The following is a 54,708-nucleotide window of genomic DNA, read 5'->3' as shown; positions in this document are numbered from 1 at the left end:
TCGAACGGCTCGCACTACTGGCCATGCACCCACCGGGACCGAGAGGTCACAACCCTACCGAAGAGGGCTGCAGAAGGGATGGTCCTCTAATGAGCGCGACCGCACCGCGGCACGAGCGCGCCGGGCGACGGCCGCCGCGGTGGCAACTGGCCGTCCGTTACGCACTGTTGCTCGCCGTACTGGCGCTGACCGTCGGACCGTTCCTGTGGCAGCTGTCGACGTCCCTCAAGGGCCCCGGCGAGGACCTCTACCGCTATCCGCCGAGCCTGGTCCCGCACGAGGTGACGCTGGCGAACTACGCGGGCGTCGCCCGGATCATCCCGGTCTGGGACTTCGCCCTGAACTCCTTGAAGGTCGCCACGGCCAATGTGCTCACCAACTGCGCGGGCGCGGCGCTCGCCGGCTACGCGCTCGCCCGGCTGCGCTTCCGGGGCCGCCGGGCCGCGCTGGTGGTCTTCCTCATGGCGATGCTGGTGCCGGTCGAGAGCATCATGATCGCCCAGTTCGTGACAATGCGGGCGCTGCAGCTCAACAACACCCTGCTCGGGGTGGTGCTGCCCGGCTGCATCGGCGCGATGAACGTGCTGCTGATGCGCAACGCCTTCGCGGCGCTGCCGTACGAGGTGGAGGAGGCCGCGTTCGTCGACGGCGCCAACGCCTGGCAGCGGTTCGTGCGGATCGCGCTGCCCTCGGTGAAGGGCACCCTCGCGGTGGTGGCGATCTTCGCGTTCATGGGGGCCTGGGACGACTTCCTGTGGCCGCTGATCGTGCTGAGCGACCAGTCGAAGTTCACCCTGACCATCGGCCTGAACTTCCTGCACGGCACCTTCGCCGACAACCAGCGGCTGGTCGCGGCCGGCACCGTCATCGCCGTCCTCCCGCTGATCGTGCTCTTCGCCTGTCTCCAGCGCTCCTTCTTCCGCGGTGTCGGCGAGGGCGCCGTCAAGGGCTGAACCCACGGCCCGCCGCCCTCCCGCCGCCTTCGACCCCCAGGAGTCCCATGCGATTCGGCGTCAACTACACGCCCACCCAGGGCTGGTTCCACCACTGGCTGGACTTCGATCTCGACGCGGTCCGGGCCGACCTCGACTCCGTCGCCGCGCTCGGCCTGGACCACATCCGGGTCTTCCCGCTCTGGCCGCTGTTCCAGCCCAACCGCACCCTGATCCGGCCGCGCGCCGTGGAACAGCTGGTGCAGCTCGCGGACGCGGCGGCCGACCGCGGGCTCGACGTCGCCGTCGACGGCCTGCAGGGGCATCTGTCGAGCTTCGACTTCCTGCCCGCCTGGACCCGGACCTGGCACCGCCGCAACCTCTTCACCGACCCCGACGTGCTGGCCGGCCAGGAGGAGTACCTGCGCACGCTCGCGGCGGCGCTCGCGGACCGCCCCCACTTCCTCGGGATGACGCTCGGCAACGAGATCAACCAGTTCTCCGACGGCCCGCACCCCGACCCGGACCACATCACCGGCGCGGAGGCCGCGGCCTGGCTGGAGCGGATGCTGGCGGCCTGCGAGCGCGGCGCGCCGGGCCGGATGCATCTGCACGCCGCGTACGACGCCGCCTGGTACCGCGACGGTCATCCGTTCACCCCGGCGCACGCGGCCCGGCTGGGTGCCGTGACGGCCGTGCACTCCTGGGTGTTCAACGGCACCGCGCAGCGCCACGGGCCGGCGGGCACCGCCACCGAGCAGCACGCCGCCTATCTCGTCGAGCTGTCCAAGGCATGGGCGACGGACCCGCACCGCCCGGTCTGGCTCCAGGAGGTCGGGGCACCCGCGCCGCACATCCCCGCGGACCGGGCGGCGCACTTCACCGAGGCGACCGTCGCGGCCGTCCTGGACTGCCCGGACCTGTGGGGCGTCACCTGGTGGTGTTCGCACGACGTGTCCCGGTCGCTGGCGGACTTCCCGGAGCTGGAGTACGGGCTCGGGCTGCTCCGCACCGACCGCACGGTCAAGCCGGCCGGGCGGGCGCTCGCGGCGCTGGCCGCCGAGTGGCGCGGCCGGCAGCACCGGCCGCCGGTGCGGAGCTGCGCGCTGGTCGTGGACGTGGGCGGGGCCGGCACGGCGCCGCACCGGTCGGTGTGCGCGCCCGGCGGCCCGGTGTTCGAGGCCTGGGCCGAACTGGCCGCCCAGGGCGCCCGCCCGGCCCTCGTACTGTCCGAACTCGCCGAAGACCAGGAGCATTTGACCGCACGTGGCATCACCGAGGTCCTTTCGCCCGACGAGGTGCGCGCATCCGGCGGCTCCGCCCGCGCCGCGCGTCGCCGGCCGCCGTCCGTCCCCCACCGGAGGAGCACCTCATGACCCACCGCCCGCCGCCCGTCACCCGCCGTCGTGTGCTGCTGGCCGGGGCGGGCGCCGCGGCCGCCCTGTGCGGCCCGCCCCTCACGGGTGGCGCGGCGGCCGCCGGCCGGCACCGCACCGCGGACCCGCTCCAGCCGTACGCGTCGTACTGGTTCCCCGACTCCCCTCCGGAAGGCACGCCCGACGACGGCGTGGTGTGGCGCAGCCTCGCGGCGTGGACGCCGCGGTCCGACCGGGACCTGCCGTTCAACACGGCGTCGGTGCCGCTCGCCGAGCGGTTCACCCCGGTGCCGGCGAACACCTCGGCCCGCGCCGGCCAGGCCCGGATCGGCGCCCTGGCGGCCTTCGACCACACCGCGGGCAATCCGTCGCAGGGCTCGGCGACCGCGGACCGCTACGCGCCGACGCACTGGGCGTACCTCGACGAGCTGGTCTTCTGGGGCGGCTCGTCCGGCGAGGGGCTGATCCTCGCGCCGAACGCCCCGGTCGTGGACGCCGCGCACCGCAACGGCGTGCCCGTCCTGGGCACCGTCTTCCTGCCGCCGGCCGCCTACGGCGGGCAGCTGCGCTGGACCCGCGACCTGGTGCGGAAGGACGCCGCGGGCCGCTTCCCGCTCGCCGCGAAGCTGGCGCGGGTGGCCGTGGCGTACGGCTTCGACGGCTGGTTCGTCAACGCCGAGACCGGCGGCGGGGACCCCGCGCTCGCCGCGGACATGCAGGGCTTCCTGCGGGCGCTGCGCGCGGCGGGCGCCCGGCACGGGCTGCGCCTCACGTGGTACGACGCGATGAACCGGACCGGGCGGGTGGGCTGGCAGGGGGCGCTCAACGACCTCAACCGGCCGTTCTTCCAGGACGCCGCCGGGCCGGTCGCCGACTCGATGTTCCTCGACTTCCGCTGGAGCGCCCGGTCGCTCGCGGACTCCGGCCGGCTCGCCGGTCAACTGGGCCGCAGCCGCTACGAGTTGTGGGCCGGCGTCGATGCCGAGTCGGCGGGCTGGGACACCCGCACGGACTGGGACGCGATCGTCCCGGCCGGGCGCGACCACGTCGTCTCGTACGCCTTCTACCGTCCGGAGTGGACGCTGACGCATCTGCCCGAGGGGCGTACGCCGGGTGATTTCCATGCCGCGGACGACCGGTTCTGGTCGGGCGAGGCGCTGGATCCGACCGTGCCGGGCGGTACGGGGGACGGCTGGCGGGCGCCGGCCGCCGTGGTCGCGGACCGGTCGGTGCTGACCGCGCTGCCGTTCGCCACCACCTTCAACACCGGGCACGGACTGCGCTGGTACGAGGGCGGGCGCGCGCTCTCGGACGCGCCCTGGAACCACCTCGGGCTGCAGGACGTGCTGCCGCCGCGCCGCTGGGCGGTACGCACCGCGGGCGCCCGCCCGGAGGTCTCGCTGGACTTCGCCGCGGCCTGGCGCGGCGGCAGCAGTCTGCTGGTGCGCGGTGCGCTCGACGCTCAGACGACCCTGGAGCTGTTCCCGGCGCGGCTGCCGGCCGGTGCGGACGCGGTGGTCGGCCTCACCCATCGCCTCGATCCGTCGTCGGGGCCGGTGACCGTCGAGATGGCGGTGGCGCTGCAAGAGGCTCCGGCGCCGGGCGAGCCCGCACCGTACGCCTATCTGCCGGCCGGCACGCTGGAGCCGGGCGGCGGCTGGCGCACCGACACCGTGCGGCTCGGCCCGCTGGTGCCGGGGACGGTCCGTGCGCTGGGGGTACGGCTGACCGGCCGCGGCGGCGCACCGGTGGCCTGGCGGCTGGGGGCGCTGGCGGTCCGTGACCGTGCCGGGTCGCCGGCCGCGCCCACCGGGCTGCGGGTCACCGACCGTGCCACCACGGACGGGGCGCTCGCGCTGCGGCTGCGCTGGGAGCGGGCCGCCGGGCCGGTGCGCCACTACGCGCTGTACCGCCACCTTCCGCACGGATCGCGGGAGTTCCTGGGCGGGACCTGCGGCACGGCGTACTACGTCCGGGGGCTGCGGCGGGCCGCGGACGAGGCGGCCGCCCGGCTGGAGGTGCGCGCGGTGCACGAGCTGTTCACGGTCTCGGCGCCCGCCCGCACCGACGTCCCCTGGTGACCCTCAGCCCTTCCCGCTCTCCTTCCCGCCTCTCCTTCCCACCTCTCCTTCTCGACGCTACGGAGCCCCTCCCATGCATGACGATCGCGCACTGGTCGAAGCCCGGCTCAAGCGGGTTCTGGACGAGCGCATCCGGCCGGCGCTCTATCCGGAGTCGGTTCCCTTGGAGGTCGCGGCCTGGGTCGCACCCGGTGAACCCGTGCCCGTGGCCGAGGGCCTGGCCGCCGAGTACACGCCGGTGGCGGTGGGGGACGCCTGGGGCGCGCCGTGGGGCACGACCTGGTTCCGGGTCCGCGGGCAGGTGCCGCAGGAGTGGGCCGGGCGGACCGTGGAGGCGGTGCTGGACCTGGGCTTCGACGAGCGGATGCCGGGGTTCCAGTGCGAGGCGCTGGTCCACCGGCCCGACGGCAGCCCGGTCAAGGCGCTCAACCCGCGGAACCAGTGGGTGCGGGTGGGCGCGCCGGTGCGCGGCGGCGAGCGCGTCGCATGGCATCTGGAGGCCGCGTCCAACCCGGTGATCCTGGACGTGCACCCGTTCCTGCCCACACCGCTGGGCGACCGGGAGACCGCGGGCAGCGCGCCGCAGTACCGGCTGGCGCGGATGGACCTGGCGGTGTTCGACAGCGAGGTCTGGGAGCTGATCCAGGATCTGGAGGTGCTGGGCGAGCTGATGGCGGAGCTCCCGGTGGACGGCCCGCGGCGCTGGGAGGTGCTGCGGGCGGTCGGCCGGGCGCTGGACGCGGTGGATCTGCAGGACGTCAACGCGACGGCGGCAGCGGCCCGTTCGGAGCTGCGGGAGGTGCTGGCGGCGCCCGCGGGGGCCTCAGCGCACCGGATCAGCGCGGTGGGGCACGCGCACATCGACTCGGCGTGGCTGTGGCCGCTGCGCGAGACGGTCCGGAAGGTGGCGCGGACCACGTCGAACATGACGGCGCTGCTGGAGGACGAGCCGGAGTTCGTCTACACCATGTCGCAGGCCCAGCAGTACGCGTGGCTCAAGGAGCACCGGCCGGAGGTCTACGCCCGGGTCAAGAAGGCGGTCGCGGAGGGCCGGTTCGTCCCGGCGGGCGGGATGTGGGTGGAGTCGGACACCAACATGCCGGGGTCGGAGGCGATGGCCCGGCAGTTCGTGCACGGCAAGCGGTTCTTCCTGGAGGAGTTCGGCGTCGAGAACCAGGAGGCGTGGCTGCCGGACACCTTCGGCTTCGCCGCCGGGCTGCCGCAGATCATCCGGGCGGCGGGCGCGAAGTGGCTGCTGACTCAGAAGATCTCCTGGAGCCGGGTGAATTCCTTCCCGCACCACACCTTCCGCTGGGAGGGCATCGACGGCACCCGGATCTTCACCCATTTCCCGCCGGTGGACACCTACAACTGCCAGCTGTCCGGCGGTGAACTCGCCCATGCGGCCCGGAACTTCAAGGACAAGGGGGCGGCCCGGCACTCGCTGGCGCCGACCGGCTGGGGCGACGGGGGCGGCGGCACCACCCGCGAGATGATCGCCAAGTCCCGGCGGCTGCGCGACCTGGACGGGTCGCCGACGGTGGTGTGGGAGAAGCCCGCTGACTTCTTCGCGCGGGCGGAGGCGGAGTACCCGCAGGCGCCGGTGTGGGTGGGCGAGCTGTATCTGGAGCTGCACCGCGGGACCCTGACCAGCCAGGCGAAGACCAAGCGCGGCAACCGGCGCAGCGAAGCGCTGCTGCGGGAGGCGGAGCTGTGGTCGGCGACCGCCACCGTGACCCGCGGACGCCCGTATCCGTACGAGGAGTTGGACCGCCTCTGGAAGACGGTGCTGCTCCACCAGTTCCACGACATCCTGCCCGGTTCGTCCATCGCCTGGGTGCACCGTGAGGCGGCGCAGACGTACGCGGCGGTCGCCGCCGAGCTGGAGGGGCTGATCGGCGGCGCGCTGGCGGCGCTGGCCGGCGGCGGGGACACCGAGCTGGTGGTGAACTCCGCGCCGCACGCCCGGGGCGGGGTGGCGGCCGGCGCGCTGGCGCCGCCGTCGGCCGAGGGCCCGGAGGTGTCCGTCACGCCCCGCGACGACGGCGGTTTCACGCTCACCAACGGTCTGCTGCGGATCGGGATCGACGGCCGCGGTCTGGTGGTCTCCGCGTACGACCTGACGGCCGGCCGCGAGACGGTGGCCCCCGGGGCGGCGGCGAACCTGCTGCAGGTCCACCCCGACTTCCCGAACATGTGGGACGCCTGGGACGTGGACGCGTTCTACCGCAATGTGGTCACCGATCTGACGGACGCGGACGAGGTGGTCCTCGGTGCGGCGGGCCCGGACGCCGCGACGGTACGGGTGTCCCGGACGTTCGGGGACTCGCGGGTGGAGCAGTCGCTGACGCTGGCGCGCGGACAGCGCCGGCTGGACGTCGCCACCGAGGTCGACTGGCACGAGACGGAGAAGTTCCTCAAGGCGGCGTTCCCGCTGGACGTGCACGCCGAGCGGTACGCCGCGGAGACCCAGTTCGGGCATCTGTACCGGCCCACGCACACCAACACCAGCTGGGAGGCGGCCAAGTTCGAGGCGTGTGCGCACCGGTTCGTGCACGTCGAGGAGCCGGGCTGGGGCGTCGCGCTGGTCAATGACGCGATCTACGGTCATGACGTGACCCGTACCGTCCGGGAGGACGGCGACCGCGGCACCACCACGACCGTGCGGCTGTCGCTGCTGCGCGCCCCGCGCTTCCCGGACCCCGAGACCGACCAGGGCCGCCATCGTTTCCGCTACGCCCTGGTGCCCGGCGCGGACCTCGCCGACGCGGTGCGCGAGGGCCACCGGATCAATCTGCCGGAGCGCCGGATCACCGGCGCGGGTCCGGTGCCGCCGCTGGTGACGGTCGACGACGACGCGACGGTGGTGACCGCGGTGAAGCTCGCCGACGACGGGAGCGGCGATGTGGTCGTCCGGCTCCACGAGGCCCGCGGCGGGCGCGCCGTCACCGTCCTCACCGCCGGGTTCGAGCTGGCCGGCGCGGTCGCCACGGATCTGCTGGAGCGCCCGTGGGAGGACGGTCCGGCGCTTGACCGGCGGGGGAACTCCGTGCGGATGCGGCTGCGTTCCTTCCAGATCGTGACGCTGCGACTGCGCCGGGCGGGTGGCGGCCGGTAGCCGGTCGTGACGGCGGGGGACGGATCAGGGCGTGTCTCCCCGATCGGGCCGGAGCAGGGAGCGGGCACGGCCGGCCCGGGACCCGCGCCCGGGGGTGCGGCCGTGGTCCGCCGCCGGTGCGTGCGCGGCGCCGTGGCCCCGGTCCCCGGCCGGGTCCAGGCCCAACATGTCCATCAGCAACGACAGGTCCGCCGCGTCCCGCGCCCGGCCGGCCAGCGCCTTGCGGGCGAGCCGGCGTTCCTCGTCGCCCGGTGTGGCGCGGGCGGGGTCCTCGGCATTGCGGTGTTCTTCGCTCACCGCTGCATTCTCGGCCGGACCGCGGCGCCGTGCCCGTCGAGCGCTTCCCGCGGCGCCGCTACGGAACCGGCCGGGGCACGTAGGGCCGTTCGGGTGAACCGGTCCGCGCCGCGGCCCCGCGCCGGATCGTCCGGCCGGCCCGTTACGAGGGAACCCCCGCCGCCCCTTTTCCCTCTGTATGGGCACGTGCAAGGGCACGTGCCGTTGATCGACCGCCCCGGAGTCCCCGTTGAAACACCCCCACGCCGTCGCGCTCGCGGCCGCCCTCGTCGCTTCCTGTGCACTGCTCACCGGCTGCTCGGAGACCGGGCAGCCGGTCGACTTCAACGCCGGCGCCAAACCGGACGGGGCCGCGCCCGTCAAGCCCGTGGACACGGACACCCGTATGCCGACGGGCCCGAAGAGCGACTTCCGGGTCACCCGGACGCTGGACGACGGCACGCACATCGCCCGGACCACGTTGAAGGGCCGCAAGTCGGGCGTCACCGGCAGCGTCTGGGTCTGGGCTCCGAAGGAGTACCGGGACCCGAAGTACGCCAAGAGCGGATTCCCGGTGCTGATCGCCCTCCCGGGCGGTCTGGGCAGCCCGCAGGACGCCGACGGGGTCACCAACTACTGGGTCGGCGGCGACATCAAGCTCCAGGAGAACCTCACCCGGTGGACCGCGGAGGGCAAGAGCCTGCCGTTCATCGTGGTGATGCCGATGCTCAACCCGGACACCCGCTACCACGACGCCAGCGACATACCCGGCCAGCAGAAGATGGGCACCTGGCTGACCGAGGACGTGGTGGACCTGGCGAAGGCCAACTTCCGCACCTTCCGGTCCCGCGACGGCTGGGCGTTCATGGGCTCGTCCTCGGGCGGCTTCGCCGGGCTGAAGTCCGTCCTTGCGCACCCGGACAAGTTCAAGGCGGCGATCGCCAGCGGACCGGACATCGTGCCGGACTCCCCGCTGTGGGCCGGGCACCAGGCGGAGAAGGACGCCAACAACCCGGAAAAGCTTGCCCGACGGCTGCTCCAGAAGGGCGGCCCGGACGTCTACGTCGCCTTTCAGGTGGGCACCCGGGAGTCCCCAGCCGTCACCCTGCCCGTCCAGAAGTTCCGCAACACCTACGGCAAGGGCCCGATCCACACCGCGCTGCAGCTCATACCCGACGGCCGGCACAACGCCTGGGACTACCAGAAGGGCATGGCCGACGGTTCCCTGAAGTTCATCAGCGACCAGCTGAAGGCCCCGGTGCCGAGCCGTTCGTGACTCCGGGCGCGCGGATGCAGATCACCTGAACGGGGGTGATGCTGGAGTGGCGGGGGCCGTTCCGCGAGGAGGTCACACCATGTCCGTGATGGACAAGCTCAAGCAGATGCTGAAGGGCCACGGTGAGCAGGCCGGCAAGGGCGTCGACAAGGGCGGCGACCTGCTCGACGAGAAGACCCAGGGCACGTACTCCGGGCAGGTCGACACGGGGCAGGACAAGCTCAAGGGGCAGCTCGGCAACGACCAGGGGCGGGGCCGGGAGCGGCCGCCGGGGACCTGACCGAACGGGTTTTCCCGAGGCCGGTGCCGGGCCGCCGCCCCGCCCGTACGCTGTGCGGATGATCTCCGCGTCGTCCGCCCCGCTGACCTCCGACGTCCTGATGCGCCCCGCCACGGCGGAGGACGCCGCCGGCCTCGCCCGGTCCTACCGGCGCAGCCGGGACCACCTCCGCCGCTGGGAGCCGGTGCGGGGCGACGCGTTCTTCACCGCCGAGGGCCAGGCGGCCCGGCTGCACGGCCTGCTCGCGGAACGCAGCGCCGGGCACACCATGCCGTGGGTGCTGGAGCGGCGGCCGGACGACGGTGCCGGGGAGCCCGACATCGTCGGTGCGATCACGCTGACCGGGATCGTGCTGGGCCCGTTCCGCAGTGCCAACGTGGGCTACTGGATCGACGCCGGGCAGCTGCGCCGCGGCCTGGCCTCCGCCGCGGTGACCGCGGTCTGTGCCGCGGCCGACGCGGAGCTGGGCCTGCACCGCCTCCAGGCGGGCACCCTCGTCGACAACCTCGCGTCCCAGCGCACCCTGCTGAAGTGCGGTTTCACCGCGTTCGGCACCGCCGAGAACTATCTGCACATCAACGGCGCCTGGCGCGACCACCGGCTGTTCCAGAAGATCCTCAACGACCGCCACCCGTAAGGCCGCGGACGCGTGCGGACACGGAGCGGCGCCCGCCCCGCACGGGGAACGGGCGCCTTTTCCGCGTGGTGCAAACGGGTCAGGCCAGCCGGATCTTCTCGGCCTGCGGGCCCTTGTGGCCCTGGGTGACCTCGAACGTCACCTTCTGGCCCTCCTGGAGCTCGCGGTAGCCGGTGGCGTCGATGTTGGAGTAGTGCGCGAAGACGTCGGCGCCGCCGCCGTCCTGGGCGATGAAGCCGAAGCCTTTCTCAGAGTTGAACCACTTCACGGTGCCGGAAGCCATATCTGTCTCCTTCGTTCAAGGGGCTCGGATCGGGTTCCGCGACCGCGGAACCCGGAGGTGATCGCCTTGGGTCCGGAGACGCACCGCACACGCACACGCACAGCAAGAACGCCCGTGAATGCGACACGGGCGCCCGGTACTTCGGAACCACGACAGCTGTTCAGGACGCTACACCGAGCAACGCCCGGCGGGCGGCAGGTCCGTGACGGACGCGTCGTCCTTCACCGGGCCAGGGCTATCCGATGTCCTCCGTATACCTGACCTATCGGATACCTGTGCGAGACCGATCTCCCGGCGGGCATCTACGGCAAACGTGTCATATGCGCGGCAAACGTGCCATATGCGCAGGGCGCGTTCGCCTCGTGACGTCCCGCGTCAGGAACTCTCCTGCTCCGGCACCCGGTCCGCCCCCGCTCCCGCCTCCGCCTTCGCCTTCGCCTTCGCCTCCGTTCCCGTCTCCGCCTCCGTCTCCGTGCCCGCTTCCCCCGTCACCGCCGTGCGCCGCGAACGCCGCCGCCACCACAGCCCCGTACCGAGGCCGGCGGCCGCGATCACCCCGACGGCCGCGGCCGACGACAGCAGCCACCGCTGGCGGCCCGCGTCGTCGGCGTCCGTCCGGGCGCCGGCCACCTGCAGGGGACGCAGCGGTGGCGGCCGGTGGGCGACGTGCTCGGCACCGGTGTCCTGCCACCCCTTGGCGACGCCCGGCAGCATGGCCACCGCGGCGGCTTGCGGCGCCACCTCGAACCCCCAGTCCAGCAGGGCCCGGGTCTCCTCGTAGACCGCGTTCGGAGCGCCGGACTGCGGGTTCATCGCGGTCACCAGCAGCGTCCGGCCGTCCCGGCGGGCGGCCGCGATCAGGGTGTTGCCGGCGTGCGTCGTGTAGCCGTTCTTCACCCCGATCAGTCCCTCGTACGGCCGTACGCCGTGCGAGCCGACCAGCAGCCGGTTGGTGTTCTGGATGCCGAACGCGTCCGGGCCGCCGTCCTGCGGGAGCTGGGCCCGTTTCGTCGCGGCGAACTCCGCGAAGTCGGGGTTGGTCAGCCCGGCCTGCCCGAAGAGCGACAGGTCGTAGGCGGAGGACACCTGCCCCGGGGTGTCGAAGCCGTCGGCGGACTCCACCCGGGTGTCCCGGGCGCCGAGACGGCGCGCGGTCTCCTGCATGTCGTCGATGGTCTTGTCCCAGCCGCCGTTCATCGCGGCCAGGGTGTGCACCGCGTCGCTGCCGGAACTGAGGAAGACGCCGTGCCACAGATCGGCGACGTGGTACGGCACCTCCTCCCTGAGCCCTGCCATCGAGCTGCCCGCTTCGATGCCGGCCAGGTCCTCCAGCGAGACGGTGTGGACCGCCCCCTGGGAGAACTTCGGCAGCACGGCCAGCGCGAAGAGCGTCTTGAGCGTGCTGGCGGGCGGCAGCGGCCGGTGGGCGTCCTTGGCGGCCAGCACCTTGCCGGTCTCCAGATCCGTCACCATCCACGACAGCGCGGAGACCTTCGGCGGCTCCGGTACGTCCCGCCCGGCCACGAACTGCACCCCGCGCCGGTCCAGCCGGTTCCCGGCGTCGGCCACGGGGCGGGCCCCGCCCCGCAGATCATCGATGCCGTGCGGGCCATCGGCCCGCGCCGGCCCGGGCACGGCCAGCAGTCCGGCGGCACAAACGGCCGCAACGGCCACGGCTCTGACAGGGGCCCATCTCGCGCTCGACATGAGGCCCACGCTAAGAACGACTGTGGCGGGGCGCCGTTTCTCCTACGCCATCCGGTAACGACCCCACGCACTCGGCCGCGGCATCGCGTTGCGCCCACGCACTCGGCCACGGCGGGACGGCTAGGTACGTGGGAAGCGCCGCAACGCGCACCGTTCCGGCAGGAGCGTGGCGAGGCCCAGGACCGCCAGGCCTGCGCCGAGCCACAAGGGGGCTCGCAGGCCACCCCCGGAGGCGATCGCCAGGCCACCGGCGGAGGAGCCGATGATGACGCCGAGGGTGATGAAGGAGGAGTGCACGGTGTTCACCAACGGGCCGCCGTTTCCGATGCGTTGGACCCGTACGGCCATGGCCGGGTTCATCGTGACCCCGACCAGCCCGATCCCCGTCATCAGCGCTACGGCCGGTACGGCGCGGTCCGCGAGGAGGGCGAGGCCGGCGAGGAACAGCGCGTTCAGTGCCAGCCCGGCGACCTGGACGCCGACGGTGTGACGGTCCGCCAGCCGCCCGACGACGGTGTTGCCGACGACGGTGGCGGCGCCGTAACCGACGAGCAGCAGCGGCACGGTGCCCGCGGAGAAGCCGGTGACCTCGGTGAGCAGCGGGTGGAAGTAGCTGAACGCGGCGAAGGTCGCGCCGATGATGAGCGTGCTGGTGGACAGCACCAGCCACAGCCGCGGCTGCCGGAAGGCCGCCAGTTCCTCCCGTACGCTGCCGCCGCCCTCGGCCCGGCCGAGACGCGGTACGCCGAGGAGGGTGGCGAGCGCGGCCAGTACGGCGAGGGCGGTGATCGCCCAGAACGCCGCCCGCCAGCCGAGGCGCTCCCCGACGGCCGTCGACAGCGGCAGGCCCAGCAGGGTGCCGAGCATCAGTCCGTTCATGGCCACCGCGATGGCCCGGCCGCGGGTCTCCGGTCGGGTCAGCTGGACGCAGAGCGAGACGGTCACGCCGAAGAACGCCTGCGAGGCGACCCCGGTGACGATCCGGGCCACCAGCATCACCCGGTAGTCCGGGGCGAGGGCGGCCAGCACGTTGCCGGTCAGGAATATCCCGAACAGCAGCATCAGCGCGGTCTTCTGGCGGAGTCTCATCACGGCGACGGTGAGGAAGGGGCCGCCGACCGCCATGGCCACCGCGAAGGCGGTGATGAGATAGCCGATCTGAGGAATGCTCACCCCCAGCCCGTCAGCCATCCGGGGCATCAGCCCGGCCACCACGAACTCGCTGGTCACCATGGCGAAAACCCCCACGGCCAGCACATATACAGGGCGCGGCATGGTCATCCGACCGTCCACCTCACCTTTCTGGACTGTACGTTCCAATACTTGCGTGGGCACGACTGTAACAGCATTTTGGATCACTCATTTCAAAACTTCCGCGGCCGGCGCCCCCGGCGATCCGGCCGGCTCCCGGTGGGCCCAACGGGTGAATCCCTGCGCGCGGCGGAACCGGGCGCTCCGCTCACCGCTTCCGGAGAGGTATCAGAGCTGTTGCGTTCCCGCGAGCCGTGGAGGTCCCGATGACACTCGACCGCCCCACTCCCCCGCCGTACGGCCCGGCACCGGCTTACACGCTCGCCCCGCCGCGCCCCGAGGACCGCCTGGACACCCTCGCGCTCCCGCTCGATCTGCGGCTGCCGCCGCCCCGCCCGGAGGACCGGGTGGCGTGCGCGCCCTGGCGGGGCAACGACCGGCCGTTGCCGCCGGGCCCGGCGGAGCAGCTGCAGGGCCCGGTGGCCCTGCCCGACAGCCGCCGACTGGACCTCCAGGCCGCGCTGACCGCCGCCGGCATCGCACCGCAGGCCGGGGACGCGGTCGCGGTGGCGGACATCGCGGGGCTGGGCGACGCCGCGGTACGGGCCGTCATCGGCTGGATCGAGGCGGCCGGGCGGGCGTCCTGGGGCCGGCCGCACGCGGTCTGAGCGGCCGGCCGCGGCTCACCGCAGGCCGGGCAGGGTGCGCAGTTCGGTGACCTTCAGGAGCCGGGCGAGCCCCAGGAAGAGCAGGGCCATGGTGAGGCCGCCGGCGGCCAGCGCCAGGACGGGTGCCCAGAACTGCGGGACGGCGACCCCGGAGCACGCCCGGGCCACGAGCCAGGCCGCCCCGCCGGCCACGGCCGCGGCCCCGGCCAGCTTGCCGTAGGTCCGGCACAGCCGGCGGCCGTCGAGGCGCCCGGAGAGGCGCCGGCGCAGCAGCAGCGCGGTGAGCAGCAGCCCGGCCCCGTACGCGACGGTGTAGGCGGCGGCCATGCCGGTGACCGCCCAGCGGGCCGGCAGCAGCAGGTGGCAGGCGGTGGCCAGGACGATGTTGAGGGCGGCGATGCCGGCGGCCGTCCAGAACGGCGTACGGGTGTCCTCGAAGGCGTAGAAGCCGCGCAGCAGCAGGTACTGGGCGGAGAACGGGATCAGGCCGAGGCCGAACGCCTGCAGCATGTGGCCGGCCGGCGCGGCCGAGGCGGCGTCCACCGAGCCGTGTGCGAAGAGGAGTTGGGCGGTCTGCGGGCCGAGCGCGACGAAGAAGAAGGCGGCCGGGACGATGAGCACGCCGCTGACGCGCAGGGCCCGGGAGAGGTCGTCGCGCAGGTCGTCCAGCCGGTGTTCGGCGACCGCCCGGCTCATCCGGGGCAGCAGGGCCGTCACCAGCGAGACGGTCACGATCGACTGCGGCAGCGTCCAGATGGTCTGGGCCAAGCTGTATGCGGTGTATCCGACGCCCCCGGTGGGGAGTTGCCGGTCGGCGGCGCCGGCGTAGTGCGTGACGACGGTCATCGCGGCCAGGTTGGCGAGCACGAACAGCAGCGTCCAGCGGGCCGCCGCGATGCTCTTGCCGAGGCCGCTGCCCCGCCAGTCGAAGCGGGGCCGGAAGCGGAAGCCGGCCGCGCGCACGAACGGGACCAGGGCCAGTGCCTGCAGGGCGATGCCGCCGGTGGTGGCGAGGCCGAGCAGATCGATCTGGCCGGGGGTGATGTCCTCGATCCGGTCGGGACCGGCCAGCAGCCCGAGGTAGAGGCCGAACATCGCGATCAGTACGACGTTGTTGAGCACCGGCGTCCACATCATCGCGCCGAACCTGCTGCGGGCGTTGAGGACCTGGCCGAGGATGAAGAACAGCCCGTAGAAGAAGATCTGCGGGAGCAGGAAGCGGGCGAAGACGACGGTGAGCGCGAAGGCGGCGTGGGTGGCGGGTGTGTCGGGGGTGTAGAGCGCGACGATCTGCGGGGCGGCCCACACCGCGAGCAGGGTGCCCACCGCGAGCACGCTCAGGACGAGGGTGACCAGCCGCTGTTCGTGGGCCCGGCCGCCGTCCGGGTGCTCGGCCCGGGCCCGGACCAGCTGCGGTACGAGCACGGAGTTGAGCGCGCCGCCGATCAGCAGGGTGTAGAGGCTCATCGGGACGACGTTGGCGGTGTTGTAGGTGGTGGCGAGCAGGCCGGTGCCGAGCGCGGCCGCCTGGAGCACGCTCCGGAACAGGCCGGTGGCGCGGGACACCATGGTTCCCGCCGCCATCAGGAGCGAGGAGCGGGCCAGTCCGCCCTTGGGTCCCCCCTCCCCCGTGGTCGCCTCGCCGGCGGATATCTCCCGGCCGGGGGCGCGCAGTTGCATGGTGTCGTCCGATGTCCCCTCGATCATGGGGACAATCTACGTCGCTCCCGGCAGCGGGCGGGCGCGGTCGGGGTCCAGGAGCGGGGCGAGCAGATCGCCGTGGACGGCGCAGCGGGGGGCGATGTCGCTGAAGAGGAAGGTGAGTTGGGCCGGGTCGGTGCAGTCGGCGACCTCGGCCCAGGTGACGGGGGTGGAGACGGTGGGGGTGGTGCGGGCGCGCAGGGTGTAGGCGACGGCGGTGGTCTTGGCGGCGGAGTTCTGCGAGAAGTCGATGAAGACCTTGCCCGGCCGCAGCGACCTGGTCATCTTGTGGGTGACGAGGTCGGGCAGGGCCCGGGCGGCCTCGACGGCGAGGTGCCGGGCGTAGGCGGTGACCCGTTCGGACGGGGCCGGCTCGATGGGCACGATGAGGTGCAGCCCCTTGGAGCCGCTGGTCTTGGCGTACGCGCCCAGGCCGTCGGCGGCCAGCCGGGCGTGCAGCCACCGGGCCGCCAGGCAGCACTCCACGATGGTGGCGGGCTCGCCGGGGTCCAGGTCGAACACCAGCCGGTCGGCGATGCCGGGCGCCCGGCACGTCCATTGCGGGGTGTGCAGTTCGACGACCAGGTTCGCGGCCCAGACCAGTGCGGCGAGGCCGTCGATCACGACCTGCCGGGTGGGTCCGGACGTCGAATGGGGGACCTCGCAGGTCTTCACCCAGGAGGGCGTGCCGGGCGGCACGTTCTTGGTGAAGAAGCGCTGGCCGTCGGGCCCGTCGGGATAGCGGAGGAAGGACAGCGGCCGGTCCGCCAGGTGCGCGAGCAGCGGGTCCGCGGTGGTGGTGCAGTAGTGCAGCACCTCACCCTTGGTGGTGCCGGTCTCCGGATAGAGGACCTTGTCCAGGTTGGTCAGCGAGAGGCGCCGCCCCTCCACCATGGTGATCGGCGACATACGATGAGAATCCCACACAAGGGATGAAATATGCGTTCTATCTGGAATGGGTCAATTTCCTTCGGACTGGTCACCATCCCCGTGAAGACGTACAGCGCCACGGACCGGACCTCGTCCGTCTCTTTCGTCCGCATTCACGAAAAGGACGGCGCGCAGATCCAGTACCGCAAGATCTGCGAACTCGACGGCGAGGAAGTCCCGAACGAAGAGGTCGGCAAGGGCTATCAGCCGCCGGGCGACGACATCATCGTGCCGATCAGCGACGACGAACTGTCGCGGCTGCCGATGCCGACGTCCAAGACGCTGACGATCCTGTCCTTCGTCGACCCCGCCGAGATCGACCCGCTCCAGCTGGACAAGGCGTATTACCTGGGCCCCAACGGGGCGGCCGCCACCAAGCCGTACGCCCTGCTGCGGGAGGCGCTGGAGCACCACCGGAAGGTCGCGATCGGCAAGGTGGCGATGCGCGGCCGGGAGTCGCTGGCGATGCTGCGGGCGTACGAGGGGGCGATCGTGATGCATGCGCTGCTGTGGCCCGACCAGATCCGGCCGGCCGCCGGTGTGGCCCCCGAGGACGTGCAGATCCGCGAGAACGAGCTGTCGCTGGCCGAGACCCTGATGGACTCCCTGGGCGAGCTGGATCCGGCAGAGCTCCACGACGAGTACCGGGAGGCCGTGGAGGAGCTGGTCACCGCCAAGCTGGAGGGCGAGGAACCGGTCGCCCCCGCGGCCCCGCGCCCGTCCGCCCGGGTCATCGATCTGACCGCGGCGCTGGAGAAGAGCGTGCGGGCGGCGCGGGAGGGGCGGACGGACGCCGCGGAGGGCGGGCGGGGGTCGGCCTCCGTGACCCCGCTCCGGGGGCGGAAGGCGGCGGGAAAGGCGACGGCCGAGAAGGCGCCGGCGAAGAAGGCCGCGGCCAAGAAGTCCACCACCGCGAAATCCACGGCCGCGAAGTCCGCACCGGAGAAGAGCACGGCGAAGAAGAGCGCGGTATCGAAGACCGGAGCGGCGAAAAGCGCGACGGCGAAGAGCGCGGCGGCCAAGAGCACGGCGAGCAAAACTGCGGCCAAGAAGAGCGCCGCACGGAAAAGCGCCGCCAAAAGGGGCACGGCCAAGAAGTCCGGCTAGGTCCTTTCCCCGGGGCGGGCCCCGGCCGCGCGCTTTCCTCCTCCCCCGGCCGTTCTAGAGTTTCGGTATGGCTTCAGACGAGGGGACCACCCGTATCGACAGCTGGATCTGGTCCGTGCGGCTCACCAAGACCCGTTCGCTGGCCGCGGCGGCCTGCCGGGCGGGACACGTACGGGTCAACGGCGAGCGGGTGAAGCCGGCGCACGCCGTGCGCAGCGGCGACGAGGTGCGGCTGCGGCACGCCGGGCGGGAGCGGATCGTGGTGGTCTCGCGGCTGGTGCGCAAGCGGGTGGGCGCGGCCATCGCCGCGGAGTGCTTCATCGACAACAGCCCGCCGCCCCCGCCCCGCGAGGAGGTCCCGCTGATGGGCCTCCGCGACCGCGGCACCGGGCGCCCCACCAAGCGTGACCGCCGGGAGATCGACCAGCTGCGGGGCCGCGGCCTCGACTGAGCCCGCGGGTCCCTCAGGCGTCCGGGAGCGCGTCGAGGTAGACCCAGGCACCGTCCTGACGGACGAAGCGGCTGTGCTCGTGCTGGCTGTCGGCGTGGCCGTGCAGGGTGTAGTGCGCACGGAATTCCACCGTGCCCTCGGCGTGGAACGCGCTGCCGCCGGTGGCCTTGAGGATCTCCAGCCCGGTCCAGCGCTGCGCCGGTTCGAGGTCGAGGGCGGCGGGCCGGGTGGACGGGTGCCAGGTGCGCAGGAGGTAGCCGGTGTCACCGACGGCGAAGGCGCTGTAGCGCGAGCGCATCAGCCGCTCCGCGGTCGGGGCGGCGGCGCCGCCCTGGTGGAAGGGGGCGCAGCAGTCGCCGTAGGTGGCGGCGCGGCCGCAGGGACAGGGCGCGGCGGGGGTCACGGCGGCGGCGCGGCGCGGCGGGCCGGCCGGCTTCTTCTTGGACTTCGGCACCCCACGATTGTGCCGGGTCGGCGGGAGCGGTTCGCGCCCCGTAGGGGGTGCGCGGCGGCCCTGCCGGGCGGTGGTGGAGGACACGCCGGGGCGACACGCCCTGAAGCTGCGCCCATATAGGGAATTTCAACGACAAATCACCCGTTTGCGGCTTCTTATGGCTTGATGCGGCCTGTGAGGCTGGAAGAACTCAAGGTGACCGTCCCCACCACCCAGGAGAGAACACCCCATGATTCTGTCCATTTCCGGCGTCGTCCTGCTCGGTGTCATCGTCTTCCTGTTCTTCCGCAAAGACGGCCTCAAGTTGTCCCACGCGCTGGTCTCCGCGCTCTTCGGGTTCTATCTCGCGAGCTCCGCGATCGCGCCGAGCATCAAGGCCGGCGGCGCGAGCCTGGCGAGCCTCCTCGGGGGGATCAAGCTTTAAGGAGGTCGCCTCCCTTCGGGCCCCTCCCCTCTCAGCGGCCGGGGTGCGGGCCGGGGCGGTCGCCACGCGCCGCCCGCCCCGGCCCGCCGCCCGGCCGGCTCCCCCGACCACCGCACGAGCACCTGGAGACGATGTGGCCCGGCGCCCTCTGCCCCGCATCCTGACCGACCGCGTACCGCTCACCCGTATGGCGCAGAGCGTGTCCCTCACCCGCGGGCGCGATCTCGCGCGCAGCGCCGCCGACGGCGCCTCGGACGTGTTCCACCCGCTGATCACCATCGGCCGGGGGCTGCGCCGGCTGGCGGTGGCCGCCCGGGGGCGGTGGGCCGAGACGCCCAAGGAGCAGCGCGGCCCGGCGCTGTTCTTCGTCGGCGCGTGCGTGCTGATCGTGGCGCTGGTCCCGTACGGACCGCTGCTGGCGCTGATCGCGACGATGATCGCGGGGGCCTGGGCGGGGCGGGAACGCGTCGTGGCGGAGACCGGCCCGAGCGAGGCGGAGACCGCACGGCTGCGGGCGCTGTACGAGGCGCTGGTGCCCTATCTGGCCGTCGAGGGCGACCCGAGTCCGCTGTACGCGCCCGGCGGCGACTGGGCGGGGGCCTTCCCCGAGTACGCCTTCGACGAGGACGGGCGGCCGGCGCGGCTCCGGCTGAAGTACCCGCCGTACTTCACCGACGGTGAGGACCAGTCCCGGGTCCGCATCGAGCAGGTGCTGTACGCCAAGCTCGGCCGCGGCCGGGAGTACCACTTCGCCTGGGACGAGCTGGCCAACCAGCTGACCGTGACCGCGCTGGCTCCGCTGCCGGCCGACATCGCCGCGCAGCGCTTCGTCACCTCGCCGGGCGAGACGGTGCTCGGGTTCACCGACGCCGATGCCGTGCGGCGGACGCTGCCGGTCGACGGTAAAGAGGGGACCCGCGACGCGCCCCCGGTGGTGTGGCGCACCGGCCGGCGCTCGACGGAGCCGCATCTGCTGGCCATGGGGCCGCCGGGCGCCGGAGCCACGACGCTGCTGCGCTCGATCGCGCTGCAGGCGCTGCAGCACGGCGAGTTGCTGGTCGTGGACGGCGGCGGCACCGGTGACTTCGGGTGCCTGGCCGGCCGCCGGGGCGTGCGGGGCGTGGAGAGCGGGCTGGCCGGGGCGGTGGCGGCGCTGGAGTGGGCCGCGCAGGAGACCGAGCGGCGGCTGGTCACCGCGAACCGCGCGCGGCAGGCCGGCCGGCCGGTGCCGGAGGAGGTCCGGCGGCCGCTGTGGATCCTGGTGGACCGGCCGTCGGCGCTGACCCATCTCGCGGCCACCGAGGGCCGGGAGGATCCGCAGCGGTGGCTTCAGGTGCCGCTGCGGCACGGCCGGGCGGCCCAGGTGACGGTGGTCGTGGCGGAGCAGTTCGAGAACGCCGAGCTGCTCGGCGAGGCCGTGCGGGCGCACACCAAGGCACGGGTGGTGCTCGGGCCGGCCACGGCGGAGGAGGTGCGGGCGGTGCTCGGGGCGCCGCCGCACACCACGCCGACCGCGAGTGTGCCGCCGGGGCGCGGCTACGTACGGCTGGGGACCGCCGAGGTGCTGCGCCTCCAGGTGCCCGCCACCCCCGACCCGTTCGACGAGGCGACCGGCGAGGCGCACCGGCAGGCCGTGCTGGCCCTGCTGCCGGAACGGGCGGTCCCGGCCGGCGAGGAGCCGCCGGAGGACGCGTCGGCGGCCGCCGCCGAGCCGGTGGGGCCGGCGCCCCGGGTGTCGATCGTCAAGGGCGGTGAGTGCCGTACGGCCCGGGGCGGGCCGGTGGAGGCGCTGCGCGCGGAGGGGTGACGCGGCTTGAGAGGCAGCTAGTTGACGATCCGTCAGGCGACAAACGAGTGCCGCGGTTCGGTGTCCGCCGGTGCGCCGGTGGCGACCAGTCGCGCGGCGCCCGCCAGCCGGACCGCGGCCTCGTCGGCGACCGCCCCGCTGACCGTGAACGGCAGCCGGACGAAGCCCTCGAAGGCGCCGTCCACGCCGAACCGCGGGCCGGAGGGCACCCGTACGCCCAGCCGCTCCCCCGCCTCGGCGATCCGCGAGCCGGACAGGCCGCCGGTGCGCACCCAGAGCGTGAGGCCGCCGTGCGGCACGCTGAACTCCCAGTCCGGGAGGTGGCGGTGGAGCGCGGCGACGATCGCGTCGCGGTTCTCGCGGGCCTGCTCGCGCCGGATGCCGACGGCCTGCTCCCAGCCGTCGCCCTCCAGCAGGGAGGCGATGGCGAGCTGTTCGAGGACCGGTGAGCCGAGGTCGGAGTAGGCGCGGGCGGCGACCAGGCTGCGGATGATGTCGGGGGCGGCGCGCACCCAGCCGATCCGCATCCCGGCCCAGAACGCCTTGCTCGCCGATCCGACGGTGATCACCGCGCTGCCGGCCGGGTCGAACGAGCAGACCTGCGGGGGGACGTCGGTGTCCGCATCGAGCCGGAGCTCGGTCATCGTCTCGTCGACGACGAGCAGGGTGCCGGCGGAGCGTGCCGCGTCGACCAGGCGGCGGCGCTGGTCCTCGGTGGCGAGGGTGCCGGTGGGGTTGTGGAAGTCGGCGACGACGTACGCCATGCGCGGCGCGGCGTCGCGCATCACCTGGCGCCAGACGGGGATGTCCCAGCCGGCCAGCCGCTCCCCCAGGGCGACCGGGACGAGCCGGGCGCCGGCGTCCCGCATCAGCTGGAGGATGTTGGCGTAGGAGGGGGAGTCGACGGCGACCCGCTCGCCGGGGCTGGTGCAGAGGCGGCAGATGGCGGCGACCGCGCCCATCGCGCCCGTGGTCACCATGATCTGTTCGGGCATGGTGGGGATGCCGCGGGCGGTGTAGCGGTCGGCCAGGGCCTGGCGGAGGACGGGCAGGCCGGCCGGGTAGTCGCCGTGGGTGTGGGCGTAGAGCGGGAGATCGGTCATCGCGGCCTGGACGGCGCGGGTGAGCCAGGGCTCGGGGGCCGGGAGGGCGGCGCAGCCGAGGTCGATCATGGAGCCGGCGGCCTCGGGGGGCAGGGGCTCCAGGCCGCGGGTGGGCAGCGGGTTGCCGGCGGGGACGGCGGTCCAGCTGCCGGAGCCGCGCCGGGACTCCAGGAACCCCTCGGCGCGCAGCGCTTCGTAGGCGGCGGCGACGGTGGTGCGGCTGACGCCGAAGGCGGCGGCCAGTTCGCGTTCGGCGGGGAGCCGGGCGGCGACCGGTATCCGGCCTTCGAGGACGAGGAGGCGGATACCGTCGGCGAGGCCGCGGTAGGCGGGCAACCGGCGGCCGCCGCCCGCGAGTTGGACCTCGCGGGAGTCCTGCGACCGGAGCAGCCGGGCGAGTTGGGGCGCGCCGACGGCTGAAGTCCACTGGGCCATGAAGATCAGTCCACCTTCCCGCAATTGGCTCTCCTTCGCGAGCCCGGACATGCCACATGGTGTCATGCCTCGGTCCAATCCTGCCATGAGGGGGAATTTTCGTGTCCATGACGAGCACGTCCGGTCGGCCGCGCGGAGTGCTGGCGCGCCGGCTCGTCCAGCTCTACACGGGGCTGGTGCTGTACGGCGTGAGCATGGGGCTGATGCTCCGCGCCGACCTGGGCCTGGAACCCTGGAGCGTGCTGAACCAGGGCATATCCCGGCATACGGGGCTGTCGATCGGCACGGTCACCGTCGTCTTCGGTGCGCTGATCCTGCTGCTGTGGATCCCGCTGCGCCAGCGCCCCGGCCTGGGCACGGTGTCGAACGTGGTGATCCTCGGGGTCGTGATGGACCTGACCCTGGCCTGGGTCCCGGAACCGTCCTCCCTCGCCGCCCGCATCCCGCTGCTGGCCTTCGCCGTGGTCCTGAACGGCGCGGCGACCGGCCTGTACATCTCCGCCCGGTTCGGTCCCGGCCCGCGCGACGGCCTGATGACCGGGCTGCATCTGCGCACCGGCCGCCCGGTGCGGCTGGTGCGGACCTGCATCGAGGTGACGGTACTGGCGGCCGGCTTCCTGCTCGGCGGCTCGGTCGGGGCCGGCACGGTCCTCTACGCCCTGGCCATCGGCCCGCTGGCGCAGTTCTTCCTCCGCCGCTTCGCGATCGCCGGCCCTGCCCCGGCACCGTCCCGTGTGGTGGCCGGCACCGGCACGTCACCTGCGCGCGCGATACTGCAGGAGTGACCACCGCGATCCGCCTCCGCCACGCCTACCTGGACCACCCCGCACCACTCGCCTTCGCCCACCGGGGCGGGGCCGCGGAGGGCCTGGAGAACACCGCCGCCGCCTTCCGGCGCGCGGTCGGCCTCGGCTACCGCTATCTGGAGACCGACGTGCACACCACGTCGGACGGCAAGCTGGTGGCCTTCCACGACCCGACCCTGGACCGGGTCACCGACAGCCGCGGCGCCATCGCGCAGCTCCCCTGGCGGGCGGTGCGCCGGGCGCGGATCGGCGGCCGGGAGCCGCTCCCGCTCTTCGAGGAACTGCTGGAGGAGTTCCCCGAGGCCCGCTGGAACGTCGACCTCAAGGCGGAGTCCGCACTGGAGCCGCTGCTGGACCTGCTGCGCCGTACGCACGCCTGGGACCGGGTGTGCGTGGGCTCGTTCTCGGAGGCCCGGGTGGCCCGGGCGCAGCAGCTGGCCGGCGGCCGGATGGCCAGCTCGCTCGGCACCCGCGGCGTGGCCGGTCTGCGGATGCGCTCGTACGGGCGCGGGGCGGTGCCGCTGGACCGGCTGCTGGGCGCGGCGGTGCGGCGCAGCGCGGTCTGCGTCCAGGTCCCCGAGCGGCACACCGGCATCCCGGTCGTCGACGCGCTCTTCCTGCGCGCCGCGCACGCCCTGGGCATGCAGGTCCACGTCTGGACGGTCAATGACGCGGATCGGATGAACACCCTGCTCGACCTGGGGGTGGATGGCATCATGACCGACCAGATAGAGACGCTGCGGACGGTGCTGACCGAGCGGGGGAGCTGGGTCTGACGCCCCCGGGCCGTCCACGGTGAACGGGGACGGGCAGACGGGGGTGGGCGTGGGGAGCGCAGAGGCCGTGGCCGGGGTCGTCGACGGGACGGCCGCCCGGCGCCGCGAGCAACGCGGCTGGTACTGGTACGACTGGGCGAACAGCGTCTACTCGACGAGCGTGCTCACGGTCTTCCTGGGGCCGTACCTGACGTCGGTGGCCAAGGCCGCGGCGGACCCGCACGGCTTCGTGCACCCGCTGGGCGTCCCGGTGCGCGCCGGCTCCTTCTACGCGTACACGGTGTCGGCGTCCCTGCTGCTGTCGGTGCTGGTCATGCCGCTGGCCGGGGCGCTGGCCGACCGGACCGGCCGCAAGAAGCCGCTGCTGGGCTGTTGCGCGTACACCGGCGCCGCGGCGACGACCGGGATGTTCTTCCTGGGCGGTGACCGCTATCTGCTGGGCGGGGCGCTGCTGGTCGTCGCGAACGTCTCCTTCGTGGTGTCGTCGATGCTCTACATCTCCTTCCTGCCGCAGATCGCGACGCCCGAGGAACGGGACGCGGTGTCCTCCCGGGGCTGGGCGTTCGGCTACGCCTCCGGGGCGCTGGTACTCGTCGCCGACCTCGTCCTCTTCGGTGCGCACGCGTCCTTCGGCGTCTCCGAGGGCACCGCGGTCCGCATCTGTCTGGCGTCGGCCGGGCTGTGGTGGGGTGCTTTCTCGCTGATTCCGCTGCGGCGGCTGCGCGACCGGAGGGCGACCGCGGCCCCGGGAACCGGACCCGCCCCCGGACCCGACCCCGGACCCGGACCCGCGGCGCCGGGCGGCGGTCCGCTCGGCCAGGGCTGGCGCCAGCTCCGGGAGACGCTGCGCGACATGCGCCGCCACCCGCTCACGCTGTCCTTCCTGCTGGCCTATCTCGTCTACAACGACGGTGTGCAGACGGTGATCACCCAGGCGTCGGTCTACGGTTCCGAGGAGCTCGGGCTGGACCAGACGACGTTGATCACGGCCGTCCTCCTGGTGCAGGTGCTGGCCGCGGCGGGCGCCCTGCTGATGGGCCGGCTGGCCCGGCGCCACGGCGCCCGGCGGACGATCCTGGGTTCGCTGGCGGCCTGGACGGTGACGGTCACGGCCGGTTGCTTCCTGCCGGCGCGGGCGCCGGTGTGGTTCTTCGCACTGGCCGCCGGCATCGGGCTGGTCCTGGGCGGCAGCCAGGCGCTGTCCCGGTCGCTGTTCTCGCATCTGGTCCCGCGCGGCAAGGAGGCGGAGTACTTTTCCGCGTACGAGATGAGCGACCGCGGGGTGAGCTGGCTGGGGCCGCTGGTCTTCGGGATGGCCTACCAGTTGTCCGGGAGCTACCGGGCCGCCATCGTGTCGCTGGCGGCCTTCTTCGTGATCGGGTTCGTCCTGCTGGCGAGGGTGCCGGTGAGGCGGGCGATCGCGGCGGCCGGGAACCCGGTACCTGACCGGATTTAGCCCCAGGGCAGGCGGGCCGGTAGTATACGCCTTTGGCTCACCAGGCGGACCGTTACTGCGCGCTCAAGCATGGAAGGCGCTGGGTGACATCTGCTGCCAGATGTGACAAACCGGGCGCCGGTGGGTACAACAAGGGGCGGCACGACGGGCGACGCACATGTCCCGATTACGGGAATCTTCACCGCCGACCGGACGTTGACCGGATGACGACGACAGCGACACCTGTCCTGTGGGCGACAAGCCCGGGAGGCACGATTCATGAGTGAGCGAGCTCTCCGCGGCACGCGCCTCGTGGTGACCAGCTACGAGACCGACCGCGGCATCGACCTGGCCCCGCGCCAGGCGGTGGAGTACGCATGCCAGAACGGACATCGATTCGAGATGCCGTTCTCGGTCGAGGCCGAGATTCCGCCGGAGTGGGAGTGCAAGGTGTGCGGCGCGCCCTCGCTCCTGGTGGATGGCGACGGCCCTGAAGAGAAGAAGGGTAAGCCCGCGCGTACGCACTGGGACATGCTCATGGAGCGGCGCACCCGCGAGGAGCTGGAGGAGGTGCTGGCCGAACGGCTGGCGGTCCTACGCTCCGGCACCATGAACATCGCCGTGCATCCGCGCGACAGCAACCGCAAGTCCGCCTGACGGCACGACCTGCGGCCGCAACACCGGCACGTAAGGGCCGGGGCCACTGCGCAAGTGCAGTGGCCCCGGCCCTTACGTGTCCGGCCACTGCCGTGTCCGACGTGCGCCGGCCCGGCTCCTCAGCCGGTCAGCGGCGGGTCCTGGCGGCGCGGGGCCGACGGCTCGTCGTCGCGGATCACCTCGCCCTGGACGACCTTGCCGTCCGGCCGGTGCATCCGGGCCTGCTGGAAGGCGTCACCGAACGACCCCGGAGCGTAGGAGACCTGCCGGTTCAGCAGCTTCTCGGCCCGCCGCCGGATCAGCCGGCCGGTCGGCGGGAAGAGGCAGAGCAGACCCAGGACATCGGAGACCAGCCCGGGGATCATCAGCAGCAGACCGCCGGCCATCGGCAGCGTATTGCCGCCGTCCTGGCGGTCGTTGCCCGGCGACGCCGGCTGCGCGGCGGCCGGATCGGCGCCCGGTTGCCGGAGGCCCTCGGTGAGGTTCTGCCAGGCGCGGCGGCCGGCCCGCTTGATCACGTACCCGCCGGCGACCACCCCGGCGACCACCAGCAGGAAGACGGTCAGACCGTTGGTGGCCCCGGCGACCAGGGTCAGCAGCCAGATCTCCAGCACCATCCAGGCGGCGATGCCCAAAGGGACGAACCTGCGGGCGCGCGAGCGCTGGGGCGGACGGGTACTCGGCGGTGGCATGGTTCCGAACGTCATGCCTCAAGTGTGCCTGGCGCGCCCCGCCGGACCGCCCCGGGACGACGGGAACGGATCACGTCCGGACACCGGCGCCGGGGTCAGCGGCCGCGGAGCTTGTCCACCCGGGAGCCGACGCCCCAGGCCGTCACCCGCCACAGCGCCTCGACGACGATGTCCCGGCTCATCTTGCTGTCGCCGTGCTCCCGTTCGACGAAGGTGATCGGCACCTCGACGACGTGGTAGCCGGCCTGCACCGCGCGCCGGGCGAGGTCGACCTGGAAGCAGTAGCCCTGGGAGGCCACCTCGTCGAGCCCGAGCCCCTTGAGGGTCTCCGCGCGGAAGGCGCGGTAGCCGCCGGTGATGTCGCGAAGCGGCAGGTCCAGCACCAGCCGGGAGTACGTGCTGCCGCCGCGGGAGATGAACTGGCGGTACTTGGGCCAGTTGACGGTCCGGCCGCCGGGCACCCAGCGCGAGCCGAGGACCAGATCCGCGCCCTTGAGGGCGGTCAGCAGCCGGGGCAGTTCCTCGGGCTGGTGCGAGCCGTCGGCGTCCATCTCGACGAGCACGCCGTAGCCGTTGTCGATGCCCCACCGGAAGCCCGCCAGATAGGCGGCGCCGAGCCCTTCCTTGCCCCTGCGGTGCAGGACGTGCACCTGCTCGTCCTCGGCGGCCAGTTCGTCGGCCAGCTTGCCGGTACCGTCCGGGCTGTTGTCGTCCGCGACGAGCACGTGCGCCTCGGGGACGGCGGCCCGCACCCGCGAGACGACCGGCTTGATGTTCTCCGCCTCGTTGTACGTCGGGATGATCACCAAGGTGGTGCCGAGCGGACCGTACTGCCGCTGACCGTCTGTCACTGCTGCCCCTTCTCGTCCTTCGTACGCCCGCGCCGGCCGCCGATCACCGCGGCGGCACAGGACAGAAGGCCCACGATAGCGAGCGCCCATTCAGGTGCGGCGCCGACGCGGTCGGCGAGCGTCGTTTCGTTCCGCAGCGGAATGCGGGCGGAGACCACGCCCTGGGTGAATTCCGGGATCCGGTGGGTGACCGTGCCGTCCGGGGCGACCACCGCGCTGATCCCGCTGGTGGCCGCGGTGACCACCGCACGGCCGTGCTCGACGGCGCGCAGCTTGGACATCGCCAGTTGCTGCTCGGGCTGGCCGGTGCGCCCGTAGGTGGCGTTGTTGGTCTGGATGACCAGGGCCCGGGCGCCGGCGCCGACGGTGTCGTGCACGATCTCGTCGTAGGCGACCTCGAAGCAGATGACGTCGCCGAGCTTGGCGGGGCCGACCTGCAGCAGACCGGTGTGGTCCCCGGGGTAGAAGTCGCGGGGCACCCGCTGGAAGCGCGTGATGATCTTGCTGAGCTGCTCCCGGAACGGGACGTACTCGCCGAACGGCACGGGGTGCTGCTTGGTGTACGAGGCGCCCGGCCCCTTCTTCGGGTCCCAGACGATGCCCTCGTTGAAGACGTAGCCCTTCTTGGAGGGGTGGTCCACCAGGGCGCCGACGAGCACGGGCACGCCGATCGCCCTGACCGCCTCGTCGATCCGGTCGTACGCCTGCGGGTACTGGAACGGGTCGAGGTCGGAGGAGTTCTCCGGCCAGATGACCAGGTCCGGCTTCTTGGCGCGGCCGGCCTTGATGTCGGCGGCGAGCTTCTCGGTGGCGGTGGCGTGGTTGTCGAGGATCCTCATGGGGCGGCCCAGGAAGTCCATACCGGGCTGCTGGACGTTGCCCTGGACCACGGCGATGTCGACGGTGTCGTCGGCCTTCGTGGGGACCGGCACCAGCACCCCGGCCGCGGCGACCGCGGCGGCCAGCCCGAACGCCTCCAGCGCCGGCACGGCCCGGCGCACCGAGGGGTTGCCGCGCAGACCCCACAGGGTGGCCGCGCAGGCCGCCAGCAGGCCGCCGGCCAGCGCGACCGCGAAGGTCACCAGCGGGGCACCGCCGAGCGCGGCGAGCGGAGTGAACGGCGAGCCGGTGTGGGCGAAGGCCAGCCGGCCCCAGGGGAAGCCGCCGAACGGCAGCCGGTCGCGGGCCCATTCCTCGGCGACCCACAGGCAGGCGCCCCACAGCGGCCAGACCGGCAGCCGGGAGGTGAGCGCGAGCCCGGCGCCGAGGAGCGCCATGAAGAGCGCCTCGGCGATCGAGAGGCCCACCACCGCGTCCCAGCCGACCACGTGCAGCCACTTGAGCAGGATCAGGAAGAACGGCAGCCCGGAGGCGAGCCCGGTCCAGGCGCCCTGCCGGGCGGTCCGGCCGCGGGTCAGCAGGGCCAGCGCGGCCACCGCCACCAGCGACAGCGGCCACAGGTCGTACGGCGGGAAGGCCAGGCCCAGCGCGACGCCGGAGACCACCGCGAGGCCGGTGCGCAGCGCCTCCCGGCGGGCCAGGGCCAGCAGGCCGCGGGCCCGGCCCGGGCGCGCGGGGGCGGCCGGGGCGTCGGCCGCGGCGGGCGGCGCCGCGCCGCCGGGCGAGGGGCCGCGCACGGCTTCTTGGGTGGTGTCGGAACCCGACGGCACGGTCACGGGCCTTCCTGCAGCAGTCATGCGTATGTGAGGTGACCGTACATCGGATGACCGGAATCGTGGGTGCGGGGTGCGCAGAAGGTGAAGAACACGGGAGAGGGGTGCGGATCGGGGCCCGGGCGCCCTTCGGGCCGACCTGGGACCCGCTGGCTGCGGGTCGACCGAGAGCCGTTGTCTACTGAGCGTCCGGGCCCCACCCGGGTCGCACCTGCCGACCAGCCGAAACCCTCCGTCGCCCCGTACCGCTGGTGCTGGACCTGGCTCCCAGTGGCGGTGTGCCGTGGCGCACCGCCCCATGGCCCAGCTGCGTTCGACGACTGCGCGGAGGTCTCCCGGTCGGACGTCCTGTGGTGGACTCGGCCGAACCTACCGGCCGCCGACCGCCTGCTGTCAACAGGTGCTCCGCCTGCGTCGTTTTCGCGTCGTCCCAGGTCAGCAACGAGCGGCCCCTGGTGGGGCGAGTAGCGGCAAGCACGGGCCGCGAGGGGACCTGCCCGCCCGATGTCACTCGTTCGGCGGCCCGAAGACCGTGCGGCCGCCGACGACCGTGCGCAGGCACACCGGGAGGTCCCGGCCCGGCGTGAGATCGGGCAGGCCGGGGGTGCCCGAGCGGGGGTCGGTGGACCAGCGCTCCACCCGCTCGTCGGGGGCCTGGACGATCAGTTCGCCGGTGCGCCAGACCGCGTAGTCGGCGGGCGCGCCGGGCACCAGGACACCTGCGTCGTCCCGGCCGACGGCCCGCCAGCCGCCCCGGGTGTGGGCGGTGAAGGCGGCGCGGGCGGAGATGCCGTGGGACGGGGTGCGGTGGAAGACCGCGGCGCGCACGGTGCCCCAGGGATCGAGCGGGGTGACCGGGCTGTCGGAGCCCAGGGCCAGCGGCACACCGGCCCTGAGCAGCGCGGCGTACGGGTTGAGGGTGGCGGCCCGCTCGGCGCCGAGGCGGGCGGCGTACATGCCGTCGGGGCCGCCCCAGGCCGCGTCGAAGGCGGGCTGGACGGAGGCGGTGAGGGCCAGCTCGGCGAAGCCGGCGATGGTGGCGTCGGTGAGCATCTCGGCGTGCTCGACGCGGTGCCGGGCGGCCCGGATCCGCTCCGTTCCCACCTTCTCGGCGGCGGCCCGTACGCCGTCGACGACGCTGGTCAGGGCGGCGTCGCCGATGGCGTGGAAGCCGGCCTGCAGTCCGGCCTCGGTGCAGGCGGCGACGTGGGCGGCGACCGCGTCGGCGTCGAGCTGCGCGGTGCCGGTGTGGGCGGCGTCCGCGTACGGGGCGTGCAGATGGGCGGTGTGCGAGCCCAGCGACCCGTCGGCGAACAGGTCGCCCGCGGCGCCGATCGCACCCAGCTCGCGGATCCGCTCGGCGTCCTTTGCGGATGCGACCAGCTCGGCCCAGTAGCCGACCACGCGGGGGCCGGTGCCCTGCCGGGCGAGGGCGAGCAGTGCGGTGAAGTCGTCCTCGCCGGAGATCTGCGGGCCGGCGCATTCGTGGATGCTGCCGATGCCGAGTGCGGCCGCCCGGGCCAGCGCGGCGGCCTGGGCCTCGGCGCGCTGGGCGGGGGTGACGGTGGCGAAGGCGGCGCGGCGGGCCGCGTGGTGGGCGTCGCCGGTCAGCGGGGCGTCGGCGCGGAAGCCGGAGCGGTCGCGGATGCCGGGGACCAGGTCCAGCAGGGCGGTGGTGACGACCGCGGAGTGCACGTCGACCCGGGTGAGGTAGAGCGGGCGGCCGCCGGTGGCCGCGTCCAGTTCGGCGCGGGACGGCGGGCGGCCCTCGGGCCAGGCGCTGGCGTCCCAGCCGTGGCCGAGCAGGATCCGGTCCGCGGGGCGGGCGTCGGCGTAGGCCCGGATCCGGGCCAGCGCGTCGGACAGCGAGGTGACGCCGAGCAGGTCGAGGCCGGTGAGGGCGAGCCCGGTGGCCGTGGTGTGCACATGTGCGTCCGTGAACGCCGGGGTGACCAGGGCCCCGTCCAACTGGACGACCTCGTCGACGCCGTCGGCGAAGGAGTCGGCCGCGCCCTCCTCGCCGACCCAGGCGATGCGGTCACCCTCCACGACCATGGCGGTGGCGAAGGGGTCGGCGGGGCTGTGCACCTCACCGCCGCGCAGCAGGACGGTGCGGGGCGCGCCGGGGCGGGAAGAGGCCGGGCCGGCGGGATCCGGATCGGGGATGTGCTCGCTCATACCGGACAGTCTGGCCCCTGCGCGGGCACGCTCCGCACGCAGGGGGCGCCCGGGAGTGCCTCCGGTCAGATGCGCGGCGGGCGGGACTCGTACGGGGTGGACAGCACGACGGTGGTGCGGGTCGAGACACCGGCGAGGGTGCGGATGCGGGTGAGCAGGTGTTCCAGTTCGAGCGGGGTGGCGACCCGGACCTTGAGGATGTAGTTCTCGTCGCCGGCGACGCTGTGGCAGGCCTCCAGCTCCGGGACCTCGGCGAGCCGGTCGGCGATGTCGTCGGGGGCGCTGGGGTCGAAGGGTTTGACCGAGATGAACGCGGTGAGCGGCAGGCCCACGGCTTCCGGGTCCACGATCGCGGCGTAGCCGCGGATCACACCGCGCTGCTCCAGGCGGCGCACCCGCTGGTGCACCGCCGAAGTGGACAGGCCGGTGGCCTTGCCCAGGTCGGTGTAGCTCATCCGCCCGTCCTTGACGAGCAGATCCACGATTTGTCGGTCCAACTCCTCCACCCGTTCAACCTACTGTGCGCGGGCGCGTATGCGCATCGCGCGCCGGATCGTGGACACCCTCGCTCCCTCCCGTGTGACCAATGCCACAGGTGTGAACCCGTGTCCGTGGGGCGGCCGCGATTATGCGCGCGGCATGAAGGGAATTGCTGGTGGTGGCCAGGACCGCCCGTCAAGGAAGTCAGCGGTCCCCGCGGCCCACCCGAGGGGGATGGACATCATGCGACGCCTTCAGCAGGACTCAGCCGCCGCGAACATCGACGCCCAGGAGGGCGACAGTTCCGGCCTCACCGGCGACGACGATGCGTTCGACGCCTTCGACACCTTCGAGATCTACCGGGTGACCTGCCCCGACTGCCTGCAGCCGATCGCGCTGCTGGCGGACGAGGACGCCCTCCCGGAGCACGCGCTGTGCCCGTCGCCCTGGAACCCGTTCGGGCTGACGGTGTGCCAGGGTTCGGGCCGTCCGGTGGCCGAGGCCCCGGAGGCCGAGGACACGCTGGACGCCCAGGAGCAGGACGCGGCGGTGCTGCTGACCCTGCCGGAGAGCCTGGACTGGCGCCGCCAGCCGTTCTCGCACATCGGCGGACCCGGTACCCGTCCGCTGCGGGTGCCGCGGATGCGCCGCAGCGCCTGACGCCCTGCCCGCGGCCGTCCGGCGGCCGCGGCGGTCCCTCGTCCTCGCGGGGCGTACGGGGCCCGGGGCCCGGCCGTCAGCGGCTCACCAGTACCGGCCCTCGATCATCGCCTCCAGGGTGTCCCGGTGGAGGATCAGCGCATCGGCGTCCTCCGGTACCGGCACCTCCCCGAAGTGCACCTGGCGGTAGGCCACTCTCAGCATCACGACCGCGTGCCGCAGCGCCGCGTAGAGGGTGTGGAATTCCATGTCGCGCGGGGTGTGCCCGGTGAGCCGGGCGTAGCGGCTCTCGACGGCGTCCCGGCGCAGGAGTCCGGGCAGTCCCCGCTGGCCGCTGCTTTCCGTGAGGTCCTGGAAGAAGCGGTGGAGGTAGATCATCCAGCCCAGGTCCAGTTCGCGGGGGCCGAGCGCGGCCATTTCCCGGTCGAGTACGGCGGCGGGCTCGAAGCCGTCGTAGACGATATTGCCGATCCGGGCGTCGCCCCAGGTCAGGACGGTCTCGCCGGGGTCGGCGGGCCAGTGGTCGGCGAGCCGGACGAAGCCGCGCTCGATCAGCGGTGAGCGGGGTTTCCCCGCAACGACCCAGTCGTAGTAGGTGCGTTGGGCCGCGACGTGCCGGTGCAGGACGCTCCCGGTTCCGGCACCGGCCAGGAAGTCGGCCTCGTGGAGCGGGACTTGCTCATGGAGCCGGGCGAGCACCCCGACGCTGGCGGCCTCCAGCCGGTCGCGTTCGGCGTCGGTGGCCGCGGACAGCCAACTCCCCTCGTACGTATAGGGCATGACGTCCGGCGGCACCCGGCCGTCGGCCCGGGCCATGACGAAGAACGGGGCGCCGAGGTGCGCCGGGTCCTCCTCCAGCCAGAAGGTGCGGGGCACGGGGAGGTCGGTGTGCGCGGCGACCGGCCGCATGGTGCGGTACTGGCGGGCCATGTCGTAGCGCGGGAAGACCGTGTACGCGGCGGGGTCGGCGGCCAGCCGCAGCGCGCAGCGGCGCACCGGGGCTTCCGGGTGCTCGATGTCGAAGAGCAGCGTCTCGCTGGACATGCCGTTGGAGCCGGGGACGGTGGCGCGGGCGCCGGGGAGCCGGGTGCCGAGCCAGGCGGTGAGCCGGGAGGTCAGCTCGTCGGGGTCGCGGGTGGCGGTGCGGGGCCGGGGCGCGGTGCTCATCGGTCCGCCTCCGGGGCCACCGCGGCGTGGTCGGCGAAGCCGCTGGGGTCGTGGCGTCCGAAGCTGCCGTGTTCGAAGATCCCGTATCCGGTGCGGCCGTCGAGGGTGAAGCGGGCGGCGTGGTCGGTGACGCCGTAGGCGGCAAGGGGGCGCCCCCTGCTCGAACGAAGTCGAGAGCTTGGGGGAGGAGGTGCCGCCGGGTCCTCGATGTCGTAGACGCGGCGGTCGGTCCAGCCGCGGCCGCGCCAGGTGCCGTGCTGCCAGTCGTCTGCGGGCGGGTAGCCGGCGCCGACGGCCAGGGGCGAGGAGATGAGGATCTCGGCGGTGAGTGCCAGGGGTTCGCGGGCGGGGCCGGTGAGATATGCGGCCGGTGCAGGTGCCCGCCTGGACGAACCGCCGGGCCTCCAGCATCAGCCGGTCGCCCCGGTACTGCGTGCTCCTCGACGGTGATCGTGAGCGGGCCGACGGTGAGCGCCATCCGGTCGTCGGTGAGCGCGTCGGAGGCCCGTACGGCGTGCAGCCGGTCGCCGAGGCGGAGGGTGGCGTAGGCGTCGATGACGCCGGCGTTGGGGTAGACGCCGAGGCCGGCGATCAGCAGGGCCCGGCCCGAGTGGTCCAGGACGTGGAAGATGCACCGGTCGTAGGCGTTGCGGTCGCCGGTGGCGACGTGCCGCAGGGACAGCGGGACCTGGTGGATCGGGTACTCGTCGAGCGCGATGGGACGGTCGGACACTTCTCCTCCTGGGCGCTCGGGAAGGCCGGTCACCGCGCGGACTCACGGGCCCCGGCGGGGAGTTGACGGTACGTCAGCTCCGCGCGGACGGCCAGACCCCGGTTCGGGGTGAGAGGTGTCGGCAGCACGGGCGGGCCGGGTGCGCCGGCCCGCCTGGTAAGGGATCAGCGGCCTTCCGGGCCCGCGAGGTGGCGGGCGATGACCATGCGCTGGATCTGGTTGGTGCCCTCGACGATCTGGAGGACCTTGGCCTCGCGCATATAGCGCTCGACCGGGAAGTCGAGGGTGTAGCCGTAGCCGCCGAGGAGCTGGACGGCGTCGGTGGTGACCCGCATCGCGGTGTCGGTGCAGAAGAGCTTGGCCATCGCCGCTTCCTTGGAGAACGGCAGACCGGCGTCGCGCAGCCGGGCGGCGGCGAGGTAGAGCGCGCGGCCGGCCTCGATCTGGGTGGCCATGTCGGCCAGCATGAAGCGCAGGCCCTGGAAGTCCACCAGGGGGCGGCCGAACTGCCGGCGCTCGGCGGTGTACGAGAGCGCCTCGTCCAGCGCCGCCTGCGCGACGCCGACGGCGCAGGCGGCGATGCCCAGGCGGCCGGAGTCCAGGGCGGACAGTGCGATGGCGAAGCCCTGGCCCTCGTCGCCGACGCGGCGGGCGTCGGGGACCCGGACGCCGTCGAAGTGCAGCTGGGCGGTCGGCGAGCCCTTCATGCCCATCTTGCGCTCGGGGGCCGCGGCGCTCAGGCCCGCGGCGTCTCCGGGGACCAGGAAGGCGGTGATGCCGTGGGCGCCGCTGCCGCCGGTGCGGGCCAGGACGGTGTAGAAGTCGGCCACGCCGCCGTGGGTGGTCCAGGCCTTGGTGCCGTTCAGGGTCCAGGAGTCGCCCTCGCGCTCGGCGCGGGTGGTCAGCGAGGCGGCGTCGGAGCCGGAGGACGGCTCGGAGAGGCAGTAGGCGCCCAGCAGGCCGCCGCCGAGCATGGCGGGGAGGTGTTCGGCGCGCTGTTCCTTCGTGCCGTAGCCGGCGAGGGCGTGGCAGGCGAGGGTGTGCACGCTGACGCCGAGGCCGACGGTGAGGCGGGCGGCCGCGAGCTCCTCGACGACCTGGAGGTAGACCTCGTAGGGCTGGCCGCCCCCGCCGAATTCCTCGTCGTAGGGCAGCGAGAGCAGTCCGGATTCCGACAGCAGCCGGAAGGTCTCGCGGGGGAAGCGGCCGGCGTCCTCCTCCTCGGCGGCGGTCGGCCTGATCTCACGCTCGGCGAGCTCTCGCACGAGCGTCATCAGGTCGCGGGCTTCCTCCGTGGGCAGCCTGCGGTCCACCGGCCGGGGGCCGTACTCGGTCATGGCGGCGCTCTCCTCCCTGTCGGGCGCTGCGGCGACGCACGCGGGGTGGGCGGCGGCGCCGTTGATCCGTCGTGCCAGGCCGATGATCGCTTTCCGGGTCTCGGAAGGCGATGACCTGCGGCTGTGGCGCTAGGAGTATGCCCGATCGGCGGCCCGGCGTCACGGGTTGATCGACGGCGGGCACGGGACCGGCCCGCCGGCCGGGAGGAGCGGGGTCCCGCTACCCGCCGCCGGTGAAATTGGTCCGAACCATTGACGCACTGGTCTAGTCCTTCTACGTTTCTCCTCAACGTTCCGCGCGTTCATGCCAATTCGGAACGCAGGTCATCAAGGCTTCCCCCTCGCCCCCCTCCGAGGAGACGACATGCTCAGACCGCACCGGACGCGATCGCCGCGCCGGCTGATCGCCGCCGCCACCGCGCTGTGTACCGCCGCGCTGGCCGGCACCCTGCTCGCCGGACCGGCCTCGGCCCACCCCGCGGGCACCTCCACCGCCCCGCACCCGTCCGCGGCCGCCGTCCCCACGGCGAAGCCGGCCGCGGCGGGCGACAAGGTGGTCGGGTACTTCACCAACTGGGGTGTCTACGACCGCAATTACCACGTCAAGAACATCGAGACGTCGGGGTCGGCGGCCAAGCTCACCCACATCAACTACGCCTTCGGCAACGTCCAGGGCGGCAGGTGCGCCATCGGCGACTCCTACGCCGACTACGACAAGGCCTACACCGCCGACCAGAGCGTCGACGGCAAGGCGGACACCTGGGACGCCGGTGCGCTGCGCGGCAACTTCAACCAGCTCAGGAAGCTCAAGAAGCTGCACCCGGGCCTCAAGGTGATCTGGTCCTTCGGCGGCTGGACCTGGTCCGGCGGCTTCGGCGAGGCCGCCAGGAACCCGGCCGCCTTCGCCCAGTCCTGCTACGACCTGGTCGAGGACCCGCGCTGGGCGGACGTCTTCGACGGCATCGACATCGACTGGGAGTACCCCAACGCCTGCGGCCTGACCTGCGACACCAGCGGGAAGGACGCCTTCACCGGCGTCATGAAGGCGCTGCGGGCGAAGTTCGGCCGGGACAACCTGGTGACCGCGGCGATCACCGCGGACGCCTCGGCCGGCGGCAAGATGGACGCCGCCGACTACGCGGGCGCGGCCCAGTACGTCGACTGGTACAACCCGATGACCTACGACTACTTCGGCGCCTGGGACGCCAAGGGCCCGACCGCCCCGCACTCCCCGCTGTCGTCGTACAGCGGCATCCCCAAGGCCGGTTTCAACACCACCGACACCATCGCCAAACTGAAGGGCCTCGGGGTGCCGGCGAGCAAGCTGCTGCTGGGCATCGGCTTCTACGGCCGTGGCTGGTCGGGCGTCACCCAGGACGCGCCGGGCGGCACGGCGACGGGTGCGGCGCCGGGCAAGTACGAGGCCGGCATCGACGACTACAAGGTGCTCAAGACCCGCTGCCCGGCCACCGGCAAGGTGGGCGGCACCGCCTACGCCAAGTGCGGTGACCAGTGGTGGAGTTACGACACCCCGGAGACCATCGGGACCAAGATGGCCTTCAAGAACGCCCAGGGCCTGGGCGGCACGTTCTTCTGGGAACTGAGCGGTGACACCACCAACGGCGAGCTGATCAAGGCCATCAACTAGCCGTCGGCGCACGGAACCCGGACGGGCGGGAGGTGGCGGCCTCCCGCCCGTCCGGCATGCCGCCCCGCCGGTCTCAGGCGGGCGGCCGGGGCGCGGCCGGGCAGGCCGGTTCCAACTCCTCGATCAGCCGGAGGGTGTCGCCCAGCCCGCGCACCAGCAGCGTCACCACCGTCTCGCGGGGCACCTCCTGTTCCGCGATCCAGTCCAGGGTGACGCCCTCAACGCCGGAGAGCCAGCCGGTCAGCGCGGTGCGGGCGAGCGGGGGGAGGTCGGTACGGCCCCAGGCGCCGAGCGCGATGGTGCCGAGCAGCCGGGCGCGCACCGTGTCGCGGATCGCCATGACCTCGGCGTCGCAGCCGACCCCGCCGGTGACGATGGCGCGGTAGGCCGCCTGGTGGTGCTGGGCGTAGCGCAGATAGCCGTCGACGGTGCGCTGGACGCGTTCGACGGGCGGCAGGTCGTGGGTGGCGCCGGCCCGCTCGACCAGCTCGGCCACCGCGTCCTCGATGATCGCGAGGTAGTAGCCGCGTTTGTTCGTGAAGTAGTAGTAGATCAGGCCCTTGGCGACCCCGGCCTGGCGGGCGATGTCGTCCATCGACAGCGCGTCGTAGGAGGTGTCGGCGAACAACTTCCGCCCGGTGGCTATCAGTTCGGCGCGGCGCGCCTGGGAACGTACGGTGCCGCGAGCGGCCGGGGAGCCGCTTGCGCCGCGCTGTTGACTCTTATTCAAAATCTGCCCTAGTCCTCAACTGCCAAGAGTTCCGGGCAGTATGACAGAACGTCATGACGTGACGCCGCCGCGTCCGCAAGGGTCCCACCGGCACCTCCATGGTTCAGGAGTGCCTCATGGACCGGAGGGCTTTGCCCGGCCCGCCCCGGAGCTGATCCCCGCGGACGGGCTGCGCCTGCCCGCGAGGTCCCCCGCACGCTTGAGCGATCGCGCGCAGGCGGGCTTTACGGCTCCGCCCCGGCCGAGCACCATCGGCACGTACGGTGCAGGAGCCGCTGCGGAAAGGTGACACGTGGTCAACCCCTGGCTGGCGATGGAGGCCGGTGCCGATCCGGTGGAGCGCACCCGCACGGTGCGCCGGGCCCACGCGGCGTTCCTGGCCGACGGGACCGTCGCCGCGCCGGTCCGCCGGGTCGTCGCCGAGTCCTGGCGCCGGTCCGCGCAGGCGCGGGCCGCGTGGGACGGCGCCGCGCCGATCGAGCTGGACGAGGCGGCACTGCGGGCCCACCGCGAGAGCCATCCGCTGGCCCGCGCGATGCCGGTCTTCCGGGACCTGCTGGGCAGCTTCGCGCAGGACGGGGCGCATCTGCTGGCGGTCTGCGACCAGCAGGGGCGGCTGCTGTGGGTGGAGGGGCACCGGGGGGTGCGGCGCAGTGCCGAGCGGATGAACTTCGTGGTCGGGGCGCGCTGGGACGAGCCGCACGCCGGCACCAACGCGCCCGGCACCGCGCTCGCCGCCGATCACGCCGTGCAGATCTTCGCCGCCGAACACTACAACCGGCAGGTGCAACGCTGGACCTGTGCCGCCGCGCCGCTGCACGATCCGCGGACCGGGCGGCTGCTGGGCGCGGTGGACATCACCGGCGGCGACCATCTGGCCAGCCCGCACAGCCTGGCCCTGGTGCAGGCCACCGCCCGGGCCGCGGAGGCCCATCTCGCGGCCGGGGCACCGGAACCGGGCGTGTGTCTGTCCGTGCTCGGCCGGGACGAGGCGCTGCTGGCCGTCGACGGCCGGCGGCTGCGGCTCGGACGCCGGCACAGCGAGATCGCGCTGCTGCTGGCCCGTCACCCGGCGGGCCTGACCGGTGATCAACTCGCGCTCCAGCTCTACGGCGAACGCGAGATGCGCCCGGTGACGCTGCGCGCCGAACTGTCCCGGCTGCGGCAACTCGTCGGCGGGCTGCTGCACTCGCGTCCGTACCGCCTGAGCCGGCCGGTGGAGACCGATCTCGGCACGGTCGAGGAGCGGCTGGCGGCCGGGGACCCGTGGTCCGCGCTGGACGACTACGGCGGTCCGCTGCTGCCGTCGTCGGAGGCGCCCGGTGTGCGGCGGCTGCGGGAGGCGCTCGCGGACCGGCTGCGCGCCGCCCTGCTCGCCGCGCGCGATCCGGGGCTGCTGGGCGCGTGGTCCCGTACGCCGTGGGGCGAGGACGACCTGGAGGTCTGGGAGGCCCTGGTGGACGCGCTGCCGGCGCGGTCACCGGCCCGTGGCGCCCCGCGCGCCGCCGCGGCCCGGCTGCGCGCCGCGTACGGCCTGAGCGGTGGCGCGGCCCCCGCCCCGGACGCCGCGCGCGTCGCAACGTTCCGGCAACCTCCGCGGTCCTAGGGTGCGCCCATCGTCCGCCGCACGGGAGTGGCGGGCACCGCACCGAGAGTGATGGGGAGGCCGCCTCATGGGCCGTTACGCCAGCCCGGGTTCCGCCGATGCCGTGATGAGCTATCTGCCGCGTTACGACCACTGGATCGGCGGCGAGTTCGTGGCGCCCGCAGCGGGCCGGTACTTCGAGAACCCGACGCCGGTCAACGGACAGCCGTTCACCGAGATCGCCCGGGGCACCGCCGAGGACGTCGAGCGGGCCCTGGACGCCGCGCACGCGGCCGCGCCCGGCTGGGCCCGCACCCCGGCCGCCGAACGCGCCGCCGTCCTCCTCCGGATCGCCGACCGGATGGAGGCGAACCTCGAAGCCCTCGCGGTCGCCGAGAGCTGGGAGAACGGCAAGCCGGTACGCGAGTCCCTGGCGGCCGACATCCCCCTCGCGGTCGACCACTTCCGCTACTTCGCGGGGGCGCTCCGGGCCCAGGAGGGCTCGCTGTCGGAGATCGACGAGGACACCGTCGCCTACCACTTCCACGAGCCGCTCGGCGTGGTCGCCCAGATCATCCCGTGGAACTTCCCGATCCTGATGGCCGCCTGGAAGCTCGCCCCGGCCCTGGCGGCGGGGAACGCGGTCGTCCTGAAGCCGGCCGAACAGACCCCCGCCTCCCTCCACTTCTGGATGAGCCTGGTGGCCGACCTGCTGCCGCCCGGCGTGGTCAACATCGTCAACGGCTTCGGCGTCGAGGCCGGCAAGCCGCTCGCGTCCAGCCCCCGGGTCGCCAAGATCGCCTTCACCGGCGAGACCACCACCGGCCGGCTGATCATGCAGTACGCCTCGGAGAACCTGCGCCCGGTCACCCTCGAACTGGGGGGCAAGAGCCCCAACATCTTCTTCGACGACGTCTCCGCCACCGCGGACGACTTCCTCGACAAGGCGCTGGAGGGCTTCACGATGTTCGCCCTCAACCAGGGCGAGGTCTGCACCTGCCCCTCCCGCGCCCTGATCCAGCGCGGCCACTACGACGACTTCCTGGCGGCCGGCGTGGCCCGTACGGAGAAGATCGTCCAGGGCCACCCGCTGGACACCGACACCATGATCGGCGCCCAGGCGTCCAACGACCAGCTCGAAAAGATCCTCTCCTACCTGGACATCGGCCAGAAGGAAGGCGCCCGCATCCTGACCGGCGGCACCCGCGCCGAACTCGGCGGCGAACTGGAGGGCGGCTACTACGTCCGCCCCACCGTCTTCGAGGGCAACAACGACATGCGGGTCTTCCAGGAGGAGATCTTCGGCCCGGTGGTCGCGGTGGCCCCCTTCGCCGACTTCGACGACGCCATCGGCATCGCCAACGACACCCTCTACGGCCTCGGCGCCGGCGTCTGGACCCGCGACGGCTCCACCGCCTACCGCGCCGGCCGCGCCATCCAGGCCGGCCGCGTCTGGACCAACTGCTACCACGCCTACCCGGCCCACGCCGCCTTCGGCGGCTACAAGCAGTCCGGCATCGGCCGCGAAACCCACAAGATGATGCTGGACCACTACCAGCAGACGAAGAACCTTTTGGTGTCGTACTCGCCGAAGAAGCTGGGGTTCTTCTAAGCGGCTGACAAAGGGCGCCTGACCAGGGGTTTCCCGGTCAGGCGCCGTACTCTTCGGTGACGGAAGGGCACCGCGATGCCCTGGCCGGCGCGGCGAGCGCATTCGGCCGGGCCCCACAGGAGTACAGCCGGCACGAGATCCCGGCGTGCCGGAGGCCGTAGGGTTGCTTCGCCGGGCCGGAGGCCGGCTCCGTGCGGGTCGGGACGTACACCCCTGGCCGCGCCACGTCGTGTCCTTTCCGTGCCGGACAGTACGGACACCCGGTGTCTGGACCTGTCTTCGAAGGCGTGCGTGCCATGCAACTGGTCACTCACTACGCATCCCTTGACCTTCTCGCCGCAAGCGACAGCGAAACCCGGCGGATTCTGGACTTCTCGCAGCCCTCGTCGTCCTTCAGGTCCTCATCCTCGTCGTCTTCGTCGTCGTACCAGCCTTCGACCATCCCGACGAGCCGTTCATCGATCGGATTGCCCATCTCGTCGTCCTCGGCGAGCAGGCGGCGCAGCGTGTTCAGCGGGTACCAGTGCTCACCGGGGCCGGCCTCGGGTGCGCCCACGCAGGGGGTGTCCAGGAGTCCCGGCGCTTCCGTCTCGCCGTAGAACGGCGGTACTTCGCCCGTGTCGAAGTCCGGCTCGAACTTCCATACCCACCCGTTGCGGCGGCACAGGACTTCGCCGATGTACCACACCGCGCCCTGGATGAAGGGGGTGCGGCGCTGCCGGGTGATCTCCTCCGTCTCGGTGTACGCCTCCCTCACCCGTTCCTCCAGCGCGTCGAGGGAGGCGTGGGAGAAGTCGAACAGGGTGCTGCCTCCGGCTTCGTGGGCCCAGCGTGCGAAGTCCGCCTGTCGTTCGGTCAGCCATGCCAGGAGATCGGGGTGACGGGTGGAGTCGTAGGTGTCACGGGGCGCAGGCATGCCCGAAACCGTACCGAACGCCGTTGGCAGTGGCCCCGGTTCCCTGCCGAGTCGACGACGCGCCACCCTCAACTCCCTGTCATGCACGGCATGTTGGCAGCATCTAAGGTGTTGGCTGGCGGACGGAGGCAGGACACGGGCCCCTGCCACGTTCCTCGGCGGGAGTGGGGCGACCGACGACGGCCCCCCTGACCCCACCCCGACCCCACCCCGACGCCGACGCCGACAGCAGTAGCGGGGGCCTCCCGGACTTCGGGAGGCCCCCGCTCTCGGCACGCCTTCGGGTGAGGGCGTGGGTGCCGGGAGTTCGGGCACCATGGACCCGACCCGCTTCACCGCCGTACCCGCTTCACCGCCCTACCGGCTTCCTTCCTGGAGACGACATGAGCAGCGCCCTTCTCGTGATGGACGTCCAACAGGCCATCGTGGACATCGCCGACGACGGCTCCGGATACCTGCCACGCCTGCGCAGGGCGATCGACGGGGCCCGGGCGGCGAACGTCCCCGTGACGTGGTGCTGAGGGCGCGCGGGATCGACGGTCTCGTGCTCACCGGCATCGCCACCAGCGCCGTGGTGCTGCACACCCTGTGCCAGGCGAACGACCTGGACTTCGGCCTCACCGTTCTCTCCGGCGCCTGTCTGGACACCGACCCGGAGGTGCACCGGGTCCTCGTCGAGCGGCTCTTCCCGCAGTGGGCGGAGGTCGTCACCGTCGACGACTGGCTCAAGACGAGCGCACCTCAATAGCGGGCAGGCAGGGGGACGACGACATCGGCGGTCGACTCCGGTGGGCCGCGGTGGTCGTCCTCGACGGCGCGGCCGCGGGTGGTGGCGGGGCCGGCCACCCGCGGCCGCGCAGCTGGACTCAGCGGACGTGCACCCGCACCGGACCAGAGGTCCTCTCGCGCACGGGATGGCGGTCCGTCGGGCTGGTCAGGCCGTACACGACCGCACGGTATTGCAGGACGCCGCTGTGCGCCGCCTTGACGTGTGCGGTGGCCCGCGCTTCGGCGCCCGTGTCGACCACGGGCCCGCAGGTCACCCGGTGCCACGCCCGCCCGCTGCTGCGGCCCTCCAGGCATATCCGCAGGTAGCTGGCAGCGTCGTCGTCCCCCTGCGCCGTCACCTTGAAGGGCTTGCCGACATGCGCCGTGTGCGGCGCCGTGATGTCCACACTGCCCTTGGCGAACGCCGGCGCGGCGGCCAGAGTCACCGAGGCCAGCCCCAGCGCACCGATCACGGCCGCACGGCCGCCCCGCGCCTTCATCCCGGTCTTCTTCGTCCTGGTCATGGACGTCCCTCCCGCAGATCTCCCCCAGGGTGAGATCCACCCCTTCGCGAAGGCGCCCGGTGCGCCTCGCTGACTACCCAGATGAGCCGGCCGCCCCGCCCGTTGCCCCGCGCCCGGCGCCGTTACGGATTCACGACACATCCCGCCCACCGCGCCCTTCGCCCAGCAGAGGCACCCGGCGCGCCGGTGCCTTCGCCGGGCAACGCTTGCGTTGGCGGTACGCGTCCCCGGTCTGCTTCTGCCAGAACAGGTCCCGGGTCTGTCTGCCGCGTTCACCGGTCCTTCGTGGAAACGTCGCGGGTGGCCTCCTGGAGGGGCAGCAGGTGGACACCGTCCGCCGGCCGGCTGTCGGAGGGTGCCCCGTGCGGCTGGTCCGACATGACGACGACCACCCGGTAGTCGCCGGGGTGCCTGTCCACGTCGGACCACGTGGTGCCGGGGCAGAGGGCGTCGATCGCCAGGGTCCCCTGGTACGGGCGCCGACCGACGGGATACCCGGTGGCCGGCCTGCCGTCCGGGCCCTGGTCCGCGGCGGGCTTCTGGCGGCCGACGATGACACCGTGCTTGAGCAGGCGGGCCGTGGGCGGGACCTCGCCGATCGGCAGGCTGAGCATCTCCTTCCGGTCACCGGAGGTGATGCGGTAGGCGGTCCGCAGACCGGAGCCCTGGCGCCGCAGGGATGTGACGGTCAGGTGCAGGGGGTCGTCGGGGCCGCTGACGGCGACGGGGCGTTCGACGGTGCTGCCGCAGGGCAGGGAGCGGTCCTGTTCCCTCGGCGACGGGCTCGTGGTGGTCGGCGCGGGGTGGGGCGGGGCGGCGGTCACCGCGGCGGACCGGCTCACGCATCCGGCGAGGGCGAGCAGCAGGGCGGGGGCGGCGAGCAGCGGGGTGCGGCGCATGGGCTCCTCCGTGAGGTCGTGAGGTGGCGAGGTGGCGAGGTGGCGAGAGCGGCGAGGTGGCGAGAGCGGTGCGGCGCCGTCATTCGGCCAGGGGGGCACGGGCCACGATCCCTGCGTGGCGGGCCCCGGTGCCGGGGGGCGCGGTGCGCTGGGTGGTGAGGACGACGGCCACTTCGTAGCCGCCCTTCCACACCGAGTCCCAGGTGGTTCCCGCGCAGGGGTGGCCGGGTACGGGCGCGAGCCGGGCGCGGTGCGGATGGCCGGGGGTGACGGTCGTCCGGCGCGCGGTGTGCTGCTCTTCTGGCCGGCGGGTGGCCGGCGGTCCGGCCGGGTCCTGACCGGCCACGACCCGGCCTTCCTTCAGGACGAGGAGGCGCGGCCGGCCGGAGAGGACGACGGAGGGCGCGGTCGCCGTGACCTCGTAGCTGACCTGCGGGGCTCCGTCCGGAGCCGTGCCCACACCGGATACGCGCACGGTCACGGTTCCCCGGCCGGAACTCGCCGGGATTCTCGTGCCGCAGGTGTAGTGAGCAGGCGGTGGTTCGGCGGCCGGGGTGTCGCCCGGTGCGGTGCCGCTCGTCGCCGGGGGCTGCTCGTGCACCGCGCCCGTCGGGGTCTTCTCGGGCTCCGGTGGGGAGGCGGACGGCAGCGTGTTCAGCACCACCGCGGCGGCCAGCGCCAGGCCCGCCCCGGCCACGGCGGTGTACCGGACGCTTCTGCGCCGGCGCACCCGGGTCCGGACGCGTTCGGTGTCGATGTCCGGCAGCGGTGTGCCGTGCGCGGCGGCCAGCAACCGTTCGCGCAGGTCCTCGGGCTTCATGTCGCCAGCCTTTCCCCCGCGACGTGGGGTGCGGGTGGCCGCAACCGGGCGCCCAGCCGTGCCAACGCGTCGCTCAGATGACGTTTGACCGTGCCTTCACCGCAGCCGAGCCGTGCCGCGATGTCCGCGGTGGACAGGTCCTCGTAGTAACGGAGCACCACGCAGGCCCGTTGCCTCGGCGACAGTCCGCGCATGGCGTCCATGAGGTCGAGCCGGTGCATGACGTCCGTGCTGTGGTCGGCGACCGGCGCCGAGGACACGAGCCGTGGCAGCGCACGGATCCAACGGGCCCGGCGCCGGTGCAGATCCAGATAGCGGTTGAGCATCGTGCGGCGTACGTATGCCTCCGCCTCCCCCAGGTCCCACGCACGGTGGGGCCGGGAGAAGACCCGTACCAGTGCCTCCTGAACCAGGTCGGCGCCCTCCGTGCGGTCGCCGCACAGCAGGAAGCCATACCGGTTCAGTTCCGCGCCGCGCTCCTGCGCGAGCTCGGACAGCAGCCTCGACCATTCGGCCACGTTCCCTCCGATCCCCTCACCCGGTACCACGAACAACTCACCCGTCGGGTTGGGGGCTTGCGGTCAGGAAATCCAGGCGGGCCGCCCGCGGCCCGCTGCCGCTACGGACGCCTGGGCCGTCTCCCCGCGGGGAGAGCAGGGAGACGGCAGGCGTCTATTCGCCGACGCTGCCGTCGGCGAGTTCGCGTGCGATGTCGAGGTGTCCGGTGTGGCGCGCGTACTCCTGGAGCAGATGGAACAGAATCCAGCTCAGCGCGGGCCGTTCCTCCTCCGGCAGTACTTTCCCGCCGAGGGACGCGGCACGGTCCTCCCACCGTGCTCCGGCAACGATCGCCCGGGAGCGGTCGCACTGCTCCACGAAGAACGCCCTGATCTCTTCGGACGTCTCCTCCGGGCGGACCCGCCACCGGCCGCCGCGGCATTCCAGGTCACCCCACGGCTCTCTTACGGTCTCGCCGGAGAATCCCCACTGGAGCCACCGCCTCTCGACATGGGCCAGGTGCTTGAGCATCTCCAGCGGTGCCCATCCCGAGGGAACTCTGCTGCGGCGCAACTCCTCGTCGGACAGACCGTCGAGCTTGCGCAGCACCGTGCTGCGGTAGAAGTCGAGGTACTCCGCCATGAGTGCGTCCGGAGCCGAGAGGGTCATGGGCGGTTCTTCAAGGAATTCCATAGGACACTCCACTAGCACATGGAGCCGGTGCAGCCCTATGCGGTGGGTGGGCTGAGCCGCATGTAGCTGCCCGGTGCGCTGGTGCCGCCGGGGGTGATGACGGTGACGTCGACCGGGCCGGCGGCTCCGGGTGGGGCGTCGGCGACGATATGGGTGTCGGAGACGACGGTGAACGCCGTGGGGGTGGCGCCGAAGCGCACCTGGGTGGCCGGGGCGAGGTGGGTTCCGGTGAGGGTGACGGTGTTTCCGCCGGTGGTGGGCCCTTGATTCGGGCTGAGCAGGGTGAGGACGGGGGGCGCCAGGTAGGTGTACGTGAGCGCATTGCTCGTTCCGCCGGCCGTGGTGACGGTGACGTCGGCCGGGCCGGCGGTTCCCGCGGGGGCCACCGCGGTGATCTGGGTGTCGGAGATCACCGTGAAGGAGCCGGCGGCGGTGTTCGCGAAGCGCACTGCGGTGGCCTCGACGAGGTGGGTTCCGGTGAGGGTGACCGTATTGCCCCCTGCGAGGGGCCCCGCGGCGGGCGCGAGGCCGGCGAGGACCGGGGCGTTGACGTAGAAGTAGGCGGTCTGGAGGGTTGCCGTGCCGCCCGGCGTGGTGACCGCGACCGCGACCGCTCCGGCCGCTCCCGGAGGGACCACTGCGGTGATGTTGGTCGGTGACACGACGGTGAACGATGTCGCCGGGGTGGAGCCGAAGGTGACCGTGGTGGCCGAGGTGAAGTTGGTGCCGGTGAGCGTCACGGTGTTTCCGCCCCTCGTGGGGCCCCGGTTCGGGCCGACGCCGGTGAGTGTGGCTGCTGCGACGTAGGTGTAGGAGAGGCCGTTGCTGCTGCCGCCCTGGGTGGTGACGGTGACCTGCACGGTGCCTGCGCCGGGGGGTGCGACGGCGGTGATGTGGGTGTCGGAGACCACGGTGAAGGAAGCCGCGGGAACGGCACCGAAGCGCACCGAACTCGCCGACGCCAGCCCCGAACCGGTGAGGGTCACGGCCGTGCCGCCCGCTGTCGGGCCGGAGTTGGGGGTGAGGGAGTTCAGGGTGGGGGCGGGGGTGAGTCCGTAGCCGAAGGTGACGTACTCATTGCTGGTGCCGCTCGGGGTGGTGACGGTCACCTGGACCACTCCGGAACCGGGCGGCGAGGTGGCAGTGAGGCGGGTATCGGACGTGACGGTGAACGAGGCCGCTGGGACGGCGCCGAAGCGGACGGCGGTGGCACCGCTGAAGCCGGTGCCGGTCACGGTGACGCCAGTACCCCCAGTGGCAGGGCCCGAGGCCGGCGACACGGAGCCGACCGTAGGGCCGGATGCGGCCGCAAATCGTTCGTCGGAGGCGGTCGTTGAGTGGGGGAAGCGGGGCACGGCCGGGTTCCTTCCGAGAAGCGAGCCGCGTCCGACCGCGAAGCGGCGAGCCGGAGCGGGGTCTTTCGACGGGTTCGGCCCGGCCAGGGGAGGGCGGCCCCTGGCCGGGAAGCGCAGCGGTGCGGACGGCGGAGTTCAGGCCGTCATCGGACGGAACGGGGTCAGATGCCGGGCGCGGCGAGGTAGGTGAAGGCACCGGGGGCGAAGAAGCTTCCCCCGGCGGTGGTCACGGTGACGTCAGAGGGTCCGGGGGCGCCGTCGGGCGTGGGCGGGGTGACGACGACGAGGGAGGTGTCGCTGATGGCGGTGAACGTGGCCGGTGTGGCGCCGAAGGTGACCGATTCGGTCGTTGCCAGGTTGGTTCCGGTGATGGTCACCACGGTACCGCCGGAGGCCGGGCCGGAGTCCGGGTTGAGCGTCGCGACGGTGGGGGCGTCGACGTAGGTGTACGACAGGCCGTTGTTGGTGCCGCCCGCGGTGGTGACGCTGACGCTCACCGGCCCGGGGCCGGTGCCCGGGGGAACGGTGACGGTGAGCTGGCCGTCGTTGACCACCGTGGGAGCCGCGGTGGCAGCGCCGAAGTGCACGGCGGTTGCGGTGGACAGGCCGGTGCCGTTGATGGTGACGGTGCCGCCGCCGGCGGTGGCACCCGAGACGGGCGTCAGATTGGACTTGAACGGCGCGCCGACGTAGAAGAACAGCAGCGGGTTGGTGGTCCCGCCCGGGGTGGTGACGGTCACCGGGACCGCTCCGGTGCCGGACGGGCTGATGACGGTCACCGATGTGGCGGTGTTGGCGGTGATGGTCGCCAGCTTGGTGCCGAAGTGCACCGCGGTGGCGCCACCGAGGTTGGTACCTGTGATGGTGACCGTGGTCCCGCCGCCGGTCGATCCCTGATTGGGGCTGAGGGGCATGGTGATTCCTTCTGAGTCGAGGGGTGCGAAGGCAGCGCCGAACCGGACCGGATGACGGTGGGCTGTCGGCGCGAAAGGGCCTGGAGCGAGCCAGGCGTCCGGTCGAGGCCGGCCGGGGCCGGCCCTACCGTCAGGTGCAGCCGGGGACGCTGCCCGACGGAGCGCAGTTGTCCGGGGTGTTGTCGCCGACCGTGCTGGCCAGCAGGTTCGCCGCCCCGGAGTTGACGTAGATGCCGCCACCTCTGAAGGCGGCGGTGTTCCCGGTGACGGAGCTGGCGGTGAGCGACACGGTGCCGTTGTCGGTGTAGATGCCGCCGCCGGCGACCGCGGTGTTGCCCGTGACGACGCTGGAAACGAGCGAGACGGTGCCGCCCAGGTTCGAGATACCGCCTCCCGGGTACGGGGCCACCGCGCTGCCACCGCGCACGGTGATCCCCGCCAGGCTCAACTGCCCATTAGTTCCAGGGATGTTGGCGGCGCCATCGACCTCCAGGATCCGGAACGGCGGCGCGCTCGGATCACGAGTGAGGGTGGAACCCATGCCCAGCAGGGTGACCGGCGCAGTGATCGGCGGGAGCCCCACCGGACCGGCCGGGCCGTGACCGTGCGCACCGGTGAGCCGGTACGTACAGAAGGGCAGCAGTATCAGGGTGTCCCCGCCGGCCGCGTTCGCGGCACTGATCGCGTTCACCAACGAGGCCTCGCTGCACAGCACGGGAGTCTGCGCCTGGGCAGGGGTCGGGGCCGCGCTGAGCCCCACCGCCAGGGCACAGACACCGACGAGGGAACACAAGGTACGTACGGATCGCATGACGCCCCCGGGAGAGGTGGCAAGGAGCCGCCGCACCGGCCTGCGCCGACCCACGGCGCAGGCCGGCGATCACACGTCCTCTGCCGGGGGCGGCGGCGCGCCCGCGATGCCAGGGGCCGCACCACGCCTGCACCACACTCGCAGCGTCGGGCGGACAAGGGCAGGCCGTCTGGCACTCCCCGGAGAGGAATGGGCGGCCCACCGGACTGGTTGGCGACCAGTTACCCATCGGAGTGACCGCGACGGCAACGGAGTTGACGCCCCGTCATCCGAACGGCAGAGCGCGTTCCGATCGATGTTCACCACCCCGGAGAGGCGTCACGTCCCCTTCCCTCCCCCGGGGGCGCCGGCTCCAACTGCTGCTCCGCCCATATCGTTTTGCCGTTGCGTACGTAGCGGGTTCCCCAGCGTGCGGTGAGTTGGGCCACCAGGAGAAGACCGTGGTCGTTCCGGCGGTGTCAGCGGTCGCGTGGCCGAGGGGAAACGGCGGCGCACGGGGCGGAGCGGCCGTGCGCTGCACGGACTGTCAGAGGTGGCTGAGAGTCTGGCCCCGTGCTGATCAACGGATTCGAGGACGCCCCTGTCGTCGCGGGGGAGGAACTGCTGGGCCTGCCGGGGTTCTGGGCGGCCTACCTGATGTGGCTGAGCCAGACGGAGGATGACGATCCCGTTCCTGAATGGTTCGGTGTCGACGGAGCCGATGCCGACGCGGCCTGCGAGGCACTGGCCGACGAAGACCGGTGGCCCGTCTTCCGGATACCGTTCGCGGGCGGCCACACCGCGGTGGTCCTCGGCTACAACCTTCCCGAGGAGCCGGGAACGGAGTACTTCGTCACCCACCCCGAGTGGGGGCGGCACGGCCGCCTGGCCACCGTCGACGGCCACCAGGCGGGCCCGGGCCTCTCCTGGAAAGAGCTCACGCACCTCGCCCGCACGCCCGACCTCAACGCCCCGGGAGTCCACGCCGCACACGCACGTCTGCTCCTTCTGCTGCCCGCGCTCGGCGACCGGGACTTGCCGGCGAACGCCGCAGACGTCATCGGCGCCGCGCTGACGCAGGCCGGCGTCCCCGCGACGCTGGCCCCGGGCCTCGCCGGAGCGCTCCTCGCGGACCACCCCCTGTGGGAGCCGGCCGAATGGACCCTTCCTGCGGCCTCTCCGCTTTCCGGCAGCCGGGACCCCTTCCCCGGGATCCTGCACTGCGACGAGCCCACCAGTCCGCGGTGCGGCACTCACCTCGCCCAGGGCATCACCCGGGAGCAGAGCGACCGACTGGCCCGCGCACTCGGCACCTGGCCCGCCGGCCGTGCAGCAGGCGTGTCCGGGGATGGGTTCAGGCCAACGGTCGCACTTTCGGCCGGGCACCCCGTATCCCGGCACCGACGACGTCCGTAGAGTCGCCGCCATGGTGATGGCGACTGTGCGCAATTGGCATGTCGAGGAAGGCTGGGGCGTCCTCGACTCGCCCGAGACCCCCGGTGGGTGCTGGGGCCACTTCTCCCACATCCAGAGCACGGGCTTCCGCATGCTCTCGCCCGGACAGCAGGTCGACCTCCAATGGGAAGCCGCCGGCTTCCCCCAGGACGGGTACGACTACCGGGCCGTGACCATCCAGCCTCGTCCTTCCTGACACCGGTGAGGCCCATTGCCGCGTGGTCCCGGTCACGGGCCCGTCCCCGGTCACCGTCCCGGTCACGGGCCTCCGGGCGGGCGTCGGGCTGCACGCCAACGGGGGGGGCGGCGGCAGTGGTGTTCATGCCGCCCGGCCGACCGTGTCACCCGGCTTGGAGGGCGAAGATCAGTGCTGCGGTGCAGAAGACGAGCATGCCGAGGGCGTTGAGGAAGAGGTTGCGCCCGTAGTCCTTGGCGTGGACGTGCAGGGAGATGGCGACGAGGAAGTAGACCACCAGTGAGGCCGTGGTGAGAACGGCCAGCGGCGGGAACCAGAGGCCCACGATCAGGGCGGCCGCGGAGGCGGTCTTCACCACGGGCAGCAAGGGCCAGTACCGGCGGGGGAAGTGGACGTCGTTCAGACAGTCCCGGACGAAATCGACGGGCCTGAGACAGAGTGCGGCATCGCCGAGCTGGACGGCGGCCAGGCCGGCGAAGAGCCACCACGGGTGGATCACGACGGGTACCTCATCTCGTAGCGGTGGTGGTGCTGACGACATGAGCGACGGATACCGGCCGGTGATTCGTGACATCACCCCGCCGGCGAGTGCGCGCCCCGACAAGGGGCACGCGCTGCCCCGCCCACCAGGCCTCCCACCGGCCCTCCCATCAGGCCTCTCACCAGGCCTGCCACCGGGCCATGGCAGGATTCGCGATCATGACGCGAGAACCATCGGATCAGCCCGTCGCCCTGGTCACGGGGTCCACCTCGGGGATCGGGGAAGCCGTCGCGCGGAGGCTGGCGGCGGACGGCATGCGGGTCGTCGTGCACTCGCGCCGCAGCGCGGAGGCCGGTGAGGCACTGGCGGCGGAGCTCGGCGGGGCGTACGTGCGCGCCGACCTGGCCGTGGAGGAGGAGGCCCACGGGCTGGTGGAGGCGGCGCTCGGCCGGTACGGGCGGCTGGACGTGCTGGTGAACAACGCGGGCATCAGCTGGCCGATCCCCCACCACGACCTGGCCGCGGCGGCACCGGCGGACTGGCGACGGCTGCTGGAGGTCAATCTGATCGCGCCCTGGGTGCTGTGCACGGCTGCACTGCCGGCGCTGCGTGCCTCTCCTGTGGGCGGCAGCATCGTGAACATCACCAGCCACGCCGGGGTGCGCCCCAAGGGCTCCTCGGTGCCGTACGCGGCGAGCAAGGCGGCGCTGAACCACGTGACGCGGCTGCTCGCGGCCGCGCTCGCACCCGAGGTCCGGGTCAACGCGGTGGCCCCGGGACTGGTGGACACGCCCATGACGAAGGACTGGGCGCATGCGCACGAAATCTGGCGGGACCGCGCGCCGATGCGCCGTCCGGCCCAACCCGCCGACGTGGCCGACCTGGTGGCCTCGGTGCTCGCCAGCACCTATCTCACCGGCGAGGTCATCGTCCTCGACGGCGGGCTGAACCTCACCTAGCCGGTACCCTCACGCCGCCGCGAACCAGGTGCCCAGGGCTTCGTACAGGCCGTCGCCCGTGGTGCCCTGCCAGGCGACGTAGCAGTCGGGCCGGAGCAGCAGTGCGGTGTCGAGTTCCGGGACGGTGACGGTGTCGACGTGTGACGCCCAGGGGCCGGCATCGAGGGTGCCGGTCGGGTCCAGGAGGAGCGGGCGGCCGCTGCGGGTCAGTTCGCGCAGGCCCGGCAGGTCCGGCGCCCACCGGCCGACGAGTGCTCCGGTGGCCGGCCCCATGCCGTAGGTGAGGCCATCGCCGGACAGCAGATGTGCGAGGTGCTGCCGCGTCGCAGGCCGGTCGAGCAGCTCGCCGAACAGCTCCCGCAACGCCGTCACGTCGCTGCCCGGCCTGGTCAGCAGCGACTGCGCCTGCGTGTGCATGGCGACCCGCCGGGCGGCCGGGGAGCGTTCCGTCTCGTAGGTGTCCAGCAGTCCCTCCGGCGCGTGGCCGCGCACTTCCGCGGCCAGCTTCCAGCCGAGGTTCACCGCGTCCTGCAGGCCCAGGTTGAGCCCCGGGCCGCCGATCGCCGCGTGGACGTGCGCGGCGTCCCCGAGCAGCAGGACGCGGCCCGCGCGGTACCGCTCGGCGATCCGGGTGTTGCCGCCGAACAGCCGCCTCATCAGATGCGGTCCCGGCCCGGCCGGCGGGCCGAGCGGCACGTCCGCGCCGAGCACCCGGGAGACGCTGGCCCGGAGCTCGTCGAGCGAGGCCCCGCCTTCGGCCGGCTGCCCCCATTCGACCGTGCTGATCAGTGGGTCGCCGTCGGGGAACGGTGCCCAGGCGATCAGGCCGTGTGCGGTCCGCAGGTGCCGGTACGGCGGCACGGCGCCGAAGCCGGGCACAGCCAGGCCGCCGTCGGCCCCGACCACCTCCCGGGGCACGCTGACATGTCCGGTGCGCGACACCGAGTCGTCCCTGGTCACGCCGGGGAACGCGATCCCGGCGAGCTTGCGGACCACACTGTGCCCGCCGTCGGCGCCGACCAGGAACGCCGCTTCGACCGGCTCCCGCCCGCGCAGCTCGATCACCACCGACCGCTCGCCCTGCGTCAGGCCGATGACCTCATGGCCGCGGCGGACCTCGACACCCAGTTCGGCGGCGCGCTCAGCGAGCATGCGCTCCGTCCGGTGCTGCGGCACCCGCAGCGTGTGGAGCGGGTTGTCCGGCAGTCCGTTCAGGTCGAGCGGGAACGCGCCGAAGACGTAACCGGGCGCCGGCTGCGGGGTGGCAGGGGTACCGGGCGCGGTCAGCCGCTCGTACAGCCCGCGCCGGTCGAGCATCCTGACGACCTGTCCGACCAGCCCGTTCGCGCGCTGCTCGGAGGTCGGTTCGGTGCGGCGTTCCAGCACCAGCGGACGCACGCCGGCCAGGGCGAGCTCACAGGCGAGCATCAGGCCGTTGGGCCCGGCGCCCGCGATGACGACGTCGATCATGAGGGGGTTTCCGTTTCCGGGCAGGGGACATCGGCCCGGCCGGTGCCGGGCGTGCCGTCCGGGTGGTGGTGCCTACGGGTGGGCGCCTGCGGAAGGGGATGCGTGCGGGTGGTTCCTACGGGTTCGACAGTCCCGCGGCGACCCGGGTCAGGGCGTCCGCGAGCAGAGTGCTCACCGGTACCGGCGGATCGGTGCGCAGGTGGTGTGCGGTGGCCGTGTTGATCGCGGCGACGACGGCGGCCGCGACGAGGTGCGGGTACAGGTCCCGCTGCGGATCGGTACCGGTGCGGTCCGCGACGGCCGCGGCGATCTCGGCCTCGGCGATGGCCCCGGCCCGCAGCATCTCGCCCTGCAGGGCCGGTTCGGTGACCATCATGCGCACGCCGGCCGTCCACCGGGCCGCGTCAGCAACGGGATGAGCGGCCGACTCGGCGTCCGGCCCGAACTGGGCCAGCACCGCGCGGGTGATCGCCTCCCACAGCGGCTCCTCTGGCCCCTCCCGCAACGCCTCCGCGATGCGGAGTCCGCGGTCGAGGTGGCGGGCGACGATCGCTTCCCCCTTGCTGGAGAAGTAGTTGTTGAAGGTGCGCGGGGAGACGCCGGCGGCCTCGGCGATGTCCTCCACCTTGACGTTGCCGAACCCGCGCTCGACG

At 72.9% G+C, this 54,708-nt stretch carries 51 protein-coding genes and 2 pseudogenes (1 of these 53 running past the window's edge); 24 read left to right on the top strand and 29 right to left on the bottom strand.

The genetic code is table 11. From position 1 onward, the window contains the following. Window positions 1-89: 89 nt before the first annotated feature. The 4 genes from AB0G35_RS25950 to AB0G35_RS25935 all read left to right on the top strand — a co-directional run bounded on the left by AB0G35_RS25950 (window position 90) and on the right by AB0G35_RS25935 (window position 7,507). Window positions 90-953 (top strand): carbohydrate ABC transporter permease, encoded by an 864-nt coding sequence (locus AB0G35_RS25950; protein ID WP_360954088.1) that lies wholly within the window; start codon window positions 90-92, stop codon window positions 951-953. 47 nt (window positions 954-1,000) lie between these two features. After that, complete coding sequence (locus AB0G35_RS25945) at window positions 1,001-2,308, top strand: glycosyl hydrolase (RefSeq protein ID WP_360954085.1); 1,308 nt, start codon at window positions 1,001-1,003, stop codon at window positions 2,306-2,308. Continuing rightward, window positions 2,305-4,389 carry an endo-beta-N-acetylglucosaminidase gene (locus AB0G35_RS25940; protein ID WP_360954082.1) on the top strand — a complete coding sequence of 695 codons (2,085 nt, stop codon included), beginning with the start codon at window positions 2,305-2,307 and terminating at the stop codon, window positions 4,387-4,389. Before AB0G35_RS25945 ends, AB0G35_RS25940 begins: the two co-directional genes overlap by 4 nt. A 73-nt stretch (window positions 4,390-4,462) precedes the next feature. Then, entirely contained in the window at window positions 4,463-7,507 is a 3,045-nt protein-coding gene (locus AB0G35_RS25935; protein WP_360954079.1) for a glycoside hydrolase family 38 C-terminal domain-containing protein, read from the top strand. A gap of 24 nt (window positions 7,508-7,531) precedes the next feature. Here AB0G35_RS25935 and AB0G35_RS25930 read toward each other — a convergent pair whose 3' ends face one another. Next, window positions 7,532-7,804: a hypothetical protein gene (locus tag AB0G35_RS25930; protein WP_360954076.1), complete on the bottom strand. Its 273-nt coding sequence runs from the start codon at window positions 7,802-7,804 to the stop codon at window positions 7,532-7,534. 229 nt (window positions 7,805-8,033) lie between these two features. Between AB0G35_RS25930 and AB0G35_RS25925 the strand changes: the two genes are divergently transcribed. The 3 genes from AB0G35_RS25925 (at window position 8,034) to AB0G35_RS25915 (ending at window position 9,976) form a co-directional block, all read left to right on the top strand. After that, window positions 8,034-9,059 (top strand): alpha/beta hydrolase-fold protein, encoded by a 1,026-nt coding sequence (locus AB0G35_RS25925; RefSeq protein WP_360954073.1) that lies wholly within the window; start codon window positions 8,034-8,036, stop codon window positions 9,057-9,059. Between the two features lie 79 nt (window positions 9,060-9,138). Continuing rightward, window positions 9,139-9,339: an antitoxin gene (locus tag AB0G35_RS25920; RefSeq protein WP_360954070.1), complete on the top strand. Its 201-nt coding sequence runs from the start codon at window positions 9,139-9,141 to the stop codon at window positions 9,337-9,339. Between the two features lie 58 nt (window positions 9,340-9,397). Continuing rightward, window positions 9,398-9,976 (top strand): GNAT family protein, encoded by a 579-nt coding sequence (locus tag AB0G35_RS25915; RefSeq protein ID WP_360954067.1) that lies wholly within the window; start codon window positions 9,398-9,400, stop codon window positions 9,974-9,976. 79 nt (window positions 9,977-10,055) lie between these two features. On the opposite strand, the gene AB0G35_RS25910 is transcribed toward AB0G35_RS25915, so the two are convergent. The 3 genes from AB0G35_RS25910 to AB0G35_RS25900 form a co-directional block, all read right to left on the bottom strand. Next, window positions 10,056-10,259, bottom strand: coding sequence for a cold-shock protein (locus AB0G35_RS25910; RefSeq protein WP_030416471.1), 204 nt, complete (start codon window positions 10,257-10,259; stop codon window positions 10,056-10,058). Between the two features lie 375 nt (window positions 10,260-10,634). Continuing rightward, complete coding sequence (locus AB0G35_RS25905) at window positions 10,635-11,966, bottom strand: serine hydrolase (protein WP_360954063.1); 1,332 nt, start codon at window positions 11,964-11,966, stop codon at window positions 10,635-10,637. A gap of 120 nt (window positions 11,967-12,086) precedes the next feature. Continuing rightward, complete coding sequence (locus tag AB0G35_RS25900) at window positions 12,087-13,241, bottom strand: MFS transporter (protein WP_360954117.1); 1,155 nt, start codon at window positions 13,239-13,241, stop codon at window positions 12,087-12,089. Between the two features lie 242 nt (window positions 13,242-13,483). On the opposite strand from AB0G35_RS25900, the gene AB0G35_RS25895 reads away from it, so the two are divergent. Further along, window positions 13,484-13,885 carry a hypothetical protein gene (locus AB0G35_RS25895; RefSeq protein WP_360954060.1) on the top strand — a complete coding sequence of 134 codons (402 nt, stop codon included), beginning with the start codon at window positions 13,484-13,486 and terminating at the stop codon, window positions 13,883-13,885. 15 nt (window positions 13,886-13,900) lie between these two features. Here the strand turns inward: AB0G35_RS25895 and murJ are convergent, their stop codons facing one another. Together murJ and ligD are read right to left on the bottom strand one after the other, a co-directional pair. Next, window positions 13,901-15,592, bottom strand: coding sequence for a murein biosynthesis integral membrane protein MurJ (gene murJ, locus AB0G35_RS25890; protein ID WP_360954057.1), 1,692 nt, complete (start codon window positions 15,590-15,592; stop codon window positions 13,901-13,903). 9 nt (window positions 15,593-15,601) lie between these two features. Further along, window positions 15,602-16,495, bottom strand: coding sequence for a non-homologous end-joining DNA ligase (gene ligD, locus AB0G35_RS25885; protein ID WP_360954054.1), 894 nt, complete (start codon window positions 16,493-16,495; stop codon window positions 15,602-15,604). 30 nt (window positions 16,496-16,525) lie between these two features. On the opposite strand from ligD, the gene AB0G35_RS25880 reads away from it, so the two are divergent. Together AB0G35_RS25880 and AB0G35_RS25875 are read left to right on the top strand one after the other, a co-directional pair. Next, window positions 16,526-17,623 carry a Ku protein gene (locus AB0G35_RS25880; RefSeq protein WP_360954051.1) on the top strand — a complete coding sequence of 366 codons (1,098 nt, stop codon included), beginning with the start codon at window positions 16,526-16,528 and terminating at the stop codon, window positions 17,621-17,623. Between the two features lie 67 nt (window positions 17,624-17,690). Beyond that, entirely contained in the window at window positions 17,691-18,074 is a 384-nt protein-coding gene (locus AB0G35_RS25875; protein ID WP_360954048.1) for an RNA-binding S4 domain-containing protein, read from the top strand. A gap of 13 nt (window positions 18,075-18,087) precedes the next feature. Here AB0G35_RS25875 and AB0G35_RS25870 read toward each other — a convergent pair whose 3' ends face one another. Continuing rightward, window positions 18,088-18,528 carry a YchJ family metal-binding protein gene (locus tag AB0G35_RS25870; RefSeq protein ID WP_360954045.1) on the bottom strand — a complete coding sequence of 147 codons (441 nt, stop codon included), beginning with the start codon at window positions 18,526-18,528 and terminating at the stop codon, window positions 18,088-18,090. 229 nt (window positions 18,529-18,757) lie between these two features. Between AB0G35_RS25870 and AB0G35_RS25865 the strand changes: the two genes are divergently transcribed. Continuing rightward, complete coding sequence (locus AB0G35_RS25865) at window positions 18,758-18,952, top strand: hypothetical protein (RefSeq protein WP_030412631.1); 195 nt, start codon at window positions 18,758-18,760, stop codon at window positions 18,950-18,952. Between the two features lie 133 nt (window positions 18,953-19,085). Further along, window positions 19,086-20,759: a hypothetical protein gene (locus AB0G35_RS25860; RefSeq protein ID WP_360954042.1), complete on the top strand. Its 1,674-nt coding sequence runs from the start codon at window positions 19,086-19,088 to the stop codon at window positions 20,757-20,759. Between the two features lie 32 nt (window positions 20,760-20,791). Here AB0G35_RS25860 and AB0G35_RS25855 read toward each other — a convergent pair whose 3' ends face one another. Further along, entirely contained in the window at window positions 20,792-22,297 is a 1,506-nt protein-coding gene (locus tag AB0G35_RS25855; RefSeq protein ID WP_360954114.1) for a PLP-dependent aminotransferase family protein, read from the bottom strand. Window positions 22,298-22,404: 107 nt separating this feature from the next. Here AB0G35_RS25855 and AB0G35_RS25850 point away from each other — a divergent pair, with 107 nt between their 5' ends. The 4 genes from AB0G35_RS25850 to AB0G35_RS25835 all read left to right on the top strand — a co-directional run bounded on the left by AB0G35_RS25850 (window position 22,405) and on the right by AB0G35_RS25835 (window position 25,971). After that, on the top strand, window positions 22,405-23,082 hold the full coding sequence (locus AB0G35_RS25850; protein ID WP_360954039.1) for a hypothetical protein: 678 nt from the start codon (window positions 22,405-22,407) through the stop codon (window positions 23,080-23,082). Continuing rightward, window positions 23,079-23,879: a glycerophosphodiester phosphodiesterase family protein gene (locus AB0G35_RS25845; RefSeq protein WP_360954036.1), complete on the top strand. Its 801-nt coding sequence runs from the start codon at window positions 23,079-23,081 to the stop codon at window positions 23,877-23,879. The genes AB0G35_RS25850 and AB0G35_RS25845 overlap by 4 nt, the downstream gene beginning before the upstream one ends. Window positions 23,880-23,922: 43 nt before the next feature. Next, window positions 23,923-25,335, top strand: coding sequence for an MFS transporter (locus AB0G35_RS25840; protein ID WP_360954033.1), 1,413 nt, complete (start codon window positions 23,923-23,925; stop codon window positions 25,333-25,335). 258 nt (window positions 25,336-25,593) lie between these two features. Next, window positions 25,594-25,971 carry an RNA polymerase-binding protein RbpA gene (locus tag AB0G35_RS25835; protein WP_026170122.1) on the top strand — a complete coding sequence of 126 codons (378 nt, stop codon included), beginning with the start codon at window positions 25,594-25,596 and terminating at the stop codon, window positions 25,969-25,971. Window positions 25,972-26,090: 119 nt separating this feature from the next. Here AB0G35_RS25835 and fxsA read toward each other — a convergent pair whose 3' ends face one another. From fxsA to AB0G35_RS25810, 5 genes are all read right to left on the bottom strand, one after another. Next, window positions 26,091-26,678, bottom strand: a complete 588-nt coding sequence (gene fxsA, locus AB0G35_RS25830; RefSeq protein ID WP_360954029.1) for an FxsA family membrane protein — start codon at window positions 26,676-26,678, stop codon at window positions 26,091-26,093. Window positions 26,679-26,758: 80 nt separating this feature from the next. After that, a complete protein-coding gene (locus AB0G35_RS25825) occupies window positions 26,759-27,514 on the bottom strand; it encodes a polyprenol monophosphomannose synthase (RefSeq protein WP_360954026.1) in 756 nt (251 codons plus the stop codon). Beyond that, window positions 27,511-29,184: an apolipoprotein N-acyltransferase gene (gene lnt / locus AB0G35_RS25820; protein ID WP_360954111.1), complete on the bottom strand. Its 1,674-nt coding sequence runs from the start codon at window positions 29,182-29,184 to the stop codon at window positions 27,511-27,513. The genes AB0G35_RS25825 and lnt overlap by 4 nt, the downstream gene beginning before the upstream one ends. Window positions 29,185-29,694: 510 nt before the next feature. Continuing rightward, on the bottom strand, window positions 29,695-31,365 hold the full coding sequence (locus AB0G35_RS25815; RefSeq protein WP_360954023.1) for an amidohydrolase: 1,671 nt from the start codon (window positions 31,363-31,365) through the stop codon (window positions 29,695-29,697). A 65-nt stretch (window positions 31,366-31,430) separates the two neighbouring features. Beyond that, complete coding sequence (locus AB0G35_RS25810; protein WP_030804095.1) at window positions 31,431-31,871, bottom strand: Lrp/AsnC family transcriptional regulator; 441 nt, start codon at window positions 31,869-31,871, stop codon at window positions 31,431-31,433. Between the two features lie 208 nt (window positions 31,872-32,079). Between AB0G35_RS25810 and AB0G35_RS25805 the strand changes: the two genes are divergently transcribed. Continuing rightward, window positions 32,080-32,505, top strand: a complete 426-nt coding sequence (locus AB0G35_RS25805) for a hypothetical protein (protein WP_360954020.1) — start codon at window positions 32,080-32,082, stop codon at window positions 32,503-32,505. An 84-nt stretch (window positions 32,506-32,589) separates the two neighbouring features. On the opposite strand, the gene AB0G35_RS25800 is transcribed toward AB0G35_RS25805, so the two are convergent. From AB0G35_RS25800 to AB0G35_RS25790, 3 genes and pseudogenes are all read right to left on the bottom strand, one after another. Beyond that, on the bottom strand, window positions 32,590-33,672 hold the full coding sequence (locus tag AB0G35_RS25800) for a phosphotransferase family protein (RefSeq protein ID WP_360954017.1): 1,083 nt from the start codon (window positions 33,670-33,672) through the stop codon (window positions 32,590-32,592). Further along, a pseudogene (locus tag AB0G35_RS25795) lies at window positions 33,669-34,405 on the bottom strand (hypothetical protein). Before AB0G35_RS25795 ends, AB0G35_RS25800 begins: the two are co-directional and overlap by 4 nt. 164 nt (window positions 34,406-34,569) lie before the next feature. After that, the gene (locus AB0G35_RS25790) at window positions 34,570-35,742 is read right to left on the bottom strand and encodes an acyl-CoA dehydrogenase family protein (protein WP_360954014.1); all 1,173 of its coding nucleotides are present in this window, start codon (window positions 35,740-35,742) and stop codon (window positions 34,570-34,572) included. Between the two features lie 364 nt (window positions 35,743-36,106). Here AB0G35_RS25790 and AB0G35_RS25785 point away from each other — a divergent pair, with 364 nt between their 5' ends. Continuing rightward, entirely contained in the window at window positions 36,107-37,390 is a 1,284-nt protein-coding gene (locus tag AB0G35_RS25785) for a glycoside hydrolase family 18 protein (protein WP_360954011.1), read from the top strand. Between the two features lie 73 nt (window positions 37,391-37,463). On the opposite strand, the gene AB0G35_RS25780 is transcribed toward AB0G35_RS25785, so the two are convergent. Beyond that, a complete protein-coding gene (locus tag AB0G35_RS25780) occupies window positions 37,464-38,120 on the bottom strand; it encodes a TetR/AcrR family transcriptional regulator (RefSeq protein WP_360954008.1) in 657 nt (218 codons plus the stop codon). A gap of 292 nt (window positions 38,121-38,412) precedes the next feature. Between AB0G35_RS25780 and AB0G35_RS25775 the strand changes: the two genes are divergently transcribed. Then, complete coding sequence (locus AB0G35_RS25775; protein WP_360954005.1) at window positions 38,413-39,726, top strand: GAF domain-containing protein; 1,314 nt, start codon at window positions 38,413-38,415, stop codon at window positions 39,724-39,726. 67 nt (window positions 39,727-39,793) lie between these two features. Next, on the top strand, window positions 39,794-41,317 hold the full coding sequence (gene adh, locus AB0G35_RS25770) for an aldehyde dehydrogenase (protein ID WP_360954003.1): 1,524 nt from the start codon (window positions 39,794-39,796) through the stop codon (window positions 41,315-41,317). Window positions 41,318-41,630: 313 nt separating this feature from the next. Here the strand turns inward: adh and AB0G35_RS25765 are convergent, their stop codons facing one another. Beyond that, window positions 41,631-42,233 (bottom strand): hypothetical protein, encoded by a 603-nt coding sequence (locus tag AB0G35_RS25765; RefSeq protein WP_360954000.1) that lies wholly within the window; start codon window positions 42,231-42,233, stop codon window positions 41,631-41,633. Between the two features lie 383 nt (window positions 42,234-42,616). On the opposite strand from AB0G35_RS25765, the pseudogene AB0G35_RS25760 reads away from it, so the two are divergent. Then, window positions 42,617-42,981 (top strand): annotated as a pseudogene (locus AB0G35_RS25760) (isochorismatase family protein). Window positions 42,982-43,099: 118 nt separating this feature from the next. On the opposite strand, the gene AB0G35_RS25755 reads toward AB0G35_RS25760, so the two are convergent. The 8 genes from AB0G35_RS25755 to AB0G35_RS25720 form a co-directional block, all read right to left on the bottom strand. Further along, window positions 43,100-43,525: a hypothetical protein gene (locus AB0G35_RS25755; protein ID WP_360953997.1), complete on the bottom strand. Its 426-nt coding sequence runs from the start codon at window positions 43,523-43,525 to the stop codon at window positions 43,100-43,102. Between the two features lie 272 nt (window positions 43,526-43,797). Then, window positions 43,798-44,424 carry a hypothetical protein gene (locus AB0G35_RS25750; protein ID WP_360953994.1) on the bottom strand — a complete coding sequence of 209 codons (627 nt, stop codon included), beginning with the start codon at window positions 44,422-44,424 and terminating at the stop codon, window positions 43,798-43,800. 79 nt (window positions 44,425-44,503) lie between these two features. Next, window positions 44,504-45,244 (bottom strand): hypothetical protein, encoded by a 741-nt coding sequence (locus AB0G35_RS25745; protein ID WP_360953991.1) that lies wholly within the window; start codon window positions 45,242-45,244, stop codon window positions 44,504-44,506. Continuing rightward, complete coding sequence (locus AB0G35_RS25740) at window positions 45,241-45,762, bottom strand: sigma-70 family RNA polymerase sigma factor (protein ID WP_360953988.1); 522 nt, start codon at window positions 45,760-45,762, stop codon at window positions 45,241-45,243. The genes AB0G35_RS25745 and AB0G35_RS25740 overlap by 4 nt, the downstream gene beginning before the upstream one ends. 154 nt (window positions 45,763-45,916) lie before the next feature. Beyond that, window positions 45,917-46,411, bottom strand: coding sequence for a DinB family protein (locus AB0G35_RS25735; protein ID WP_360953985.1), 495 nt, complete (start codon window positions 46,409-46,411; stop codon window positions 45,917-45,919). 59 nt (window positions 46,412-46,470) lie between these two features. Then, window positions 46,471-47,790, bottom strand: coding sequence for an IPT/TIG domain-containing protein (locus AB0G35_RS25730; protein ID WP_360953982.1), 1,320 nt, complete (start codon window positions 47,788-47,790; stop codon window positions 46,471-46,473). A gap of 161 nt (window positions 47,791-47,951) precedes the next feature. Next, on the bottom strand, window positions 47,952-48,704 hold the full coding sequence (locus AB0G35_RS25725; RefSeq protein WP_360953979.1) for an IPT/TIG domain-containing protein: 753 nt from the start codon (window positions 48,702-48,704) through the stop codon (window positions 47,952-47,954). 130 nt (window positions 48,705-48,834) lie between these two features. Beyond that, window positions 48,835-49,515 (bottom strand): hypothetical protein, encoded by a 681-nt coding sequence (locus AB0G35_RS25720; protein ID WP_360953976.1) that lies wholly within the window; start codon window positions 49,513-49,515, stop codon window positions 48,835-48,837. Window positions 49,516-50,067: 552 nt separating this feature from the next. On the opposite strand from AB0G35_RS25720, the gene AB0G35_RS25715 reads away from it, so the two are divergent. Continuing rightward, window positions 50,068-50,910 carry a hypothetical protein gene (locus tag AB0G35_RS25715; protein ID WP_360953973.1) on the top strand — a complete coding sequence of 281 codons (843 nt, stop codon included), beginning with the start codon at window positions 50,068-50,070 and terminating at the stop codon, window positions 50,908-50,910. A gap of 10 nt (window positions 50,911-50,920) precedes the next feature. Continuing rightward, the gene (locus AB0G35_RS25710; protein WP_360953969.1) at window positions 50,921-51,145 is read left to right on the top strand and encodes a cold shock domain-containing protein; all 225 of its coding nucleotides are present in this window, start codon (window positions 50,921-50,923) and stop codon (window positions 51,143-51,145) included. Between the two features lie 145 nt (window positions 51,146-51,290). Here the strand turns inward: AB0G35_RS25710 and AB0G35_RS25705 are convergent, their stop codons facing one another. Further along, complete coding sequence (locus tag AB0G35_RS25705) at window positions 51,291-51,644, bottom strand: DoxX family protein (RefSeq protein ID WP_360953966.1); 354 nt, start codon at window positions 51,642-51,644, stop codon at window positions 51,291-51,293. A gap of 200 nt (window positions 51,645-51,844) precedes the next feature. Here AB0G35_RS25705 and AB0G35_RS25700 point away from each other — a divergent pair, with 200 nt between their 5' ends. Further along, window positions 51,845-52,585 (top strand): SDR family oxidoreductase, encoded by a 741-nt coding sequence (locus AB0G35_RS25700; RefSeq protein WP_360953963.1) that lies wholly within the window; start codon window positions 51,845-51,847, stop codon window positions 52,583-52,585. A gap of 9 nt (window positions 52,586-52,594) precedes the next feature. On the opposite strand, the gene AB0G35_RS25695 is transcribed toward AB0G35_RS25700, so the two are convergent. Beyond that, on the bottom strand, window positions 52,595-54,055 hold the full coding sequence (locus tag AB0G35_RS25695; protein WP_360953960.1) for an FAD-dependent monooxygenase: 1,461 nt from the start codon (window positions 54,053-54,055) through the stop codon (window positions 52,595-52,597). Between the two features lie 115 nt (window positions 54,056-54,170). Then, window positions 54,171-54,708, bottom strand: partial view of a TetR family transcriptional regulator gene (locus AB0G35_RS25690; RefSeq protein ID WP_360953957.1) — the 3' portion only. The gene runs 68 nt beyond the window's last position; only the last 538 of its 606 coding nucleotides appear in the window; its start codon lies beyond the right edge, outside the window — the gene reads right to left on this strand; the stop codon is at window positions 54,171-54,173.

The sequence above is a fragment of the Streptomyces sp. NPDC021749 genome (genome assembly GCF_040640655.1).
Lineage (GTDB): Bacteria > Actinomycetota > Actinomycetes > Streptomycetales > Streptomycetaceae > Streptomyces.
This window is presented reverse-complemented; position numbering and strand designations above follow the sequence as displayed.

What these genes read in the sequence shown, in the direction of transcription:
- AB0G35_RS25850 (WP_360954039.1), top strand. Translation starts at nt 22,405, where the DNA reads ATGACGAGCACGTCCGGTCGGCCGCGCGGAGTGCTGGCGCGCCGGCTC.
- AB0G35_RS25905 (WP_360954063.1), bottom strand. Translation starts at nt 11,966, where the DNA reads ATGTCGAGCGCGAGATGGGCCCCTGTCAGAGCCGTGGCCGTTGCGGCC.
- AB0G35_RS25710 (WP_360953969.1), top strand. Translation starts at nt 50,921, where the DNA reads ATGGTGATGGCGACTGTGCGCAATTGGCATGTCGAGGAAGGCTGGGGC.
- AB0G35_RS25920 (WP_360954070.1), top strand. Translation starts at nt 9,139, where the DNA reads ATGTCCGTGATGGACAAGCTCAAGCAGATGCTGAAGGGCCACGGTGAG.
- AB0G35_RS25805 (WP_360954020.1), top strand. Translation starts at nt 32,080, where the DNA reads ATGGACATCATGCGACGCCTTCAGCAGGACTCAGCCGCCGCGAACATC.
- AB0G35_RS25945 (WP_360954085.1), top strand. Translation starts at nt 1,001, where the DNA reads ATGCGATTCGGCGTCAACTACACGCCCACCCAGGGCTGGTTCCACCAC.
- AB0G35_RS25880 (WP_360954051.1), top strand. Translation starts at nt 16,526, where the DNA reads ATGCGTTCTATCTGGAATGGGTCAATTTCCTTCGGACTGGTCACCATC.
- AB0G35_RS25910 (WP_030416471.1), bottom strand. Translation starts at nt 10,259, where the DNA reads ATGGCTTCCGGCACCGTGAAGTGGTTCAACTCTGAGAAAGGCTTCGGC.
- AB0G35_RS25915 (WP_360954067.1), top strand. Translation starts at nt 9,398, where the DNA reads ATGATCTCCGCGTCGTCCGCCCCGCTGACCTCCGACGTCCTGATGCGC.
- AB0G35_RS25865 (WP_030412631.1), top strand. Translation starts at nt 18,758, where the DNA reads ATGATTCTGTCCATTTCCGGCGTCGTCCTGCTCGGTGTCATCGTCTTC.
- AB0G35_RS25745 (WP_360953991.1), bottom strand. Translation starts at nt 45,244, where the DNA reads ATGAAGCCCGAGGACCTGCGCGAACGGTTGCTGGCCGCCGCGCACGGC.
- AB0G35_RS25935 (WP_360954079.1), top strand. Translation starts at nt 4,463, where the DNA reads ATGCATGACGATCGCGCACTGGTCGAAGCCCGGCTCAAGCGGGTTCTG.
- AB0G35_RS25720 (WP_360953976.1), bottom strand. Translation starts at nt 49,515, where the DNA reads ATGCGATCCGTACGTACCTTGTGTTCCCTCGTCGGTGTCTGTGCCCTG.
- AB0G35_RS25950 (WP_360954088.1), top strand. Translation starts at nt 90, where the DNA reads ATGAGCGCGACCGCACCGCGGCACGAGCGCGCCGGGCGACGGCCGCCG.
- AB0G35_RS25735 (WP_360953985.1), bottom strand. Translation starts at nt 46,411, where the DNA reads ATGACCCTCTCGGCTCCGGACGCACTCATGGCGGAGTACCTCGACTTC.
- AB0G35_RS25750 (WP_360953994.1), bottom strand. Translation starts at nt 44,424, where the DNA reads ATGCGCCGCACCCCGCTGCTCGCCGCCCCCGCCCTGCTGCTCGCCCTC.
- AB0G35_RS25755 (WP_360953997.1), bottom strand. Translation starts at nt 43,525, where the DNA reads ATGACCAGGACGAAGAAGACCGGGATGAAGGCGCGGGGCGGCCGTGCG.
- AB0G35_RS25800 (WP_360954017.1), bottom strand. Translation starts at nt 33,672, where the DNA reads ATGAGCACCGCGCCCCGGCCCCGCACCGCCACCCGCGACCCCGACGAG.
- fxsA (WP_360954029.1), bottom strand. Translation starts at nt 26,678, where the DNA reads ATGACGTTCGGAACCATGCCACCGCCGAGTACCCGTCCGCCCCAGCGC.
- AB0G35_RS25835 (WP_026170122.1), top strand. Translation starts at nt 25,594, where the DNA reads ATGAGTGAGCGAGCTCTCCGCGGCACGCGCCTCGTGGTGACCAGCTAC.
- AB0G35_RS25875 (WP_360954048.1), top strand. Translation starts at nt 17,691, where the DNA reads ATGGCTTCAGACGAGGGGACCACCCGTATCGACAGCTGGATCTGGTCC.
- ligD (WP_360954054.1), bottom strand. Translation starts at nt 16,495, where the DNA reads ATGTCGCCGATCACCATGGTGGAGGGGCGGCGCCTCTCGCTGACCAAC.
- adh (WP_360954003.1), top strand. Translation starts at nt 39,794, where the DNA reads ATGGGCCGTTACGCCAGCCCGGGTTCCGCCGATGCCGTGATGAGCTAT.
- AB0G35_RS25855 (WP_360954114.1), bottom strand. Translation starts at nt 22,297, where the DNA reads ATGGCCCAGTGGACTTCAGCCGTCGGCGCGCCCCAACTCGCCCGGCTG.
- AB0G35_RS25700 (WP_360953963.1), top strand. Translation starts at nt 51,845, where the DNA reads ATGACGCGAGAACCATCGGATCAGCCCGTCGCCCTGGTCACGGGGTCC.
- AB0G35_RS25790 (WP_360954014.1), bottom strand. Translation starts at nt 35,742, where the DNA reads ATGACCGAGTACGGCCCCCGGCCGGTGGACCGCAGGCTGCCCACGGAG.
- AB0G35_RS25765 (WP_360954000.1), bottom strand. Translation starts at nt 42,233, where the DNA reads ATGCCTGCGCCCCGTGACACCTACGACTCCACCCGTCACCCCGATCTC.
- murJ (WP_360954057.1), bottom strand. Translation starts at nt 15,592, where the DNA reads ATGATCGAGGGGACATCGGACGACACCATGCAACTGCGCGCCCCCGGC.
- AB0G35_RS25725 (WP_360953979.1), bottom strand. Translation starts at nt 48,704, where the DNA reads ATGCCCCTCAGCCCCAATCAGGGATCGACCGGCGGCGGGACCACGGTC.
- AB0G35_RS25895 (WP_360954060.1), top strand. Translation starts at nt 13,484, where the DNA reads ATGACACTCGACCGCCCCACTCCCCCGCCGTACGGCCCGGCACCGGCT.
- AB0G35_RS25940 (WP_360954082.1), top strand. Translation starts at nt 2,305, where the DNA reads ATGACCCACCGCCCGCCGCCCGTCACCCGCCGTCGTGTGCTGCTGGCC.
- AB0G35_RS25695 (WP_360953960.1), bottom strand. Translation starts at nt 54,055, where the DNA reads ATGATCGACGTCGTCATCGCGGGCGCCGGGCCCAACGGCCTGATGCTC.
- AB0G35_RS25815 (WP_360954023.1), bottom strand. Translation starts at nt 31,365, where the DNA reads ATGAGCGAGCACATCCCCGATCCGGATCCCGCCGGCCCGGCCTCTTCC.
- AB0G35_RS25900 (WP_360954117.1), bottom strand. Translation starts at nt 13,241, where the DNA reads ATGCCGCGCCCTGTATATGTGCTGGCCGTGGGGGTTTTCGCCATGGTG.
- AB0G35_RS25785 (WP_360954011.1), top strand. Translation starts at nt 36,107, where the DNA reads ATGCTCAGACCGCACCGGACGCGATCGCCGCGCCGGCTGATCGCCGCC.